Here is a 57,671-nt window from a genome sequence, read left to right as displayed (position 1 = left end):
TGATTTTTTTAAGCTCCTACCAGATTGAAATATGCTTTGATTGCTCTACTAAAAACGGTGTCAACTCCCCAGATTGCCAGAGAAAAGACGATAGTAAAAACTGCCACTACAACTGTAAGGCGCTGAGCTTCTGAAAGCGGAGTCCAGGTTACGTGATTTTTCAATTCGTTGTAAGACTCCTGAATGTAATTAATAAATCCGGCCATAATATTTTTAAGCATTTTAAAAGACCAAAGCCTTTTTAAATAATATCACATTTTGTGATTACACATACACCTTTTTACGCTGTGCGTAGCACGGGTTGAGAGGCTCGAACTCCCGACACCTGGTTTTGGAGACCAGTGCTCTACCAACTGAGCTAAACCCGTATCCTTAAGCTTTAAAAGCTTTGGAAATTGATTATAAAAATCAAGGCATCCGTTATTTTCACGGACGCCTTAATTTTATATACTTCGGTAATCCGTACCTGTTTAGTCTAAAATTTCAGTAACCTGACCAGCACCTACAGTTCTACCACCTTCACGGATTGCGAAACGAAGACCTACGTTCATCGCGATTGAGTTAATCAACTCAACAGTGATTGTAAGGTTATCTCCTGGCATTACCATTTCTACTCCATCAGGAAGAGAAATATTACCAGTTACGTCTGTCGTACGCACGTAGAATTGTGGACGGTAGTTATTGTGGAATGGAGTGTGACGACCACCTTCTTCTTTCTTAAGGATATAAACCTCAGCTTTGAATTTAGTGTGTGGCTTCACAGAACCTGGCTTAACGATTACCATACCACGAGAGATTTGAGTTTTCTCAATACCACGCAATAAGATACCTACGTTATCACCAGCTTCACCTCTATCTAATATCTTACGGAACATTTCAACCCCGGTGATAGTAGAAGTAAGTTTTTCTGCACCCATACCAATGATCTCTACTGGATCTCCGGTGTTAGCAACACCAGTCTCAATACGACCGGTAGCTACAGTACCACGACCTGTAATAGAGAATACATCTTCGATAGGCATAAGGAATGGCTTATCAACATCACGAGCAGGAAGTTCAATCCAGTTATCTACAGCTTCCATAAGCTCCATAACTTTCTCTTCCCATTTCTCCTCACCATTAAGTGCACCTAGAGCAGAACCTTGTACAACAGGACCATTGTCACCATCATACTCATAGAAGCTAAGAAGATCTCTTACTTCCATTTCTACCAACTCTAAAAGCTCCTCATCATCAACCATATCCACTTTATTCATGAATACAACGATACGAGGAATACCTACCTGACGACCAAGAAGGATGTGCTCACGAGTTTGTGGCATAGGACCATCAGTCGCAGCAACAACAAGAATAGCACCGTCCATCTGAGCAGCACCAGTAACCATGTTTTTAACATAATCCGCGTGACCTGGACAGTCAACGTGTGCGTAGTGACGGTTAGCAGTTGAATACTCTACGTGAGATGTATTAATAGTAATACCTCTTTCTTTTTCTTCAGGAGCGTTGTCAATAGAGTCAAAGCTTCTTAATTCAGAAAGACCTGCTCTCGCAAGTACAGTGGTAATAGCAGCAGTCAGGGTAGTTTTACCGTGATCAACGTGCCCAATAGTACCAATATTTAAGTGAGGTTTGGAACGATCAAATGTTGCCTTTGCCATGATTTAAATAATTTTTAATCTTAGTTATTATTAGTGTTTAATTTTAAACGCACCTGATACGCCGGCTATGGTTTTACCCAAACGCAAAAAATTGAGCACCAAAAGCACTCATTATTTTCTTACCAGCAGCGACTGCTATTGAGCCAACGACGGGATTTGAACCCGTGGCCTCTTCCTTACCAAGGAAACGCTCTACCCCTGAGCTACGTCGGCTTAGAAACTTATACCCTTCAATTGCGGCCGAAGCCTGAATTACCCGGGCTGACCTCTTCAGCTAAAGGGCTTAATAGTCCGATTAAGGACCACAACCAAAGCCTATCAGATTTGGTTTAAGAAATTTAAAATCTTATGGTAAAACCACAAGCATTCTAGAGCGGGAGACCGGGTTCGAACCGGCGACATTCAGCTTGGAAGGCTGACGCTCTACCAACTGAGCTACTCCCGCATTGGGCGGCAAAATTATAAAAAAATTATAAACTGCCAAAATAAAAGTGGGGAGAGCAGGATTCGAACCTGCGAAGTCTAATGACAACAGAGTTACAGTCTGTCCTCGTTGGCCGCTTGAGTATCTCCCCAATATTGGTATATTCAATATTTCAAAAAACGCCGATTTCTGCGTTTTGCGAAAGCTTTAAATCATTTTCACGATTCAAAACTTCTAAATTATGAGCCGATGAAGGGACTCGAACCCCCGACCCCGAGATTACAAATCACGTGCTCTAGCCAACTGAGCTACATCGGCTTTTTATCACCTCTTCAAGCATAAAAAAGTCCGCTATTTCTAACGGACTGCAAATGTAGAATAAATTTACAATTGACAAAAATATTTTCAACTTTTTTTAAGCACTTGCCCTAATTTTTTGCTTCCGCTTTACCAAAAGTCTTTCTAAAGATTGTGCGCAACTATCGGCTCCTTCTTCAAATGATTTAGCTTGTTTTTTGACAATCAACTCGTTACCGGGAACACTCAGCAGAATCTCAACAATTTTGTTCTGACGATCACTTGTATTCTCTAATCTCAAAAAAACATCCGCATAAATTATATGATCATAAAACTGTTCTAGCTTATCCATCTTTTTTTGAATGAAATTAATGAGCTTTTGGTCTGCTACAAAGTGTGGGGTTTGCACGCTTACTTTCATAGGTTCACATTTTAAGATTACTACTTGGTTAGATATACTCCATTAAACGGAGACTTTTATTATCAGTTTTTGAATCTGACAATTCGATTAAGCCCACTACATCAAACGCAAACGTTTTAGTCGTCGCTGCGATTACGCGGGTGAGCCTTTTGATATACCTTACTTAGCTCAGCCATACTCGTGTGCGTGTACACCTGAGTAGATGCTAAACTGGCGTGCCCCAGTAATTCTTTGACCCCATTCAAATCTGCTCCGTTATTAAGCAAATGGGTTGCAAAAGTATGCCGCAACATATGCGGACTCGTCTTTGTCTTTTGGGACACCTTACTAAAGTAGCGATTTATTGTTCGGTAAACAAACGTATCGTACAGATTTTCACCCTTGTTAGTAAGCAAAAGCCTATCATTTTCAGCTCCAAAACACTGATTGCGCTGATCGATATAAGTATTTAAAATATCGACCAACCAATTTATTAACGGAATGATTCGCTCTTTGTTGCGCTTTCCAAGCACTTTAATGCTTCGCCGGGCCAAATCAACATCTTTGACCCTCAGGTTGATCAACTCACTCCTGCGCATACCTGTAGCATAAAATAAAGATACCATTGCCAAATCCCGCAACGATTCAAAATCAGAACTGCTACTCAACTCTCCCAACACGGCATCTATCTCATCTCCCGAAAAAGGAACCTGAATCTCTTTCCTAACTTTAAGGGATTTATGCTTTGCAAGCGGGGACTGTTGCAAAACTCCTGTTTTCTGCAAGAATTTAAAATACGCCTTTAACGACGCCACCTTTCGGTTTACAGAACGATTACCCAAACCCTCGTCACCCAACTTCACAACCCAGGAGCGAATAAGCGGATACGAAACCTCAGTCACAGGCATTGCTCCATATTCTGTATCTAAAAAGTCTAGAAATGATTCTATATCCCGGCTATATGCCGTCACCGTATGCCTGCTATACTTACGCTCGAGATTGAGATAGTCTATGAATGAAGAAAGGGCCAATTTTAGTTCTTATTAGATAGATTCAAAAGATAGGTATTCATCGGCAATCTACCACAACCCAAACTGTTGTAAATAAAAAAACCGCCAGAAAAACTGACGGTTTAATTTTATATTAATGGAAAGAGGATAAGTCTTTCTGTTAATAATGCCATGTAAAGTGTAAACTTTACTGACGGAATATTAAATATTCTCCTGATCGCGAAGACCTTGAATATATGAGGCTTTCTGAATTTCTCTTCTACGTTCTACAGAAGGTTTTGTGAATGCCTGACGATCACGCAGCTTACGCATAGTTCCCGTTCTATCAAATTTTCTCTTGAAACGCTTCAGCGCTCTATCGATATTTTCTCCGTCTTTTACTGGTATAATTAACATAGTGGTACCTCCTTTCTTTAAATTCTTATCTGTTTACAGGCGGCAAAGATAATTCAATCTTCACAACCCGCAATACTATTTTTATATTTATTTGGCAGCCGGCTTATACTCCTTCTTGTCGATTACCATTTTTGCGATAATCTCTTTTAGGATTTCAGAAGTACCTCCGCCAATAGGGCCTAGTCTGCTGTCTCTAAACATACGCGCTAACGGATAGTCCTCCATATAGCCGTAACCTCCCAGCATTTGCAAACACTTGTAGATTACTTCGTCTGCGATTTTAGTCGCCATTAATTTTGACATACTGGCCTCTTTAACCACATATTCTCCCTTATCCAAACTTCTAGCAACATTATAGTTGAAGGTTTTTATCACCTCAACTTCGGTAGACATATCTGCCACACCATGCCGTAAAGCCTGAAAACGGTCCAGATTTTTCCCGAAAGCCTTTCGCTCTGCCATGTAACCAAGCGTGTATTCTAATGCAAACTCTGCGCGGGCGTGTGCATTGATTCCCATTATAAGCCGCTCTAATGCAAAATGCTGCATAATGTATTGAAAACCCTTATTCTCCTCACCCATAAGGTTGGAAACCGGAATTTTCACATCGCTAAATGCGATCTCGCCGGTATCTGAAGCACGCCATCCCAGTTTGTTTAATTTTGTAGCAGAAATACCTTCGGTATTACGATCTACCACAAAAATGCTCATGCCTTTATTGCCCATTTCGGGAGCTGTTTTCGCCGCAATGACAAGATAATCGGAATAGACTCCGTTTGTGATGAAGGTTTTCGAACCATTAAGTATATAATGGTCTCCTTCCAATACCGCAGTGCTGCGCATTCCGGCAACATCAGAACCTCCAAAAGGTTCGGTAATGCAAAGACAACCTATTTTCTCTCCGGTAATACTTGGAACCAGATATTTTTCTTTAATCTCAGGAGAACCTTCGGCATTGAGGTGCGTCATCGCCAGATAGGCGTGTGCCCACATCGCGGCAGCAAAACCTCCGCTATTGATGCGCTGTAACTCTTCCAGAAAAATAACGGTATAAAAGGTATCCAGTTCAAGCCCTCCATATTGCTCCGGGTAAGCAAGGCCAAAATAGCCCATCTCTCCCATCTTGGACCAAATGAACCGTTCTATGGTTCCGCTCTCTTCCCATTTATCCAGGTGAGGCACTACCTCTTTTTGTAAAAAATCTCTCAAACTTTCTCTGAAGAGCTGATGCTCTTCTGAAAAAAACGCGTTGTTCATGTAATTGCTTTTTTCACCTACCGGAATTAAAGCCCTATCTAAAAACAGGATTCCGGAATATTAGAACTAAAATAATCGCTCCCATATATAATGGGAATGTTGTTAATTAGGTAATTGGAAAGGAAGTCTGTAAGTATAAACTTCAATATTCGTTAATACACCTACTTAATTTTGGTTGGATGACAAATATAATTTAATTCGATCTAATTTGTAGGTAGTAATTCCGTCTATTTTAAGGAGCTCATCCAGATCTGAAATACCGTCATGCAGCGTCCTGTAATTCACGATTTCGCGCGCGATATCAAAAGTAATAAAAGGCACGGTTGACAGGTCTGAAGCGTTTGCCTTATTTACATCAATTCGTTTGATCTCCGGTTTGGAAAGTACCGTGTAACGACTTTGAAGTTGTTTCACCTGTTCTTTTGAAATACTATACACATCATACAATTGGCGGTCATCGAGAAAACCGCCTAACTTCCTGCGGTAATCCAAAATACGCCTGGCCATAACCTGATCTAATTCTTCAAGCTTCATCAATTCTTCAAACGACACGGTGTTTAAGTCACTTTTTGAACCGGGCGACTCGGCCTCCTTTTGAAAGGGCTGATATTTTGTTTTCGGTTTATTTACCCATTCCGGGAATTTAAAATAGGGAGCGATAGCGGCCAGAAGTGAATCTGAAACTCCTGTCACCTGCTGAAAGTCTTCAGCCGAATTGATCCATTTCCCGCTTTCGCGAAAGCGTAACAACCGGTCTATTTCTTCAACTTCCATACCCAAAGTATAGCCCTTATAATCGGTAATAAAGTTTGGGTTGAAGGAATACATTTTTGGCTGATTAAGACTATCCTGAAGCTTCTGAATACTATCGATTCGCGCTTCAAAAATGTTTAGCTGCTCCTCGTTTAAAGCTCTGGAATTGGAGTCGTTTTGGGGCGGTTCAATAAAAAAATACAACGCCCAGCTAACGAGTACTAATAGCACTAAAAGCAAAATCCCATTTCGCTGCCGGTTATCCAGTTCGAAATGGGATTTTAACTCTTTCATATTTTAAAGCTAGTTAAGCATTCTTGGCCACTTTTTGTTTTTTAAACAATTCACCGGCTTTTAACTTTCTAAAGTATTCCCTTAAATCTGCACGAACTTCACCGCTCATAATATACAGACCTATAATGTTAGGGAAGGACATTGCCAGAATCATCATATCTGAGAAATCTAAAACTGCTCCCAGACTTACCGATGCTCCTACCACTACAAAGAACAAGAATAAGATTTTATAAAGTAACTCTGATTTTTTGCTTTTTCCAAATAAATAAGTCCAGGCACGCATACCGTAGTAAGACCAGGAGATCATCGTTGAAAATGCAAATAAGAATACCGCTGCGGCAAGCACATACGGGAACCAGCTGATGACACTACCAAAAGCGTCAGAAGTAAGATCTGCTCCTGCAACACCCGTTACTTCGTGCATCCCGGTAAAAATGAGAACTAAAGCTGTTAAGGTACATACCACAACCGTATCTATAAAAGGCTCAAGAAGCGCAACAAAACCTTCAGATGGCGGATGGTTTGTCTTGGCAACACTGTGAGCGATAGCCGCAGAACCTACACCGGCTTCGTTAGAGAATGCCGCACGCTGGAAACCTACTATAAGTACACCCAGGATACCCCCTTTTAAAGCGCTTGGGCTAAATGCCCCGTCAATAATTGCAGAAAATGCAGGGCCTATGTTTTCAATATTGATAAATATAACAGTTAAAGCACCCAGTACGTAAACCCCTGCCATAATAGGCACAATCTTACCGGTAACTTTGGCTATACTGTTAATCCCTCCAATAATTACGACTCCTACGAGCACTGCAACGGTAAGACCAAACCAGAAACCGTTACCTTCAAGCCAGCCAAACTGACCACTCAAAATCTCAAAAGACTGGTTTGCCTGGAACATATTTCCACCACCAAAAGAAGCCCCAATTGCAAGAATCGCGAAGAAGGCTGCAAGTACTTTACCCAGGCCTCCCATATTTCGTTTTTGAAGACCGTATCTCAGGTAATTCATAGGACCACCAAACACCCGGCCATCAGGAAGGATATCCCGGTATTTTACACCCAGCGTACACTCTACAAATTTTGAAGACATCCCGAGTAGTCCTGCCACGATCATCCAGAACGTTGCTCCTGCCCCACCCAGGGATACGGCAACCGCAACACCCGCGATATTACCCAAACCTACAGTAGCTGAAACCGCAGTAGCTAATGCCTGAAAATGGGTTATACTTCCTGGTGCATCAGGATCGTCATATTTACCTTTTGCCAGTTCCAGACTGTGCTTAAAGCCTCTTAAATTGATAAAGCCCATACGCACGGTGAAGAATGCCGCACCAAAAATAAGCCACACCACAATGAATGGAATCTGGGTGGTTTGCTTATCGCCGTTAGGATGTAATAAGGGGACGGGATCGTCGTAGACAATTTCCCCAAAAACATCGGCATTGGTTTGAATTACGTGTTCGGTATTATCCGGATTGTAAATAATACTTCCGGTCTCATTGATATGCTTCAACGTACCATTTGCTTCAGCATTTACAGTGATTGAAGTCCCATTACTCAGATCAACCAACGCTATAGGCTCGCCTTTTTTCACCTTTCCACCATCGGCAACCAGCCACTCTTTCAGCGTATATTTAAACGGTGTACCGGTTTCCCATCCCGGTATTGCAATCATTTTTAAATCGGCATAGATCACGGGATCGTACAAACCTACTGCCGCAAATGGATCCCAGAAAAGTACTGATCCCAAGCCGGCTACAGCGGGAGTCATGGTACCGTTAAATACTTCAACAATCGATTCGGTTTCTATCTTGAATTCTTCAGCAACCTCATTACCAGCAGCATCAGTTACAACAACATAATGCTCGATTCCTTCGGTAAGACCGCTTGCAGAGTTTGAAGAAAGTGGTGTGTTTTGATTACTCCATTTGTAGCTGTAGGGCGGAGTTCCTCCGGTAACATTTAATTCTGCAACACCGTCATTAATTTGAGTTGTAGGGTTTGAAACGTCTGCAGTTACTTTTAAGTCCTGCGCAAGTACCGATAAGGGCAAAAGAACAGACACAAGAAAAATAATTTTCTTCATAAGATTTTTTTGGTTTAACACTTTTTTTCCTGGAAAGACGCAATATGCTAAAAAATTAGGCTTTTTCAAAGGTAAACGCTTTTAAAAAACGAGCAGAATGCCCCTTTAGCGATGAAAATTTAAATAATTCTCAAAATATCTTCAAAAACTGATTTTCAATTTCACGTAACTTTTAAAAACAAAAAACCCGAAGCTTTTCAACTTCGGGTTTTATAGTTCTAAATAAAAAGATCTCAGCTTAAGGCTTCCCTTTTCAATTTGATCGCATCGAGATAGCGTCTTAATTGTTTTTTCACGACCGGAAACAGGAAGAATAAGCCAACCATATTCGGGAAGATCATTGCAAAAATCATAGCATCAGAAAATTGCCAGATCGAACCCATATTTGCCGCTGCACCAATCACGATAAAGCTTAGAAAAAGGAGTTTGTAAACCAAATCTGCAACTTTACCTCTTCCGAAGAGAAACTTCCAGGATTGAAGACCGTAGTACGACCACGAAATCATCGTAGAAACTGCAAAAAGCACCACCGCGATAGTCAAAAACACATTTGAAAACGGAATATACTCGTGAAAGGCTTTTGAGGTAATCCCCGCACCTTCGTAGGACATCCCGTCAATGATTACTGCGCCACTGCCGTCTCCTCCATATTCAAAAAAGCCGCCAAAGTTAAATATGATAATGACTAAAGCCGTCATCGTACAGATAACCACCGTATCAATAAAAGGTTCCAGCAGGGCAACCAGCCCTTCACTCGCCGAATATTTGGTACGTACCGCAGAGTGTGCGATAGACGCAGAACCCGCACCCGCCTCATTGGAAAACGCTGCCCGCTTAAAACCTACCAAAAGTACTCCGATCACACCTCCTACTCCTATCGCTGTTGGATTAAAGGCTTCTTCCATAATCAAGGCAAACGCATCGTCAAGCAGTGAAAAGTTGATTGCTATAATATAAAAACAAGCCGCGAGATACATAATCGCCATAAATGGAACTACCTTCTCAGTCACCTGAGCAATACGTTTGATTCCGCCAATGATGATGACCCCTACAAGCACTGCAATTACTACCCCAATCCAAAATCCTGCCCCGGTACTTTCAAGGCTAAACAACTCCTTTAAAACTATTGTTGCCTGGTTGCTTTGGGCCGCGTTACCGCCACCAAAAGAACCGCCAATGCAGAAAATGGCAAAAATGACCGCTGCAATTTTTCCTAAAACAGCAAAACCTCTTTCCTTTAAACCTTTGGTCAGGTAATACATAGGTCCGCCATAAACGGTACCGTCTTCACCTACGTCGCGGTATTGCACTCCTAGCGTACATTCTACAAACTTGGTAGACATCCCGAGCAAGCCGCAAACAATCATCCAAAAGGTTGCTCCGGGACCGCCCAAAGCAATTGCAAGAGCTACCCCGGCGATATTACCATTACCTACCGTACCCGAAACCGCAGTAGCCAGCGCCTGAAAGTGACTTACTTCGCCCGCAGACGACTCATCGCGTATGGTATCTACAATATCATTATTTACAGCAAGATCATTGTCTAAATTTTCAATATGCTGCTCAATATCAACCTTATTTAAATCTACGCCGTTTGCAATTCCGTCTTCTCCATACAAAACTTTAGCTCCGTGATTTTCGATATCTTCATACTTACCGCGTACGGTTTGAATGGCATTACCGAAATAACGGAAGTTTGGAAAACCAAAATAGATGGTAAAAAAGAATGCGCTAAATACGAGAAGTAGCAACACAAAGGGAATCCCGAAAACATTGAAGAAAATAAGATTAAAGAAGAAATCTGAAATGGGGGCAAACGCCTGATCGATTTGCTGATCGATCCCGATTTCAGCATCCTGTGCACTTGCGGTAAAAATGGTTGTAAGCAAGAGCATTGCGGTAAAAATGTGCTTCATGAATTAGCATGTGATTAGGTTAAAAAAAGGAGTTTTGTTCAATTGCGTTGAATATCTTTCAAACTTTACTTCTAAACACCGTAAACATACTACTAAATCGCAAATTCTTTGTGTAAATTTTCAATCTGCTCAGGCCTTCCTATAACAATAAGTTTGGAGTCCCGCTCCAGCAGCAGGGAAGCTTCGGGATTGATCAAATAATCACCCGATGGAGATTTGTACCCAATTATAGAGCAACCGGTTTTGGCGCGCAGGTCTATATCCCTTATAGTGCGGGTTTTATGATCCGGGCAAACGGCCTCATAAGTGATTTCCTGTACATTAACACGACCTCCCGTAGTGACCTGCAGGTTATCTAAAAATTCGACCAAATCAGGTACCACAACTAAAGAAGCCATATGATCACCCCCTATTTTATCGGGCATAATGACGTTATCTGCACCGGCAAATTTCAGTTTTTGATAGGTTGTTTCTTCAGATGCGCGGCTAATAATTTTCATTTTTTTGTTCATCTGCCGGGCCGAAAGCACCACAAATAAATTATCTGAGTCATTAGGCAAAGCCGAAATAAGCGTTGAAGCACGATCAACACCGGCTTTTACAAGAATTTCGTCTTCGTTGGCATTTCCGGTCACAAAAAGCATCTCGTCTGTCTGAAACTTAGCCACGACGTCTTCGCTTTGTTCTATAATTACAAAGGGCTTCCCATACGTGGTAAGTTTCTGTACCGCTTGTTTACCGTTACGACCATACCCCACCACAATCACGTGATTCTCGAGTTCTTCAATTTTCTTCAACACGCGTTTTTCTTTTAAAAGTTCAAAATTACTTCGGCTTAAAATAAATTCGGTAATTACCGAAATCGCATAACCCACCACGGTAACACTCACTAAAATTAAGACAACCGTAAATATTTTGGCAACATCATTGAGCGGCTGTACCTCACCAAAGCCTACCGTACTGATGGTAATCACCGTCATATAAATTGCATCTGTCCAATCGTACTGCGCAAAAAATTTAAACCCCAGCACGCCAAAAACAAGCATAGCGAGTATAAGACTTAATGCAACATAAAAGCGATTCCTAAAAAGTTGTAGCATAGTTATAAATCAAATACCGAGCTTCGTTTTGTATAGACTAAATCTTTGAGCTTTAACCAAAAGGCAAGCACCAGATAAACGGCAAAGCCCAGACCTGCTGTAGCAAACGAGAGGTATATAAAAAACAGGCGCACGTTTTTAGCGCGAATCCCCATACGGTCGGCAAGCCGCGAAGAAACGTAAAACCCGTTACGCTCAAAAAAGTACCGTATTCTGGAAATCAAATTCATCTAGTCCCGTTTGTGTGCAAATTACTAAATTTTATCGGGCAGTGTCATTTGTGCCCTGCACTTAGCAGAAAATTACCCAAACCACAATGCAGGCATTTATTTGGGTCGCAATACTGTTGCTTTAATTGTATCAAAGCCTGACTGTGCAATGCATCTTTATCAAACTTTCGCAAGGTTTCAAAACCGGCAACCAGGCTGTTCTGTTCCAGTGGAATCTGGGTCAATAAGCTGAGCAGGTCTTCTTCAATTTCTAAACCACGGGATCGGGCGTAAGCAAATTTCACCGGGATCAGGGTATTGATGAGTAAAATATCGGTAAAACCGGCAGTCAGTTTTTTTGCCCTGGCGGCGTGTGGTTTCCCAAAAGTGTAGTGCGTCTCCCAATAGGCAGAAGCTTTAACGCCTAGTATTTTTTGAAAAACTTCCCGTTCTGAAGTCTGCACACAAACCTCAAAGAGGTTTGGCGACTGCTCGTAAATAGCCGCAAGTTGTGAAAGACGTAGCGTTGGAAAATTAGGCGGTCTCAGTTTGAAAAACTGCATCTGATGGTTGAGGCCGGGCGAAAGATTAAACTTAGTTCTGGCAAATTCAAAATCCTGCTTCCATTTGCGCACTGCTGCTTCCTGTGTTTCTTCGGGCAATAACCCGGCCAGACCTAAAAGCACGGGCTCGAGCAATCCCGGCGCAGTACTCAGTTTACGAACTACCGTAAACGGAATGCCCCTGGCGAGTTCTTCAAATGCTTCGGCATTGACCAGCGTACCAAAACTACGCGCCAGTCTCACAAACAATACCGCTTCCCAATCGCCCTGAAGTTCGTCAAGCTGAGCTTCAACCCCAAGTACTTTTCGCTCCAGACGTTCAAAATAAACCCGCTCAAGCCAGGGCTCAAAAACAGATGCCGGGATTTCTCCAAAATCGGTTTCACAGTTAATAAAACGCTTCTGATCCCGTTTGAGCAAATTTTTGTAAGAATACAATAGTTTCTGGGGGACGCGCCCACTTAAAGCTAAGGTGGGTATGGGCTGGTTGGCTTTATCAAATACCGCACAATCATCTTCCCAAACCACGTGTAAAATAACATTTGCGTAGGCCTCATCCTGCTCGTGATTGTGCAAATACCAGTCTGAACTTTTGAGATGAATCTCGACATTACCGGCCCAGAGCTGCCCGTCTAGACGCAGCTGAGCATTGAAAAAATCGGGACCCGCAAGCTGGTTGCGCATTCCCGGTTTAAGGATTTGTATGGTCTGCCCGGTAGTTGTAAACAGGCCATACTCTGAAGTGGCGTCTTCAAATTTTAAAAACTTCCAGAGATAATGTAAAAAAGCCTCGTTCATTAGGATAAAGTTAAAGCAATTTTAGCACAACCTTAATAGGCTTCAAGCCTCAGCTCCAATACCTTTAAAAAAAATAATGTATTATGAAAAAATCAATTTTTACACTTCTCCTTGCTGCCGGAATTTTTACCGTATCATGTGGAGATCGAAAAACAAACAGCGATAACGAAATTCAGCTGGAAGAACGCGAAGGGCCTGTCGTGGAAGGCAAGGATATGATTCCTGCAGATGACAGCGATTCAGCTCAAAATAAAGCCGAAATTGTAAGTGCCAAACAAGTAGTAAATAAGTATTTCGCTGCTCTTGACCGCGGCGATTTCACTGAAGCTTATGAGCAAATGTCACGCTCCAGTGACCGGGGAACAGCTTCTGAATTTGCAGAAGAAAACGCTGAAATTGAAACCATAACGGTCAGTTTTACACAGGATGCAACCGTAAATACCAATACTAATGGTACTGAAGTAGCATTGCCTTTACGCTACACAGTCAAAACGAAAAATGAAAATACAGAAACATATTCAGGGTCGGCTATCGTGCTGAAAGCAAGTGGTGAAGATTCAGATTATCAGATTTTAAAAATGAATGTAACCCGCGAGGACAGCTAATTTTAGTCCAGGAAACCCTTTTCGCGCATCCAGGCATCATTATACATTTTGCCCACATAGCGGCTGCCGTGATCGTGAAAAAGCACTACTACGACATCATCCTTAGTAAAATGTTCTTTAAGCTGAAGTAATCCTTTTATAGCTGCACCTGCCGAATTGCCCAGAAAAAAACCTTCTTCTTTGGCAAGCCGGCGGGTGTAAATTGCGGCGTCCTTATCGGTTACCTTGGTAAAGCCGTCTATCAGATCAAAGTTTACATTGAGCGGGAGTATGTCTTCGCCAATACCTTCGGTGATGTAGGGATAAATCTCGTTTTCATCAAAAATACCGGTCTCGTGGTATTTTTTGAAGACTGATCCGTAGGTATCAACACCCCAAACTTTCACGTTTGGGTTTTTCATTTTAAGATAGGCACCTACTCCTGAGATAGTTCCGCCGGTACCAACCCCAACCACAAAATGGGTTACTTTGCCTGCCGTCTGTTCCCAGATCTCCGGGCCGGTTGACTCAAAGTGCGCCTTGCAGTTACTCGGGTTATCGTATTGATTGACGTACCAGGAATTGGACGTTTCTTCAGCCAGGCGGCGTGAGGTACTGTAATAAGACTGCGGATCATCGGGTGCCACATCGGTTGGGCAAACCACTACTTCGCAGCCCACCGCTTTAAGAATATCTATTTTCTCCTTGCTTTGTTTGTCTGAAATAACACAGACCATTTTATAGCCTTTCACAATTGCAGCCAATGCAAGCCCCATTCCGGTATTTCCCGAGGTACCTTCGATGATGGTTCCTCCCGGTTTTAAAATCCCGGCAGCTTCGGCATCTTCAACCATTTTTACTGCCATTCGGTCTTTTACCGAATTCCCCGGATTGAAGGTCTCGTATTTAGCCAGCACCAGACAGGGTAAATCTGCGGTAAGTCTGTTGATTTTCACCATCGGCGTGTTGCCTATGGTTTCCAGAATATTTTCGGCATACTGCATAAAGTGATTTTTTAAGCTATCTCAAATTTAAAGCGGAATATACTTTCTATTTTGAGAAATCTAAGACTTAAGAATAATTTTTATGCCGAATTAACAAGAATTAACGCTCAGGCAATTACTCTGAAAAGCTCGAGGATGCTCTTTGTAGCGGAAGCTTCAGTTTTACACCTTTCACCTTGAGAATCCAATAAATCGTTGCCGTATTGCCCACCACTGCCGGAAGAATCCAAACCGCCAGACCAGACAGATGGGTTCCTTCAACCAGAAAAGCGGTAACCGATGCGATATAAGCCCCTACAATCTTACCGATGTGCTGTACCAGCCAGCCGGTTTTGGTTCTATGCGGATTTCGCAAAAAATTGAAATCCATCAAACACAGCACCAGACCAATTGCGCCAAAAAACAGAAACAACACCGCTATCTCTCCCGATTTTAGCAGTCCCGCGGCAAGCATCAACGCCGAAATTAAGGCCATAAATCCCGAAATGCCCCAATCTACTTTACTGGCAACAGTTTTACGCTTTTTAAAACGCAAAGACCGGTTGCCTACCAACACCATATAAATAGTAAATAAGCCAATCATCACCAAAAAGGGGTTTTCGTGTCCCGGCATACTGGCAATGGGCACCGAAAGACCCGAACTCGCCAACATGCCAATCGTGAACCACTTTCCGGATTTTTTATGGAATTTGCTTCCTTTTTTGACCATAAAACTAAGGCTTCCGGCTATAAGGCCGATGGCTCCAAAAAAAGCGTGAATGTAAATTGCGATCTTAATTGCGGTTTCCATCATAAAGGTTTTGAATTACCCTTCAAAAATGAACATTCATCTGCGCGATCAGAAAAAGGCTTTACTCAACTGTAGAATTTAGCCTCTCAGTTGTAACTAATGCGGTTTTGCTTTCGCCCCTGCGAGAACGTAAATGAGCTCAGGAAGCCCTTGAGGTATACAAAGGAAACATGGCCTTCATTTCGAGGCATGTCGTAGGATACTACACCTTTTGGCGGAGCCAATTAGTCGAATTTAATAGTCTTAACCGGAGAAATACGGGTGATCACATAAGATGGTATAAGCAGCATCAGCGCGCACAGCAGGAAAGTACCCACGTTGAGCAACACGATATAATACCAGTCTATATAGACGGGAGCTTCGCTTACGTAATACGTTTCAGGATTTAGCGTAATCAAACCAAAATACTTTTGAATCAACAATAAACCGATACCGATAACATTACCCCAAAACAATCCCACACCTACCAGATACAGCGCGTTGTACATAAAAATTTTACGGATGCTCCAGTCACTGGCGCCTAAAGCTTTGAGTATCCCCACCATCGGGGTACGCTCCAGAATGAGTACCAGCAGGGCCACAATCATATTGATCCCGGCAACGATGATCATTACCGCTATGATGAGTGCTATGTTAAAATCAAAAAGGGATAACCACTCAAAAATGGAGTAATATTTCTGCTTAATGGTCATCGTATTGAGAAACGAATCGGTATTCTTATAGATTTCGACCCCAATCTCATCGAGCTTATCAAAATCGTCTACAAAAACTTCAAAAGCGCCTACCTGATCCTCTTCCCACCGGTTGAGCCTTTGAATATGCCTGATATCTGCAAACAAAAAAGTCTCATCAAATTCCTGAAAACCGCTATCGTAAATCCCCACGATATCAAAGCGGCGGTTTAAAAAGCCCCCATCCTCTTTCAGGAAAAACACGATCACCTTATCGCCGTTTTTAAAACCAAGACGGTTGGCGAGATAGGTACTGATCAGGATTTCGGTATTGAGTTTATCGCTGTAGTCAGGCAGTCTTCCTGCTACTAAAAACTCCTGCATAAAATCCCAGCGGTAGTCTGCGCCCACGCCTTTTACAATGATGCCTTCAAAATCGGTTGGTGTACGTATCACACCGGCTTTGGTAGCCGTAACCTGTACGTGACTCACCTCGGGTACACTTTTAAAATCGGGGTAAAAATCCTGATTTTTAGGAATAGGATTGAGCGTTATATCGCTGTTGTTGCCATCAAACTGGGAGACAATCACATCGCCATTAAAGGCCGAAACTTTTTCTTTTATTTTTTGCTGAAGTCCTATACCTGTGGCGATGGTAATCATCATCATCACCATACCGAGCACAATTGCGATGATCGCAATTTTAATAATAGGGGTCGAAGCAGTACTTTTATACTGTTTGGCACCAATTATGCGTTTAGCTGTAAAATATTCAAAATTCAATCGTCCTATGGCGTTTCGTTTGCTCAAAAGTACCTTTTTTTTAGTTGTTGTAATTGCGATTTCCTGCGGAAACCATCCCGGAAAACAAAAACAGGAAGCCGCTGCTGAAGCTTCACTGCCTGATGCGCAAAATCAGGAAACCGAATTGGTTTTGGGCGCAAACCGCACCGAAGCCTACCTCCCCATGTTGAAAAACAAGCGTGTGGCTGTGGTGGGCAATCCCAGTTCGCTAATTCTTAAAGCCGAAAAAATAAACGGTGAAGAGCGTTATACCCACCTGGTTGATTCGCTTTTAAGTCTAGACGTAAATCTGATAAAAGTCTTTTCTCCCGAACATGGTTTTAGAGGCACAGCCGATGCCGGCGAAGCCGTAAAAGACGGAAAAGACCCTAAAACCGGTTTGCCGGTGATTTCGCTTTACGGCAACAATAAAAAACCAAAACCCGGGCAGCTGGAAGGTCTGGACGTGATTGTTTTTGATATTCAGGATGTGGGTGTACGCTTTTATACCTATATCGCCACCTTACATTATGTGATGGAAGCAGCCGCAGATGCCGGCATTCCGGTCCTTGTGCTCGATCGCCCCAATCCCAACGGAAGCTATATAGACGGCCCGGTGATGGAAGCCGAACACACCAGCTTTTTGGGTATGCACACCGGTGTTCCGCTGGTTCACGGGATGACCATAGGAGAATACGCGCAAATGATGGCCAAAGAAGGTTGGTTAAAATCTCAAAAAGATGTCAAGCTTACCGTAATCCCAATGACGGGGTACCGGCACGATTTAGCCTACTCACTACCGGTACGGCCTTCGCCCAATTTACCCAACGACCAGTCGGTAATGCTGTATCCCAGCCTGGGACTTTGCGAGGGCACGGCGCTTAACGCCGGTCGGGGTACCGAAATGCAGTTTCAGGTTATAGGCAGCCCGTTACTACCGGCAGCCGATTATCCTCTTACTTACACGCCTCAGCCTAATTTTGGTTCCAAAAACCCCAAATTTAAAGGCGAAGTTTGCCACGGCCTTGATCTGCGCGAGCTTGCTCCTCTCAACCGGGTAGACCTGAGTTTTATCTACAACGCTTATCAAAACTATACCGATAAAGCTTCCTTTTTCAACACGACCAATTTCACTGCACACGCGGGTACGGCGCTTCTGCAAAAACAAATTGAGCAGGATTTGGGGCTTGATGCTATTTATGCTTCCTGGAAACCCGGCATTGACCGGTTTAAGTCCCTGCGCTCCGGATATCTGATCTATCCTTAATTTTAAAACACGTGTAAATTACCCTAAAATTGTCGAAAATTAACAACTAGTATCTGCGTATTTCCTATATTTAAGGCCCTCAATTTCTTAAAAATCAATCTTTCATAGAAAAACGCAAGCCTTTATGAAATTTCTTATCACGTTAACGCTTTTGCTTTTTTGGGGCGCTACACAAGCCCAGCGACTTTTGGGCACAGTCACCGATGCTAAAACTCAGGAGCCAATAATGGGCGTAAACGTATTTATCAAATCGATAAAAAAAGGGGTTACCACAAAAAAAGACGGAGTCTTCTACTTTGAACAGGCAAACGGTCTGCAACCTCAGGACACCCTTTTGTTTAATATGGTAGGTTACCGCACCTTAAAATTAACTTTAGATCAGTTTCAAAAACTCGAGAAAAAAGTAAGCCTTTACGAAGAAAACCTATCCAACCTGCGCACTGGTAAATCGGTCAGGATCATTAGTATCAGTGACGGAAACAGTAAATAGCAAACTCTAATAACTTTATGAAAAACACATTCCTGAAGCCGTTCGTTTTAGGCTTATGCCTCTGCGGTTTTACCGCTTTCGCCCAGCAAAACATCTATGAATTACCCGTTGCAAAACCTGCAGATGCAGGTATGCGCAGCTATCACCTCAGCTATATCGACTCGCTGGCCAACGAGGCAATAACCGAAAAACAGGTGCCGGGCATCTTGGCGCTGGTGGTGCGCGATGGCAAGGTGGTTTATCATAAAGCTTTCGGTCAGGCTGATCCTTCGGGGAAAAAACTGGAAACATCTTCCATCTTTCGCATTGCTTCACAAACCAAAGCCATAACCTCAACCGCAGCCATGATTTTGTGGGAGCGCGGTAAATTTCAGCTAGACGATCCCATTGCAAAGTATATTCCCGAGTTTAAAGACGCGCAGGTACTCGACTCGCTATTTCCTGACGGAAGCTACACCTCGCACCAGGCAGATAAACCCATTACCATTCGTCATTTGCTTACCCACACTTCAGGGATTGGCTATGGTGCGATAGACGGCGATGCACGTTTTAGAAAATTATTTGAAGATGCCGGAATCATCGATGGTTTTACAACCAAAAACATAACCCTGGCCGAAAACGAACCCAAGGTTGCCAAAATGCCGCTCCACCACAACCCAGGAGAGCGTTTTACCTACAGCGAGGGAATCGATGTGGTAGGGTATCTGGTTGAACTGCTTTCCGGCAAAAAGCTGGATGTATTTATGCGCGAAGAGATTTTTGAGCCTCTGGCAATGACCGACACCTATTTCTACATCCCAAAAGAAAAGCACGAGCGTCTGGTTGCCGTACAAGCTCTGGAAAATGGCAAATGGACAGATGCCGGTTCTAATGCTTTTTATGCTGCAAACTATCCTATAAGCGGTGCCCAAACTTTCTTTTCGGGCGGAGCCGGACTCTCCAGTACCGCGCTTGATTACGCGCAGTTTTTACAGATGTACGTCAACGGCGGGGAGCTTAACGGGAAACGCATTTTAAGCCCAACTACTGTCGACTTTATTTTGAGCAATCAAATAGGTAATATCTGGGCAGATCAGGGTGCCGGTCACGGTCTTGCCTTTAAGGTTGTGGGAGAAGGCGCTTCCGCGAAAGGTGGTCAGGGAAGTCCGGATACTTTTGAGTGGGGAGGTTATTTCAACACGCAGTATTTTGCAGATCCTCAGCAAAAACTCATTGGGATCATCCTGAAACAAACCCTGGGAACCAATAACGATCAGACCGCCTGGAAGTTTCGCAACATCGTTTTTTCGTCTGTTGCAGAATAAAGAATTTTTAGGCTGAAAAAATAGGGCCTTATTAATTGTACAGGGAATCGGGCAGTTTTGTCCGATTCCTTTCATTTAAATACCATCTGTAGGCTAACTTTAGGCGGAAAACTAAATACAAATCCATGAAAAAACAGCTTTTTGCTTTTGCGTTCAGTTCGCTGCTCAGCGCCGGGTTATGCGCCCAAAGTCAGGAGGAAACCATCAAAGCGGTGGTTACCGAAGCCACTGAAAACTCCCAGCTTAAATTACTTGCTCACCAACTGCTCGACGTTGTAGGTCCCCGACTCGTAGGAAGTCCTGAAATGAAACAAGCACACGACTGGGCGGTTAAAACCTATACCGGTTGGGGTATCCCTGCTGAAAATCAGCAATGGGGAGTTTGGAAAGCCTGGGATCGCGGGATTACACATATTGATTTGGTGAGTCCACGCAGCGTGAGTCTGGAAGGCATGCAACTGGCGTGGAGCCCTTCGACTTCTGCCAAAGGTGTAGAAGCCGAGGTTGTGGTGTTACCGGAAGCTAAAGATTCACTAGCATTTCAAGATATGCTGAGCCAGGTCAAAGGTAAATTTGTTTTGATTTCTATGCCGCAACCTTCCGGAAGACCTGATGAAAACTGGGAAGAATGGGCAACTCCTGAATCTTTTGAAAAAATGAAAACCGAGCGGGAAGCGCTTAACGATGCCTGGAACGCCCGCATCAAAGCCACCGGATATTCTTCACGCGAATTACCGAAAATTTTGGAAAAAGCCGGAGCTGCTGGGGTGATCACCAGCAACTGGTCTCGCGGATTTGGCGTAAACAAAGTCTTTTCGGCCTACACCGATAAAATCCCGATGGTAGACATCGCTTTAGAAGATTACGGTTTGCTCTACCGCCTTGCGGATTATGGCGATAAACCGGTCATCAAGGTGGTGGCTCAATCTAAAGATCTGGGCGAAGCACCAACCTTCAATACCATAGCTCAGATTAAAGGGACCGAAAAACCGGACGAATATGTGATTCTCTCTGCACATTTTGATTCGTGGGACGGCGCTCAGGGCGCTACCGATAACGGCACCGGAACCCTCGTGATGATGGAAGCTATGCGTATTCTGAAAAAAGTATATCCCAATCCAAAACGCACCATCCTTGTTGGTCACTGGGGAAGCGAAGAACAGGGACTTAACGGTTCGCGTTCTTTTGTAAAAGACCATCCGGAAATTGTAGCCGGTGTACAGGCGGTATTCAATCAGGATAATGGCACCGGTCGCGTGGCAAACATCTCCGGAAACGGATTTTTACACGCTTACGATTACCTGGGCAGCTGGTTAAGCGCAGTGCCCGATGAAGTAGCCGAAATCGAAACCAACTTCCCCGGAGCTCCCGGTCGTGGAGGTTCTGACTACGCCTCGTTTGTTGCCGCAGGTGCTCCTGCTTTCAACCTAAGTTCGCTAAGCTGGAATTACTGGAACTACACCTGGCATACCAACCGCGATACCTATGATAAAATCGTTTGGGATGATGTGCAAAACAACGTAATTCTTACGGCTGTATTAGCCTATATGGCTAGTGAAGATGAAGAGAAAACCTCACGCGAACAAATTGTTTTACCGGTAAATTCCAGAACCGGCGAACAAATGACCTGGCCTGAGCCTCGTGACGGAACCCGTCGTGGTGGACTTGAGGATTAGATTGTAGATTTGAGATCTTAGACCTAAGATTTAAGACAAAAACGCCTGAGCTTATAGCCCAGGCGTTTTTTTTTGTTTCAAGCAAGAGATTACAACTCCTGTATCTCCTTTACTTCTTCTTCACTAAGCGTTAATAATCCCGGTTTTACGAGACGGCCTATCATCTCGCGCCAGTTTTCGTCCTGCTCAAAAATGTTTTTAAAAATAGGCTTGGCTTCTTCTAGCTGCCCGTCATTTGCCATAGCTACAGCTGCCCAAAATTGCATTTCCAGGTTATCGGGAAACATACGTTCAGCAGTACCATAAAGCTTTAAGGCTTCGGGCATATCGCCGGCCTCTACAGCCAGATCGCCCCGATTCATATAGTCGTAAGCACGGGCAACCTTCAGCAAACGATCTAATTCTTCAATGGGATTTTCGTGATCGTCCACCCGCAAATTGATTCTATATTCTTCCCAGGGGTTTTCAGCCAATTCAGGACCTACCACGATCAAGGCTGCACTTTGCTTTCCGCGTATATCACCACCCGCATCCTGAGCCGCTTTGAGCACGGCCACCATACGCTCTGCAAGCGGAAGATCGCTATGAGCCTCAAAAGCTTTTTCCATCGCAGGTACCGTTTGATCGGTAAGCATCATATTGGCCTGTACCGAAAAATTATCACCGGTTATCTGACTGGCGTATACCACACATTTCTCACCGGTGTATGCGGCAGCATTTCCATTTACATCTAAAAAAGCGACCTGGCGAAAGGCCTTGCCTTCATCTTCGGCTACCAGTTGATCTAAGGCTGCTTCTGCTGACAGACCTTCCTGCATAAGTACCAAACCTTTAGGTCCGTATGCCGGATTTACAAAAGATTGAGTTGCCACGACCCCTACTCCGCTTTTTCCCCAGGAAACAAGCGAGCCCACGCTAAACCAGTGACTCTGTACGGCAACTGCCATCTCGCCGGTATTCGCGTCGCGCGCCACGATAGAAAAGGTGTGTGCAAAGGCGCTTTTGTCTGCATTGATGTTTTGAGCAATCCCTGAAGCTGCGAGCATCAGACTAAAAAGGAGTACTGGTATTTTCATAGTTTTAAAAATTTGCAATTCGTAACAAATTTATTTTGTCAATAAATTATATAGGTATCGGTTTATAGTTTAATCGCCCATTATGGGCGTTACTTTAATTTTATACGTTCTTTCATCTTTTCGACGATGTTATAAGCTGCGGGACAAATCGCAACGTTCTTCAGGGTAATATTGGTTATTTGTTGAAATTTCTTTCGGTCTGTATGCGGAAACTCGGCACAGGCCTTGGGGCGCACATCGTAAATCATGCAATAATTGTCAGCTCCCAGAAAGGTACACGGCACCTCTTGCAGCACATAGTCGTTGTCTTCATCAATTCGCAAATAGGTGTCAATAAACTGCGCATCTTTCATCCTGAAATGCTTTGCTATACGGCTGATGTCTCGGTCGGTAAACAAGGGCCCGGTGGTCTTGCAACAATTGGCACACTCCAGACAGTCAGTCTGCGCAAATTCCTCATCGTGCAATTCCTGCATCTGGTAATCCAGATCTTTGGGCGGTTTGCGCTTCAGCTTTTTGAAATAGGCGGCAGTCTCTTTATGCTTATCTTTGGCCAGATTGGGCAGCTGCTCAATAAATTCATCCATAGCGCAAAAATACGCAATTAAACCAGCCTTGATTTTATGGCGAAAAAAGATTCTGATAACCCCGATGTTTTCGGCGCAGCCCTCCTCGATTTTTACAACGAAAAGTACACCGAAGACATTACAGTCATCTCTTCCCTTACCGAAGATGATGAAATCCCCGTACCTTATCTCTTCAGGGATTTTGAAGAAATGCCCGAAATCGAACAGGAAGCCTTAAAGCTTGCTGAAGGAAAAATCCTGGACGTGGGCGCATGCGCCGGAAGCCACAGTTTATACCTGCAAAAACAGGGTAAGGATGTGACCGCTCTGGATGTTTCGGCCGGAGCGATTGAGGTTTGCCAACTGCGCGGAGTTGAAAAAACAGTACATGCAGATGTATTTGACCTCACCGAAGCCTCTTATGATACACTCCTGCTATTGATGAACGGCACCGGTATTTTTCAAACGCTAAAAAACACTCCAAACGCACTTAAACAGTTGGGCTCCATGCTAAGCAAAAACGGACAGATTTTGGTTGATTCTTCAGACATCGCTTTTATGTATGAGGAAGAAGACGGAAGCTACTGGCGCGATGTGAGCCGGGCTTATTATGGCGAGGTTACTTTTAAAATTCAGTATAAAAAGCAAACTTCTCAAGCCTTTGACTGGTTATACCTCGATTTTAAAAGCCTTAAAAAAGAAGCCGAAAAGACCGGATTCACGTGCGAAAAAATCCTTGACGGACCGCATTATGAATACCTCGCCCGTTTGATTAAAACCAATTAGGAAAACCAAATAGCATTTTACCTCGTAAATTTTAAAAACAATTTATAAAAACAACAAGTGCCAGTGGCTCTTCGTTTAAGTATTTTTACCACCCGCTAATAACAAACTGATGAAAATATCAAGAATTACCCCCTATTTTACGTTCTTTTTAAGCCTTTTACTACTTGCTTCCTGTTCTAAAGATGAGTCCACACAGGCAGATCCTACAGTGGCTAACAAACAGGCCCTGGGATCTTCTGCCCGCGATTTTTTAAGTGCCGATGCGTTTACCAGTCTGCGTGTAGAAATCGCTTATGTAGCCGGTTTTAAACCCTCTGCGACCACACTTAATAATTTACGCAGTTTTTTCGCCGAACGCTTAAACAAGCCCGATGGAATCACGTTTATAGAAACTGTAGTGCCTGCGACAACTGTAGGTTCTCTGGAACGTGATGAATATGTAAAAATCGAAGCCGATAACCGTACCGCTTTTAATGCCGGAGACGAACTGGCCGTCTGGATCTTTTTTGCTGATCAGAGCTCTGAAAAAGATGATGCCACCAGCCGCATTCTAGGCACCGCTTACCGCAATACTTCATGTATAATTTTCGAAAAAACCCTAAGAGATTTCAGCAACCGAATTGGCGGGGCGAGCCTCACTCAACTGGAAACCGTGACTACCGAACACGAGTTTGGGCACTTATTCGGTCTCGTAAATCTTGGGACTCCCATGGTACGTGATCACGAAGATGAGCAACCTAATGATGATGGCATAGATGCGCTGAATAAGCATTGTGATCAGGAAAATTGCCTGATGTACTTTCAAACCGTTGCCGATGCTACGAGTTCTGCAATGACCGGCCTGCCAACCTTTGGAGCATTCTGTCTCGAGGATCTTCGGGCAAATGGAGGAAAATAATTACCAAAGGCTCTAAAAACAAAAAGCTTCGGCAATACCAGAAGCTTTTTTTATTTGTTGAAGGGAATTACTTAATCGAGTACCAGACTGGTAGTAGCGATCATTTTTCCACCATCAAAAATATTGATCTTGTATAAACCTTTTGCAAAATCTTCTCCACGTGGAGCGATGTTTTCGCAGATATCAAGCGCAGTGTTTTCGTAGTAGAACTTAGAAATAGCACTGTAAGTAACGGTTGTAATACTGTCTATTTTAACGGTTTTGTTAGCCCCCATAATGTTGTTTTGCGGGTCTAATACCTGAACGTAAAGTTGTTTATCTCCGGCCTCAGCAATACGGTTTTGAGGTACGGTATAACAAGCTCTGATACGGTCAACGCGACGGGCACGGTCGTTTTCTACCAGTTTACCGCTATTGCGCACAATCACACCGGTACCTACCAGTTTATTGGCGGCAAGGCTTGAACCTAAAGCTACTTTTTCGGCAAGTTCATCTTTAATCGTAGCCAGACTGTCGCGCTTCATACGGCTTACTTCCAGTTCATAGGTAGTACTGTCTACACGCATAGCCAGCATCTTGTTCATACCTTTAAGGCTATCGTTCTGAGCAAATAAATACTCTCGCTCTTTCTTGAGTTTGTAAACCTCATCACGGTAACGACGCAATACAGAAATAGAAGCTTCCATTTTTTGAACCGAGTCAATCAATACCTGAATACGGTCCCGAGCCTGATTAAGTTCGGTGTCTTTCAGATTATTTTCTTCGATTACCGCGTCATATTTGGCAACCATTTGTTTCAGATCGTTCAATACCAATTCTTTTTCTTCAGTAAGTTCGGCCTTGGTATTTTTTTCCTGATTGTACAGCTTTATTGCAAAAGCCCCCGCAACTACCAGTAATACGGCAAGTATTCCCGTAATTACTTTCATTCCGGTATTTTTATTTTCATTCTCCATTTTTCTAAAATTTGATTAGTTATAGGTTATTACCTGGTTTTTTCAGTAACGTTAATTATATATCAAAAGTGTACAAATCTTTTATATCTTCCTTAAAAATTTACAGATTTTAACGAAATAAGGTCGCAAACGTTTTTTCGGTACTTAAAGATCATTTTCAACTCCTTTAAAGGCTATCTAAAACTACCGAAACCCGGTATTGTAAACGCGAAAAACCTTCAATTTTTAAACATATTGATCAGGAATTTGAGTCATTCTCAAATTTTTACCGGATATACCTATATTTGCACAATGAACAAGGAACATAAACGCGCTGCAATACTTTTCGGCGTTTTAGCAATCATCGCTATCGTAATCTGGATTTTTCACGCCTCATTTGGCAAGGGCCTCTTACTGGGCGTTGGTATTGCGGTTTTGGTTTATGTATTGCGCAGCTTCCTTCCCAGACGAAGTTGATTTAAAACAACTGCAGCAACTCCTTTACACTGCTCAAAGCTTTAAACTTAGAATGAGCAATTTCTTCATCAACCTGCTCGTGACTCCAGGTGGTATGAAAGGGGATATGTATCGCATAGCCTCCCATTGCCAGTACCGGGATTACGTCTGACTTCAGGGAATTACCCACCATCAAAAATTGTCCCGGTTCAATATCGAGATGCTTTACCAGCTTTTTATACTGCGTTTCCTTTTTGTCTGAAACAATCTCAACATGGTGAAAGTAATCAATAAGACCGCTTTTGACTAATTTACGCTCCTGATCGAGTAGATCACCTTTAGTTGCCACGACCAACTTGTGCGTTTTAGACAGTTTTTGCAAAACCTCTTCAATGTGCGGTAGCACCTCAACCGGCTCGGCTAGCATTTCCTTTCCTTTCTTCAGAATGAAATCGATGGTTTCGGCACTCAGCTTATCGCCCATTAAGCGGTGCGCTGTTTCGAGCATCGAAAGCGTAAAGCCTTTAATCCCATAACCGTAGGTATCCAGATTGCGAATCTCGGTATCCAGAAGCTTTTCTACAATATCTTCCTCATCGCCGTATTCACGCAGGTGTCTGGCAAAGGCGAGTTCGGCTTCTCTAAAAAAGGTTTCGTTGACCCAAAGGGTATCATCGGCGTCAAAAGCAATGACTTTTATGCTGCTTAAATCCAAAAGCAAGTAGTTTTTGATGAGCCGTAAAAATACACAACTCGATTTTAAGTAAGGCCCACCGTTGGAACTCTATTCAAAAGTCTGAAACAATAGTCCTAAACCAGGTTTTGGGAAGGAATTGTTTCTTAACTTAAACGAAAATTGCTAAAAAAAGAAAACGATGTTTGGACTATTTAAAAAGAAGACCGAAAAAGAAAAATTAGAACTCGAATACAAGAAGCTCATGAAGGAAGCTTTTGAACTTTCCAAGAGCAACCGCTCGGCCAGTGATGACAAGTATGCCGAAGCCGATCGTATTCTAAAAAAGATTGAAACACTTTAGGTAATTAAAAAAGCATCGTAGTTTATCGCTGCGATGCTTTTTTACAATGGTATCGTCTTACTTTTTCTTTTTCATTTTATTGATCCAGATGAGCGTTCCGGTAATTGGAAGACTCGTGGCTATCAGACAAGCCAAAAAGTAAATGATTTTTGAAAACATCCCAAAAACCTCCCCGGTGTGTAACGGTTTTATAAGCGATGCAAACTGTACATTGAGCGGTTTATCTGCGAAAACATCTACCGAAAGCACTTCACCGTTTTTGGCAATATAGGCACGATCTGCAGCCACAGGTGACCATCCCGAAGCATGGTTCTTGCGCAGGCTGAAATAATCGGCTCGATCTCCCGGCAAACTGATGTTCAAATCCCCATCGAAAGGAAAAACACGTGCCGCGACTTCCTCGATTGCATCAAGATCAAGTGTAGTGGTCGTCTCGGGCAGTTCAAATTCCGGGGAAGAGCGGTTAAAAACGGGTGTGCCTATCAGGTTACCCAGCCCTTCCCGATAGCCTTCAAAAGACCAGCATAATCCGGTAATGCCCATAATAACAATAAAAATAAGCGCGTAAAACCCGAGCGTATTGTGTAAATCGTGATTGACGCGTTTCCAGTTGGCTTTGGTCTTGATCTTAAAACCGGCTTTAAAGTTTTTGCGCTTGAGTTTTCTGGGAAACCAAAGCACCAAACCGGTGATGGAAAGGATCAAAAAGAAGATAGTTGCCACTCCAACAATAGGTCTGCCTATAGACGAATCAAAAAGCAACCAGCGGTGCATTCTAAAAAATAAAAAGCAGAATCCATCTGCAGGGTTAGGTCCTGCAACCAGTGTTTCTGCGGTATACGGATTCACCTGAAGATTGGTTCCGCGGCGTTCTTCCGGATTTTCCTTGATGGTAAAGGTGTAGGGGTCAGATTGATCTGACGGGATACTTACCGAAGTAAGGGTGCCGGCGTGATCCTGCCGTATTTTGGTTTCGAGTGCGTTGAGACTAAGCTTCTCCCCTTTTGGTTCTACTTTTAAATCTTCTTCAAAAAATGCTTTGATCTCGTGTTCAAATGCCAGAATACTTCCGCTAAGACAAACCAGAAAGAGGATGATCCCGCTGGCAAGACCCAGCCATAAATGCACATCGTTGATTAATTTCCGAAAACTAAAAGACTTCTTTTTTTTCATAATTATGCTCCTGAAGCGTGTGATTTGAAGCTAAGACACCTCAATTCTCAAAACGTTTAACTGTATCGGGCACAAATATAAAATTCCATTACAACTAAAACTATTTAGACTTAATAAAAATAGTATTTAATTCTAAGGAATGCTTCAACCACAACAGAGTTCTGCTGATTGGCAATTGATTAAATAAAAAGAGGCTGTCTAAAAAGACTTATTAACTTAAGTTGTCAGGTTGAGCCTGTCGAAACCGATCTTGATAATCAGTAAGTTGAAAATATTTCGACAAGCTCAACAGGACACGTCCTTGCTTTTTAGACAGCCTCTCTACAGAATTTTAAATAGCTTGGATTATCGTACCAGCTTCTTATACTTGATACGTTTTGGCATTAGATCGCCGCCTAAGCGCTTCTTCTTGTTTTCTTCGTAATCAGAGAAACCGCCTTCAAAGAAATACACCTGGCTATCGCCTTCAAAGGCTAAGATATGTGTACAAATTCGGTCTAAAAACCAACGGTCGTGGGAAATTACCACAGCACAACCGGCGAAATTCTCAAGACCTTCCTCAAGCGCACGAAGCGTGTTTACATCCAGGTCGTTTGTTGGCTCATCCAACAATAATACGTTCCCTTCTTCCTTAAGCGTCATAGCAAGATGCAAACGGTTACGCTCCCCACCCGAAAGCATACTTACTTTTTTGTTTTGCTCGCTTCCGCTAAAGTTAAAGCGGCTTAAATAAGCGCGGCTGTTTACCTGACGCCCCCCCATCATTATCAGTTCCTGCTTGTCGCTAAAGTTTTCCCAAATGGTTTTCTCAGGATCAATATTACTATGACTTTGATCAACATAAGCGATTTGAGCGGTTTCTCCAACGGTAAAACTTCCTTTATCGGGCTCAATTTCGTTCATAATCATTTTGAAGATGGTTGTCTTACCAGCTCCGTTAGGACCTATAACTCCAACAATCCCAGCCTGGGGAAGCGTGAAATTAAGATCTTCATAAAGCAGCTTATCGCCAAATGCCTTACTCACACCCTCGGCATCAATTACATTGGTTCCCAATCGCGGGCCGTTAGGGATGTAGATTTCCAGCTTTTCATCTACTTGTTTTTGATCCTGCGACATAAGTTTGTCGTAGTTTTTCAAACGCGCTTTTTGCTTCGTCTGTCTTCCTTTCGCTCCCTGACGCACCCATTCTAATTCGCGCTCCAAAGTTTTTTGGCGCTTCGATGCAGTCTTGCTTTCCTGAGCCATACGCTTAGACTTCTGGTCTAGCCATGAAGAGTAATTTCCTTTCCAGGGGATTCCTTCTCCGCGATCCAGTTCTAAGATCCATCCTGCGACATTGTCAAGAAAATACCGGTCGTGCGTTACTGCGATAACCGTCCCTTTGTATTGTGCCAAATGATGCTCTAGCCAATGCACGCTTTCTGCATCCAGGTGGTTGGTAGGTTCGTCCAAAAGAAGCACATCAGGTTCTTGCAAAAGCAAACGACATAAAGCCACACGGCGACGTTCCCCACCGGAAAGTACTCCGATTTTTTGATCTGCAGGCGGGGTGCGTAAGGCATCCATCGCCACTTCGAGTTTGTTGTCTAATTCCCAGGCATTGCGGGCGTCAATCTCATCCTGCAAAACCGCCTGACGGTTCATAAGCTTCTCCATCTTATCGGGATCGCTGTACACCTCTTCAAGACCAAACTGATCGTTAATGCTGTTATATTCATCAAGAATCGCCACAGTTTCTGCAGCTCCTTCTTTTACGATTTCTAAAACCGTTTTATCTTCATCAAGATGTGGCTCCTGCTCCAGGTAGCCTACCGAGAACTCTTTATCTGAAGTTACATCCCCCTGAAAGTTTTTTTCAACCCCGGCAATAATCTTAAGCAAGGTAGATTTACCCGAACCGTTAAGACCCAGAATGCCAATTTTTGCCCCGTAGAAAAAACTCAGGTAAATATTTTTCAATACCGGCGTATTCGCCCCGGGATAGGTCTTACTGACTCCCGTCATTGAAAAAATAATCTTTTTATCGTCTGCCATAATATGTAGTTATTGTGTTATGCTTCTGCTTCAAAAAACAGGGTGTAAAGGTATTATAATATTGTGGTATTGAAAATGACTGAAACCAGAATCCTTCCGCTCAAAATTTTAGGAGAATTAACCGTGCACTCCATTGTTTAACTTTAATATAATTATAACAAATAGAGCCTTGAAACGCGCAGGTTTTTAGCCCATCTTTAAAGAAACCGAAGAATTGAAATTAATTTTCTAATTATTCACCACACAAAACGGTGATTATTTGAAAAATCAAAAAAGTTTTAAAGCGTGTCTCTGTAAACTGAACCGCCATATTATAATTAATAATAATAAAAGCTATGAAACCTTCTAACCAACCCTCCTCTCAAGACCGAAAACTCGGGAAAGAAGAAGAACAACTACTTGACGATCTTGGCATTTTTGGCCAGTCGCGGCGTACGTTTCTCAATCAAATGTCTGCTGCGGGAATAAGCCTTATGGCGGTCCCCTATTTTACATCAGACATGTTTGCCCAGGCACCTAAAGCTCCCGATCTGGACCCCGAAAGTTTACTCAATGCCCTTGAGGTGAACCTAAAAATTAATGGCGACACCTATCCGCTGCAAGTTGACTCGCGCATGACCTTGCTGGATGCCCTGCGCGAACGCTTAAACCTTACCGGCTCTAAAAAAGGATGCGATCACGGCCAGTGCGGCGCGTGCACTGTGCTCATTGACGGCAAGCGCAAGCTATCCTGCCTTACCTTATCTGCTACCTGCAAAGACAAAGAGATTACCACAGTAGAAGGTCTTGCTCAGGGAACAGATTTGCATCCCGTGCAGGCAGCTTTTCTCAAACACGATGGTTTTCAATGCGGGTATTGCACTCCGGGACAAATTTGCTCGGCGGTTTCCTTACTGGATGAAGCCAAACGTGGCGAGGTGAGTTATGTTACCGAAAATGTAAAAGACGAAGTAACCCAGCTGTCTGACAAGGAAATCAGAGAGCGTATGAGCGGTAACATCTGCCGCTGCGGGGCTTACAACAATATTGTACAGGCCATTCAGGAAGTACATTCCGGCAAAGCCGAAATGCCCCGCTGGGAATTTGCTACAGAACAAGAACTAGAAGCCAGCAGGACTGCTGAATAACCAAAAAATCAACTTATGAGACCTTTTCAATTCCACTGTCCGTCAAGTGCTGCTGAAGCCCTACAAAAACACTCGCGAGATCAGAAGACCCATTATCTGGGAGGAGGCACCAACCTAATCGACCTGATGAAAGAAGATGTGGAGCGACCTGATCATTTAATTGAGGTTGCAGATCTTCCGTTTAAAGAAATTACCCAAACCGCAAACGGAGGTTTGATGCTGGGCGCTACCCTTAATAATAACAAAACTGCGAATCACAGGCTGGTACGTAAAAACTTCCCGCTTCTTACGATGGCGATGCTTTCCGCAGCCACCGAACAAATACGCAATATGGCTACCAATGGCGGCAATTTGCTACAGCGTACGCGTTGCCCCTACTATTTTGAAACCTCGATGCCCTGTAACAAACGCGAGCCCGGTTCGGGCTGCGGGGCGCTGAACGGAGCGAACAGCAAGAGCGCCATATTTGGCTGGAGTGAGTCTTGTGTAGCTACCCATCCTTCTGATATGTGTGTGGCTTTAGCCGCTCTTAATGCCAAAGTGCACGTGGAGCAGGCAGATGGCAGCTCACGGGTGATTCCGTTTACCGAATTTCACCGTCTGCCGGGCGATCAACCCGAAAAAGATACGAATCTTGAAACCGGCGAACTCATCACCGGCATCGAGTTGCCAAAATCTGAATTTCCCGATCATTACTACTACTACAAAGTACGCGAGCGCAGCAGTTATGCGTTTGCGCTGGTCTCTGCGGCAGTAGGCTTACAAATGCAGGGTAATACGATTATCAAAGCCGGACTGGCTCTGGGCAAGGTAGCCCACAAACCCTGGAAACTCGAGAACGTGGAGCGCTTTTTAGAAGGAAAAGAAGCAAGCCTTTCCACTTTTGAAGCGGCAGCCGAGCTGGCTTTTGAAGATGCGCAGCCCCTTTCAAAAAACGAGTACAAAATAGAATTAGGTAAAAAAACATTGGTGCAGGCACTTGTACGTGCAGCAGCACGTAGTTAAAAGCATATTATGGAAACGAAAACAAAAACCGGCATCGGAAATCCCATCAGCAGGCTTGAAGGCAAGCTTAAAGTGATGGGCAAAGCCAAATATTCATCAGAATTTAGCTTTGAAAACCTGGCGTTTGCTCAGGGAATTCAAAGCACGATTGCTTCGGGAAGGATTACGGCGATTGATACTTCTGAAGCCGAAAAACAGGAAGGGGTGCTAAAAATCATCACCTATCAAAATGCACTAGAACTCAAAGGCTATAACGGCCGGTTTGAGTCGCCCAGCACCAAGGGTATTTCTCCAAGTTTACAAACTCCCGAAATTCATTTCTACGGGGAATACATAGGCGTTGTGGTTGCCGAAACTTTTGAGCAGGCACGCTATGCGGCAAACCTCATCAAAGTAACCTACGCCGAAGACCAGCACAAAACCAACTTTGAAGAGCATTTGGATTCGGTTTACAAACCCGATAAAGCAAACGGAAACCCTGCAGACACCAGCTGGGGCGATCTGGAGGCGGGACTCAACCAAGCTGCCGCGAAAATCGATGTTACCTACAACACCCCTATTGAACACCATCATCCTATGGAGCTGCACAACATTATTGCAGTTTGGGAAGGCGATAAAGTGACGGCCTATGCTTCAACCCAAATGGTTGAAAATGCCGTGACCACCATTGCCGAAACCTTCCAGATGCCTAAAGAAAATGTTCGGGTTATAACACCTTACGTGGGTGGCGGTTTTGGATCTAAACTGCAATTGCGCGAACACGCAACTCTGGGTATTATGGCTGCAAAAATGGTGGACCGCCCCGTACAACTTACGGTTACGCGCCACGAGATGTTTACGGCAATAGGTTTTAGACAGCACAACCGGCAGCGTATGCGCCTGGGAGCAGATCAAGACGGAAACCTTACGGCAGTGGGTCACGATACCACTTCGCACACCTCATTTACCGAAGAATTTCAGGAAACCTGTGGGTTGATGACACGTATGTTGTACAAAACGCCCAATTCGCTGGTGACGCACCGGCTAATGAAGTTAAACCTGCCTTCTCCCCGATGGATGCGTGCGCCGGGAGAAGCACCGGGAAGTTTTGCTCTCGAGTCTGCAATGGATGAACTGGCACACGAACTCAGAATGGACCCCGCTGAATTGCGCATTCAAAACGATACGCAGGTTGATCCCAGCAATGACAAACCCTTTTCCTCAAGACAATTGGTAGAATGCATACGCATTGGGGCCAAAAAATTTGATTGGAAAAACAAATGGAATCCAAAACCCGGACATACCCAAAAAGACAACTGGATGGTGGGTTACGGAATGAGCGCCTCCTCACGTGCCGCGCCCTATTTAAAAAGTTCGGCAGAAGTCACTTTAAAACGCGATGGAGATGCAGTAACAGCTGTATTGAAAACAGATGCGACCGACATTGGCACCGGAACCTATACCATTCTAGGACAAACCGTTGCAGAAACACTCAACCTCGACATCAAAGACGTGCAGGTAGAACTGGGAGATTCTAAATTCCCGGTGAGCCCCGGTTCGGGAGGTTCCTGGGGAGCGGCATCTTTCGCAAACGGTACCCGCGAAGCCTGCCTCAATGCAATTAACAACCTCAAAACGCTGGCCAGTACCGATGAAGATTTAACGGTTGCCGAACTGATGAAACAAGCCAAACTTAATGAGCTTACCGCAACAGGCACTGCCGCCCCTACCGAAGAATTTGACGATTACTCAGTGTATTCATTCGGAGCTAATTTTTGTGAAGTTTGGGTTGATAAAGATACGGGGATGGTGCGTCTGGAGCATTTTGTAAATGTGGCTTCGGCAGGTAAAATTCTCAATCCTAAAACCGCTTACGGGCAAATCATAGGCGGGATCACCTGGGGGGTAGGTCAGGCCCTTACCGAACATAGTGAGGTAGAACCCAATCACGGGAATTTCATCACCCGCTCGTTTGCAGATTACCATGTGCCGGTAAATCTGGATCTGGGCAAGATCGATGTGGTTTTTGTACCCGAAGAAGATTATATCGCAAACCCTATGGGCGTTAAAGGTATTGGCGAACTGGGTATAACCAGTATTGCCGCAGCCATTGGCAATGCGGTTTTTAATGCTACGGGCAGACGCGTGCGGGATTTGCCAATCACCCCGCAAAAAGTAATCACCACTCCGGTGACTGCTTAAACGACAATTTTCAACTAAAAAAAATCCTTTGAATGTGCTTCAAAGGATTTTTTTTTGGATTTTTTTTTAATCAGTGCAGGCCCAGCAGGCGTGCGATGATAACCAGTTGCCCCAGATGATAGGCATTGTGCTCAATAGCCAGCATCAATTCGCGTAAAATTTGTTGTTTTTCGCCGTGTTTGGCAATCCCGAGCAAATCGGTTTCCGGGTTTTCTATAAAGGCAACAAGAGCGTTTCGGTCTTTAAAAAAGTCCTGCTTTAAGGCCTGCCAATCTTCTTTGGTCTCAGCTGTTTTTTCAGAAGACCAGTAATCTTTAGGCCAGGAAGGCGTTTTGTAGCTTTCTGCAGTGCAAAAATCAAGCAGATCGCGCTGTGCATAAAACATATGATAAAACACCTCGTAAAACGAATACGGTAAACCCACGGGACGCTCGCCTATTCGCTTGTACCTCACCTTGTCAAGCAGATCTTCAACCGGCATAAACGCTTCGCCACCTTTGAGATGCCTGAGCAGCTGAGCCTTAATGAGTTCGGCCTGCATTAGACCCTTCCTTTTAAGGCATTAAACACCCATGCAATGGCAAAAAAGCCCAGGCCTACCGAGGCAAATCCCCAGCCGGCAATCTCATTGTATCTAAAGGCTCCCAGAGCTATAAGTCCCAGACCTACCACAATCATTATAAAAGTGGCCCATCCCAGTACGGTATTTTTATTCATCATTTTAAGTTCAATTTTGTGGGCGTATCACCCTGCGCGAAGCTCGGGTGACCGGGCTATACGCTGTATCTTTTTTAAAAGGCTCAATATACCAAACTTTATAGAAACGCAAACTGCCTTTTAAAAAAGGATGCCGCTGCTATCCCTTACGCACAGATCATCGCGGGTTTGACTTCTATTCTAGATATAATTATTTATTATCTAGTCATTTACAAGAGTAATTTAAGTAAAAGCCTCCTATCGTACACATACTGCGTCAATTTTAAAGACTTCTTAACCAAAATAGGACACGGGATAACGGCAACGTTTTCGTATTTTCGTTAACCTTTAATGCCGCGTTAGGGATCAAAGCAAGTTACCCGCCCTTAGGCGCGTAACGCTGCGAGCCCGACCCGCACCTCAAGTGCGGGTAACGCCCAAAACACAAGAATGGATATCAAATTCAACAAAAACGAGGACCACAATAAATTGCTGGTTTCTGACCTGAAAAGACGTTTTGCTCAGGTAAAGCCGGGTGGAGGCGAAAAACGCATCGCTAAACAACACGCAAGTGGCAAACTCACCGCCCGCGAACGCATTGATTTTTTACTGGATGATCCTGAAAAGGCCCTGGAGATTGGCGCTTTTGCCGGCGAAGGTATGTATGAAGAACACGGCGGTTGTCCCAGTGCCGGGGTGGTGGTCAAAATAGGTCATGTGAGTGGAAAGCAATGTATCGTGGTGGCTAATGACGCAACGGTAAAGGCCGGAGCCTGGTTTCCCATCACGGCGAAGAAAAACCTGCGCGCTCAGGAAATCAGTATTGAAAATCGTTTGCCCATTATTTATTTGGTAGACAGTGCGGGAGTCTATCTGCCAATGCAGGATGAGATTTTCCCCGATAAGGAGCATTTTGGGCGCATATTTAGAAACAATGCCGTGATGAGCAGTATGGGCATTACGCAGATTAGTGCAGTGATGGGCAGTTGTGTGGCCGGCGGGGCGTACCTGCCCATTATGAGCGACGAGGCGATGATTGTAGATAAGACCGGAAGCATCTTTCTTGCCGGGAGTTATCTGGTAAAAGCCGCGATAGGTGAAAGCATTGATAACGAGACTTTGGGCGGCGCAACCACACATTGCGAGATCAGCGGCGTGACCGATTATAAAGCTGAGGATGATAAAGACGCGCTTTCTAAAATCAAAAATATCATGTCAAAAATCGGGGATTTTGACAAGGCCGGTTTCAACCGCGTCAAAGCAGCCAAACCTAAAGAAGATCCTCAGGATATTTACGGCTTGCTTCCTGCAAAACGCAGCGACCAGTATGATATGACCGAAATCATCAAACGTCTGGTTGATAATTCGGAATATGAAGAATATAAAGCAGGCTATGGCCAGACCATCATTACCGCTTATGCCCGTATTGACGGCTGGGCAGTAGGTATTGTTGCCAACCAGCGCAAGATTGTGAAGACTAAACAGGGTGAGATGCAGTTTGGCGGAGTGATCTACAGCGACAGCGCCGACAAGGCTACCCGTTTTATTGCCAATTGCAATCAGAAGAAAATTCCGCTGGTGTTTTTACAGGATGTTACCGGCTTTATGGTAGGCAGTAAAAGCGAACACGGCGGTATTATCAAGGACGGAGCAAAAATGGTGAATGCGGTAAGCAATAGTGTTGTACCAAAATTTACCGTGATTATTGGTAATTCCTACGGTGCCGGTAATTATGCGATGTGTGGTAAAGCTTACGATCCGCGGCTTATCGTCGCCTGGCCCAGCGCCGAACTGGCGGTTATGAGCGGTAACAGTGCAGCAAAAGTGTTGCTGCAAATTGAGACGGCTTCGCTTAAAAAGCAGGGCAAAGCAATTACTCCGGAAGTGGAACAGGAGCTTTATGACAAAATCAAAGCCCGCTATGATGAGCAGGTTTCGCCTTACTACGCAGCTTCCCGCCTTTGGACCGATGCTATTATTGATCCGCTGGAAACCCGTAGCTGGATCTCCGGAGGTATTGAAGCCGCCAACCACGCCCCTATTGAAAAGAAGTTTAATTTAGGGGTTATACAGGTTTAGGTTATTGGGTTATTGGGTTATTGGGTTATTGGGTTATTGGGTTATTTAAAAAAAAATTACTTATCCCTCTAACGGCGTTGGCAATTAACCAATAACTTACCAAAAAAAATGAAGCAACCTGCGTTGTGAATTAAAACAACTACTATGGCTAACAAAAAATTGGGGATTACAGTGACAACGGCTGTCATCGTAGGATTAATTACTTTCTTCGGAATACGGTATTTTTTATTTAATGAAAATCTGGAAGAAGAGCTTCAGGAAGCCGCTACGCAAATCAATTTAAAAACCCCGATGCAGCTGGATGAAGAAACCACTCTGGATAGCGCCGCAGTTACGGGTAAGCGCAACTTTGACTACTACTACACGCTAATTTATAAGTCAACCGAAGTCAATAAAGACACAGCTGAAAAATACATAAAACCGATGCTCATTGAGCGGGTAAAGGAAAGTTCAGAGATGAATTCGCTTAAAAGTAAGGAAGTCATCTTCACTTATAACTATTACGGTTACGACGGCGAACCTGCTGTAAGCTTTGCAATAACCCCTGAGCTCTATACGAACTAAAGTTTTAAATGAGTAACCCGCAACCACAATCTACCGGTACCAAACGCTATAACCTGGAGTTCTTCTTTGAACTTTCTCCGGACTTTATGTGCATCGCGGGTTATGACGGTTATTTCAAGAAAATTAACGCTGCAGTTATAGATATTCTGGGCTATACAGAACAGGAACTGTTTGAAAAGCCTATCATCGACTTTATACATCCAGAAGACCGCGAGCTTACCAGAGCCAAACGCAATATGCTTTTTGAGTCCTCGATACTCACGCAGTTTGAAAACCGTTACCTACATAAAAATGGGAGTATCGTCTGGTTACAGTGGTCTTCTATAGCAATAAAGACCGAAGAGCTGGTTTATGCAATAGCCAAAAACATAACTGCTAAAAAAACCATAGAACTGCAACGGGACAGCCTGCTGCAAAATCTGAGTGAGGTAAACAGAGAATTAAAGGTATTCAACTACAATACTTCTCACGATTTACGCTCTCCCCTTAGCAACCTCATTGCTCTTCACCAATTAATTGACAGCAAGAAAATTGAAGATGCCGAACTTGCCGAATACATCGAACTGCTTAAAATGGCTACCGAAAATCTCAATCAAATCATCTGCACCACAATGGATGAATGGATTAGAAGAGATAAGGACAGCATAAAAATCAAAAAGATCTACTTTGATGAAGCTTTAAAGCAGACCTGTGCTTCAATTCAGCAACTGCTAAATCAGGATGATGTGACATTGCAAACGGATTTTGACGAAGCTCCATTTGTATTCTTCTCTCCCGAATATTTACACAGCATATTTCTTAACCTCATCACCAACTCGGTTAAATATGCTAAACCTAACCTGCCTGCGGTAATCACGATACGGTCTAAAATCGAAAAGGACAAAATTGTATTGATTTACGCTGACAACGGTAAGGGAATCGACCTCAAACAGGCTGAAGGACGTATTTTTAAACTGCATCAGCGTTTTCAGGAATCATCTTCAAACAGCAAGGGCATAGGTCTTTATCTTATACACAACCACATCAACAGCCTGGGAGGTACCATAAGTGTACAAAGCGAGCCTGATCAGGGAACTACCTTTATCATTGAGTTTAAGAACCCTAGTTAACTCAGTGCCAGTTTTCTAAAAGGCTCCCGGTAAACGCGGCTGCTTTAGACCCTCAACATCGCACTAAAACCGGTTAAAAAACAACAGCTCTAAAGCCTTTTTCTGTTCTATATTTGCAAATTCATTGAGCTTAATCGCGCTTCAATGTTAAATGCAAACACAATATTATGTTAAAGAAAAGTCTTGTTGCTCTTGCTGTTGGTGGTTTTGGTATAGGAATGACCGAATTTGTGATGATGGGCATTCTGCCCGATGTAGCTAAAGACCTCAACGTCACCATTCCGCAGGCTGGTCACTTTATCTCGGCTTACGCATTAGGCGTAGTCATTGGCGCGCCCATACTTGTGGGCATTGCCGGTAATTATTCGCCAAAAAAAATACTTTTAGCCCTTATGGCGGCCTTTACCGTTTTCAACGGACTCTCCGTTTTTGCGGGCAGCTATGGCTTTATGCTTTTTTCCCGTTTGCTTTCGGGCCTGCCACACGGAGCTTATTTTGGCGTGGGTGCTGTGGTAGCCAGCAGACTGGCCGAAAAAGGGAAAGCTGCGAGTGCCGTAGCCGTTATGTTTAGTGGTCTTACCGTAGCTAATGTTATCGGAATTCCCTTGGGCACCTACGTGGGGCATACCATCTCCTGGCGTTATACCTTTATGATTGTCGTGGCCATCGGCTTACTAACCCTGGTATCTATTTACTTCTGGCTTCCTAAAATTGAAAAAGCCACCCCAATACCCATCAAACACGCGCTTAAAATCTTTAAACGCACCGAATTGTGGCTCATTCTGGCCATTACCGGTATTGGTACCGGCGGTTTCTTCTGCTGGTACAGCTATATCACACCTTTGCTTACTGACGTAAGTGGTTTTGCAGACGGAATGGTGATTTTCATTTTGATGCTGGCCGGGCTTGGGATGACATTTGGAAATATTTTAGGCGGAGAATTGGCCGACCGCGTATCGCCCATTAAAGCCACGGCATTTTTGCTTACCGCAATGGCCATGTGCCTGCTCATCATTTTCTTTATCGCCCCCATTCAGTGGATGATGCTTACTATGGTTTTTGTAACCGGAGCTTTTGCTTTTGCAACTGCGCCCTCAATTCAAATGCTGATGATCAAATCGGCTAAAGAATCTGAAATGCTGGCTTCATCGGTAAACCAGGCGGCCTTTAATATCGCCAATGCCCTGGGTGCCTTTTTAGGTGGTTTGCCCATAGCAGCAGGTTACGGTTACACCTCTCCCGAGCTGGTAGGTGCAGGACTTGCAATTTGTGGTGTGGGCTTTAGCTTGAGTGTTATTCTACTTCGGAAAAAACGCAAAAAAGCAGGATATTATCGTTTACAGGAAGCTTAGTCGATAAGGATCAGATCTTCCTGTCTTTCGTTTACATAGCGGAAGCCTTCGGGTCCCCAAAAACCGGCTTCCTCGAGCATAATGCGGATGTCTTTATTCCACTCCGGGATCGCGACCGTAGTATTTAGCTCGATGGCGTAGGCGGTGTTTTCGTAAAGCAAATAATCGCCGCTTCCGGGAACACCTTCCTGAGCATCCCACATCCCGATGGTAGGCCCGGCTGAATGCCCGTAAAGTCCAAGCGGATGGGTGTAAATAGATGGCCTTAAACCTTCGGCTTTAGCTTCGGTTAGAGACTCCAGCAAAATTTCATTTCCCGATTTTCCGGTTTCAAAATTAGCGGTGAAAATATCCTGCACCCGGTTTCCTTTCGCAAAGGCGTCAACCAAAAATTGTGGAGCTTTGGTCTCCCCTTCCTTTAAAACATAGGCATGCTGCTGGCAATCTGTATTCAGTCTTAAGTAGGAAATACCAAAATCACAGTGCAGCAGATCGCCGGGCTGAATAACTTTACCATCTGGCGTATTGCTAAAGGCCGTGATATGACTCTCCAGCTCCTCATCGGTACGCTGAATATCTACCGTGGGATTAAACCAGGTGTCGTAACCCAGATCGGTCACGCGTTGTCTTAAAAACCAGACCACATCTTCGGTGGTGGTTTCGCCGGGAGTAATTACGCTATTGCTGAAGGCTTCTGCAATTACCTCGTGTGTGGTGGCCACCAGCTCTTCAAAGATTTCCATTTCAAGCTCCGTTCGGGTTTCGATCCAACCTACAGCCAGTGGCTCTGCAGAAACGATACGCTCCTTATATTTCGAAGGAAGGGAATTCATCAAACCTTCATAATCCGTTTTTGTGATTCCATCAGCTATTCCGTAATCTTCAGAGAAATTAATCCCGATACTTTGAGGATCTCGGGCTTCAATGAGTTCGGCCAGCGCCTGCCATTGGTCCGGTTGTTTTTCCTTATCCCAAACGGACTGAATGTTTTCGCCAATATTATAACGGGCGACGGCCATACGTTCTACCTCGTTTGTTTCGGGATTTCGGTTAAAAACTAAAATCGTTCTGCGTCTCGCATTAAGCCAGGTCGCCGGAAGCATGGTACGCACTACCGGGTCTTCGTTATATTCGCGTGTGATCAACACCCACATATCAATCCCGGCACGCTGCATAATCATTGGCATAAGGCTTTCAAAGCGCTGCTTTAAAATCGCATCTACTTTCTGAGCGCGTTGGCGTTCGGGCAATGCCTGTGCGTGTACAGAAGTTGAAAAACAAAGCAGTAAGGTTAGGAAAATTAAAAACGGACGCATAAACTAACTTTTAGGATTTTTAAATTTAAAAGATACCCACAACTAAAAAAAGGTGCCTGAAGCACCTTTTTTGTTAATTGTCACGTTCCTTTTTCCGTTTGCGTACTGCCGACTGTGAAAAATCCATCGTAATGAGTTTTTCGACTTCTTCTTCGGTAAGTATGGATCTCAAATTAGATTTAAAATCATTCTGCATACGCTCAAAATCTTTACGCATAGTTTCAGCATCCTTGCCTTTTTCTTTTTGAAGCGCCATTATTTTATTAAAATGCTCTTCAAGATAGGTGCGCAGTACTTCGGTCTCAAATGGATCGAGTTTAAACTCGGCCACATATTCAGGAATACGCTCATCGGCAATCTCAGCAGCTGTAGGCGGTTCTTCTTTAGGCCCCGAAGGTCCTGCCTGCCCCATCATACTGCTTCCCATTCGGTTACGATTGTAACCACCGCCATAACCGTATTGTGCCGACGCATCGTAGATACCCAGTACAATAAAGGTTATAACAATCACTGCTATTCTCATACTTCAAAATTTTCGGTTAACATATCTAAACTACCGCATTAAAATCCCGGCGATATTCGGGTAAAAATAACATTTTGAGGAAATTCTCAAAACGTTCCGGTCTCGATTATCGGCTAAAATTACTATTAATTAGCGGCTTTTACCAATCGTATAAATTCGGCACGAAAACCCTCTGCATCATTAGATCTTCCCTTTTCAGCCAGACTGAGTGTTACCGCCCGGTCTGCGTCATTTTTAAAGGGAGAATCGCGCAACTGCATCCCGAAGAGTGCCACGCCCGCCATAAAATTGAAATCTGCCGAAGCCTTTTCGATAGCTTTAAACGTATTGGCTACCGGTTGCTCAACCAGCATACTGCGATCTCCATCCGGTTTTTTATAGCGCACTTTTACCAGCATGAGTTCGTTAGCATCAGCTTCACCAGAAGGTATATTGGTACTGTATTTTAAATCATCAACCGGCTTTAAAAACGGGGTTTTTACTCCTACCGGAACCACTTCGTATAGCGCAGTCACGGTATGCCCGCTACCAATCTCGCCGGCATCCTTAGTATCATCCTGAAAATCTTCGGCATTCAGCATTCGGTTTTCATAACCTATGAGGCGATAGCCCTGTACCAAAGCAGGATTGAATTCCACCTGAATTTTGACATCCTTTGCGATGGTGTATAAAGTTCCGCCAAACTCTGTACCTAAAACTTTTCGGGCTTCCTGCATGGTGTCGATATAGGCATAGTTCCCGTTGCCTTTATCGGCCAGGGTTTCGAGCTTTGAATCTTTATAATTGCCCATTCCGAAGCCCAAAGCAGTAAAAAAGATACCCGATTTTCTTTTTTCGGTAATCAGGTCTTCCATCGCACTGTCGCTGCTAAGCCCCACGTTAAAATCCCCGTCTGTAGCGAGAATGATACGATTATTGCCGCCGTCTATGAATTGCTCTTCCGCCAGTTTGTAAGCCAGCTCAAGTCCTGCGCCACCGGCAGTACTGCCTCCTGCTTCCAGCTTATCAAGCGCGTTGAGGATTTCGCTTTTATTAGATCCGTTTGTAGGTTCTAAAACGGTTCCTGCCGCGCCAGCATAAACCACTATGGAGACTTTATCTTCTTCGCGCAATTGATTAACCAAAATCCTGAAAGCCGATTTCAGAAGCGGAAGCTTATTGGTAGCATTCATAGAACCCGAAACATCAAGCAGAAAAACCAGGTTGGAAGCCGGTAAGTTCTCCAGCGGAATCTCTTTCCCCTGAATACCTATTTTCACAAGGCGGGTGTCCTTATTCCACGGATTTTGAACCACTTCGGTATCTATACAAAAAGGTTCATCTCCATCAGGTTTTGGATAATTGTAGTTAAAATAATTGATCATCTCCTCAATACGCACCGCATCTGCCGGGATATCCTGACCGTTGTTGATCATACGGCGAATGTTGCTGTATGCCGCACGGTCTACATCAATAGAAAACGTAGAAAGCGGCTGGGCTTTTACATGATGAAATTCATTTTCTTCAAGCTTCGCATAGCTTTCTGAATTTTGCTGATGATAAGGTGAGTTGGTTATAGATAAACCGGAAGCTATCCCGCGAATCATTACCTCCTGTGTAGTCGGTGGCGGTGGCGTATTTAAAGCCATTTCAGCCACCGTAGTAACATTTTCATATACGACCTCTTCTAAAACAACCTGCGAGGGGTTTAAAACTACTTTTAAGGGTTTCGTATTCTTGATTTTTATTTTTTCGGTCTTATACCCCACAAAACTAAACTCAAGCACATCTCCCACATAGGTTTGTAATTCAAAATTGCCATCGTAATCTGTTACTGTTTTTTTCTTGGTTTTGGCACTTACAACATTGGTGCCAGGCAGTCCCCTGGTTCCATCGGTGACCCTGCCTTTAAGTGTAAAAAGTTCCTGTGCGTTTGTTGGCAATGCAAGTGCTGTGCAAAAGAGAACCCACAGCAAAAGTGTAGTTTTTTTCATCGGACTTGTTTTAAAGATTACCTGATACGGGTATCAAGTATCCTGCCAACAATTTGAAAGCGAAAAGTCTAGAATAAAAATACAAAGGAGAAATCACTATATCCTCGAACCTGCATCAAGGGCGGTAAGGATGTCGCTGCGCTTTATTTTTCCGTTAGGCGTGCGGGCAAATGTGGGTATGCAGTAGATTTCTTTGGGCACCTCATACTTATCTAAAACTTCAAAATTGAGACGCGACGCATCAAAACTGTCGCACTCCATAACCAGTACCAGACGCTCGCCCAATTTCTCATCGGGCTCCCCACCTACAATAAACGGAACATCGATCTGATGGGCCAGTTTCTTCTCGATACTTTCGGGAAATAATTTGATTCCTCCACTGTTTACGACATTATCCAGGCGGCCTAACCAGTGAAATTTTTTGTAGCTAATGAGTTTTACAAGATCGTTAGTTACGATAGGGTCTGAAGTCACTTTTGGTGCTTTCACAACCAGACAACCCCGCTCATCCTGACTCACCGTAACCTTACTCAGGGTTTTAAACGGCTGCTCAGACTCCTGACTCTTTTTTGAATTGACCCGGCGCACTGCAATATGTGTGATGGTCTCGGTCATACCGTAAGTTTCATAAATCTTGGTAGGACTATCCTGCACCAAATCTTTTAAGCTTTGTGAAAAGGCTCCGCCGCCTATAATGAGTTTACCCAGTAGATGCAAACGGGCAATACTGTTATCGAGTTGAAAAGGAGTCATCGCCGAAAAGTCATAGCGTTTAAAAACCTGATCAAGCGGATTGGATTTGGGTGGCACAACATCAAGCTTCCAGCCCAAAATAGCTGCGCGTACAAACATCATTTTTCCGGCAATAAAACGGGTGGGCAGGCAATGCAATGCGGTCGTTCCGGGACCCAGTTTGAAGCGCCTGGCGGTTGCTTTCGCGCTGTTTATCATATGCTTTTTAAGCAATTTGATGCTTTTGGGATCACCGGTAGAACCCGATGTATTGACGTAAACGTAGTCTTTGTCGTTTAGCCAGTCTAGAATAAAGGTGCCTAATTGCTGCTCGTAAAGTTCTCCTGTTTCCTGAAATTCAATAGCCAGTTCTCGCAATGCGGGAGCTTTGAGTGAAATGCCATTGAGTTGAAAGTCTGGGTGTACAGGATACTTTGACATCACATAAAATTTAGGTTAATCTGCCACCAGGTGGTCTTCAAGCGAAGGCTCCTGTGGCGGTTCTAAAGGTCCAAATAATTTTTCCTTCCAGCCCGTCCATTTATACTTATAAGCTAAAATCCCTAAAAAGATAGGATAAATTATAAAAACCGGAAGTATATCTGTAAAATCTGCACGCGGATCTGAGATATCCTTAAAAATTGAATCGGTTTGAAACGCGGTCCAGTCGGCAGTAATAAGCAAAGCAGCAATCAAATTATTACCGGAATGAAAGCCTAAGGCCAGCTCAGTCCCTTCATCCATAAGGGTCATAATACCCAGTAAAAAGCCGGTGCCTATATAAATAACCATAACAATATCGCCCATCGCGTCTATCTCCGGGTTGAAGTAATGCATACCGCCAAAAATCACTGAAGTCATTACCAATGGAAACCAGCGGTTTTTAGCCAAAATTCCAAAACCCTGCATCAAATAACCTCTAAAAACAAATTCTTCAACACTGGTTTGTATGGGAACAAAAAGGACTGCAATTACAACAAGAATAGCGAAAGGAACAGGATCAAAAGTCAGCGCAATATCTTCCGGAGCAAAATAATAAGTAAGCAGGGTAGTCACTACTGTGAATATAGTGACCAAACCAAAAGCAAACCATGCGCGCCCCCAGTCAAACTTTGACCGGGTCGTAACCATATCTTTAAACTTTTGCTGATGCAGGAACTTTACTACAAATAAAATCCCCCCAAGGGCGAAAACAAAAGAAATCAGAATTAAAAAGAACGTCAGGTTTTTGCTGAGCGTGCTAAAAATATCTGATTCATCCATCCCCTGCATTAATTCAGGCCCTTTCTTGATAAAAATTGCAACTAATAAGGGGATCTGCCCAATACCTGATGCTATAAATATTATTAACGAACCTATTAAATAACGCCAGAATCCGTTTTGCGCTCTATACGCCTGTGCTATAAACATAAATTAAAATTGAAAGCTCCAGTTTTGTTGGGCATCGTACCACAACTCCCCGTGCCTGATATCAAGTGGGGAAGATACATTATTTGTGTATAATGCGCCAGTACCCAGACCCTGCGGGATAGTGGTCTTTTTTTCATAGGTATATTGAGCAATGGCATTAAGGCCTATGTTGCTTTCCAGGGCTGAAGTAATCCACCAGTCAATCCCCTGTTCTTCGGCCAGTTGAATCCAGGTATCGCTGCCGCGAAAACCGCCCACCAGACTGGGTTTTAAGATGATGTACTGGGGTTTTATGTTCTGAAGCAATTCCTTCTGCCGGGCATAGCCGAAAACACCGATTAACTCTTCATCAAGTGCGATAGGAAGCGGAGTCTCCTCACATAATTGAGCCATCGCCTGCTCCTGCCCCTGCTTTATGGGTTGCTCAATAGAATGCAGGTCAAGCTCAGCGAGACGTGTTAGTTTTTCAAGGGCTTCTTCAGGCTTGAAAGCCCCGTTAGCATCTACCCGAAGCGTTATTTCTTCAGCGGAGTAGCGTTTGCGGATGCTTTCCAGAAGTTTGATTTCGGTATCAAAATCAATAGCACCTATTTTCATTTTGATGCAATCAAAACCGGCTTCCAGCTTTTCGGCAATCTGCTCCTGCATGAACGAAGCTTCACCCATCCAGATCAGTCCGTTAATCGCGATCCCCTTTTCGCCCTGCGTAAATGCCGAAGGAAATAATTCAAACGGATTTTCAGCCTTTAAAGACCTAAAAGCCATTTCAATCCCAAACTGAATACTGGGAAAACTTTCCAGGCTGTCATACAGCTTTTGCTCACCCAGATGAATGTGTTCACAAGCCCATTTCAACGTTTCCTCATAATCGGGCCGGTCGTCTATGCTGAGTCCGCGAAGGATTCCGCATTCGCCGTAGCCTACACTCCCGGCTTCTTCGATTTTTATAAACCAGGTTTCCTTGGTATTGAGAACGCCCCGCGAAGTACCGCTGGGGCGTTTAAATTCTAATACATGTTTTTTATATGTCGCCTGCACCGATTTGTGGTTTAAAGAGTCATCGAATTGCCAATTTCTAACAGCGTCAAATCTTTCTCAACTGCTTTAAAAGCTTTTTTAGCTTCCTCGTGATCGATCTCAATATAGCCAAAGGTATCGTAATGGCATCCCAGGATTTTATCGCACTCGATAAAGTCGCTGGCTCTTACCGCATCTGCAATTCCCATCGTGAAATTATCGCCTATGGGCAGAATCGCAAGATCGAGATCAAACTCCATCGGGATCAATTTCATATCCATGGTAAGCGCTGTATCTCCCGCCATATAAATGGTTTTACCGGCTATTGAAAAAACAAAACCGCCGGGTTGGCCGCCATAACTTCCGTCAGGAAATGAACTGGTATGAATGGCGTTTACGTATTTTACTTTCCCAAATGGAAATGCCCAGCTACCGCCGTGATTCATTGGGTGTACTTCAATGCCTTTTTCCTCGTAATGATTGGCAATCTCAAAATTACTTACGATGGTAGCACCGCTTTGTTTTGCAATGGCTTCGGCATCGAGGGTATGATCCTGGTGCGCGTGGGTTAAGAAAATATAATCGGGATTTAAAGTCTTGATATCCACTTTATCCTTGGCCAGATCGTTTCCGGTGATAAAGGGGTCTGTTAGAATTTTTACTTCGTCGGTTTCAATGGCAAAGCAGTTTTGCCCGTAAAATGTGATTTTCATCTGTTTTAGTTTATTGTTATTATATCGTCAGATGTAATTCGCCAATTAAGATCCCTTCAAAACATCGGGATTTATAAATAGCTCATTTCATAGTTCTTTTTTTTAATCTTTTAAATTTCGCCAAGCGAAAGCAGATCAAAAAATCCTGTACGATAAGTTTTCGTTAAAATGCTAAACCAAAAACCCCAAAGCGAATAAAATCGAAAAGAAAAAGGTAGAAAGTGCGACTTTCTTGAGTTCGGGATCCAATAGCGCCGGACTCACATTGCGCATCACATAAACTACGTGCTTAACCAGAATAGCAAACACGAGCAGGGCAACTGAAGACCATTTCCAGGTATTGGTAAGGTAAAAGAATACAAAAGCCGAAAGAAAGGCAATGCCAATAAGCGCATAATGGTAAAATTTGACCTTTTTTTCGCCCATAAGGACCGCCAGCGTATTTTTATTGACGCGTGCATCGCTTTGTCGGTCTCTCATATTGTTCAGGTTGAGCACCGCAACACTGAGCAGACCAATGGTAATTGCCGGTAAAAGAACCACAAGATTCCACTCCTGAGTAAACATATAATAGGTGCCTTTTACGGCCACGAGCCCAAAAAACACAAACACAAAAAAATCACCCAAACCGCGATAACCGTATGCCCCGCGACCAACCGTATATTTTACCGCAGCGATAATCGCCGAAAGTCCCAGAATAAAAAACACCAGCGATTTTAAGAATTCGTCGGAACCAAAAGCGGTATAGATAAGCGCCAGGCTCAAAAACGAAGTAACCAAAGCCGTAAAAATAATCCCTTTCTTGAGTTGGGCAGCAGTGAGGAGTCCGCTTTGCATCGCCCGTGCAGGTCCTATACGCTCGTGATTATCAGTCCCCTTCACACCATCGCCATAATCGTTAGCAAAATTAGACAGGATCTGAAAACCCAGAGTAGCCATTAAAGCCAAAACACAAATATCCCAACGAAACGCCCCTGCATTATAGGCCAAAGCGCTACCCACAATAATTCCGGAGATCGACAAAGGCAGCGTACGCAAACGGGCGGCAGAGACCCAGGCTTTAACTCGTGTCATAAATCTAATTTGATTGCAAAAGTAAACTTTCTGTGCGCTATTTAAAATCTGAAAAATAAATGGTCTTGTAGATAAGCCACGAAGCTTGTATAGGAAGCAAAGCCTTCATTTCGAAGAAAACCCCTGGCATTGTTTTCTTTGGCGGAGCCAACCAAACTGCCTTTGCCTAAAAAGCATTTCGAAAGCGTTGTAGCCCGTAAATAAATGCTTATTTTTCGGTTACTCTTTACCAGAACTATGCGAAAACTTTCTATTTATTTTCTTTGCGGCTTTTGGCTCTGCATCAGCTGCAAAAATGAAACCGCTCCGGCAGAGCCCGAAGCGCATTCAGAAACTGCCGATACCTTTGTTTGGGAAGCTGCCAACCTGTACTTTTTGCTAACTGACCGTTTTCATAACGGCAATCCTGCAAATGATTTAAACTTTAGCCGGGACGCTGAAACCGGAGTTTTACGAGGCTTCGAAGGTGGGGACCTCGCCGGTATTACCCAAAAAATCGAAGAAGGCTATTTCACCGATTTAGGAATCAACGCGATCTGGTTTACGCCCGTTGTAGAGCAGATACACGGCGCTGTTGATGAAGGAACCGGCAACACCTATGCCTATCACGGGTATTGGGCTAAAGACTGGACGGCACTCGACCCTAATTTTGGCACCTATGAAGAACTTAAAACCCTGATCAAAACCGCTCACGCTAAGGGCATTCGCATCGTGATGGATGTGGTGTTGAATCATACGGGGCCGGTGACCGAAGATGATCCGTTTTGGGGCGAAAGCTGGGCCATTCAACAACCCCAGTGTACTTATCAGGGTTATGAAACTACAGTTCCCTGCACGCTGGTGGCCAACCTGCCCGACATCAAAACCGCAAGTACCGAAGAAGTAGAATTACCCGATTTTTTAGTCGAAAAATGGAAAAAAGAAGGCCGTTACGATACCGAAATTCAGGAACTGGAAAACTATTTTACCACAAACAACCTTCCCCGCACGCCGCGAAACTACCTCATCAAATGGCTTACCGATTATGTACGCGAACTGGGTATTGACGCCTTTCGGGTGGATACGGTAAAACACGTGGACGAGAGCTCCTGGGCTGACCTGAGAACTCAGGCAGATTTGGCCTTTGCAGACTGGAAACAGAACAACCCCAACGAGATTTTGGATGACAACGCCTTTTTTATGCTTGGCGAGGTTTACGGCTACGGAATTGGCGGCGGTCGCGATTATAACTTTGGCGACAAGACGGTTGACTATTTTGCAAATGGGTTTGATAACCTTATCAATTTTCAATTTAAGTATGATGCTAAAGGTGATTATGAAACCATGTTTAAAGCCTATGATTCCATTCTGCATAACAGCTTAGAAGGTAAAAGCATTTTAAATTATTCCACCTCACACGATGATGGTGATCCTTTTGATAAAGATCGAAGCAAAGCTTACGAAACCGGCACCAAACTTCTGTTAACTCCGGGGCTTGCTCAGGTGTATTACGGGGACGAAATAGCACGGCCTTTGATTATTGAAGGAGCTCAGGGAGATGCCAACCTCCGCGGAAACATGCCCTGGTCGCTTTTAGATTCGACCGAAACGAAGCAGGTCCTGACCCACTGGCAAAAGCTGGGGTGCTTCCGCAGGGATCATCCTGCTGTGGGCGCGGGTCGTCATGAGATGCTTCAGCAGGACCCGTATGTATTTTCCAGAAGTTTTAAAAAAGACGAACTTGAAGATATGGTGATCATTGGTCTTGATTTGCCTAAAGGCGAAAAAAGCATTCCTGTCGCTAAGCTTTTCGCCGAAGGCTCAACCTTAAAAGACACCTATTCCAATACCGAAGTAAACGTTCAAAACGGGATGGTAAAACTCAATACTCCCGAAACGATTGTTTTACTTGAAAAAACAAAATGATGAAGACAATTACACTGCTTTGCCTCCTGCTGCTATCCCTTTACAGTTGTGCAGAGAAAAAAGAAAAAACACCTATGCAAACCAATCAGGAAGACAAACTGGACAAAAAATGGTGGAAAGAAGCCATCGTTTACCAGATTTATCCCCGCAGTTTTCAGGATACCGATGGTGACGGCGTGGGTGACCTCAAAGGAATTATCGAGCGTCTGGACTATGTAAAAAGCCTGGGCGTTACGGCTGTGTGGCTCAATCCCATCTACAGTTCGCCCAACGACGACAACGGGTATGATGTAAGCGATTACCGGGACATCATGAGCGATTTTGGAACGATGGAAGATTTTGACACTATGCTTGCCGAAATGCACGCCCGCGACATCAAACTGGTGATGGATATTGTGGTTAATCACAGCAGTGACGAGCACCCTTGGTTTAAAGAAAGTCGCAGTTCACGAGACAATCCCTATCGCGATTACTACCATTGGTGGCCTGCCGAAAAAGGAGAGCCGCCCTACCGCTACAGTCTTTTTGACGCCGAAGGAAACGCCTGGAAATACGACGAGCAGACTGATGCGTATTACCTGCACTACTTCTCTCAAAAACAGCCCGATCTCAACTGGGAAAACCCAAAAGTGCGTCAGGAAGTCTATGATATTATGAAGTTTTGGGCAGATAAAGGGGTTGATGGTTTTAGATTGGATGCGTTTCAGTTTGCGGCCAAAGACACCACATTTCCTGAGTTTCCAGATGGTTTTGAGAAAAACTTTATTCAGTATTACGCGATGCAGGACGGTTTGCACGATTACTTGAAGGAAATGAATGCGGAAGTCTTCAGCAAATACGATGTTATGAGTGTTGCTGAAGGTGCCGGTCGAACGCTGGAGGAAGCCCACGAACTCGTAGATGCAGACCGAAACGAGATCAATATGGCGTATGCTTTTGACGGGGTAGATATTCCGAAAGTGGATGGATACGAACTGGCAACCTTCAAAGAAACCTTTACCAAATGGGACAATGCCTTCGCGGAAAAGGGTTGGATTTCGATTTTTCTTTCCAATCACGATCAGGCGCGTATGGTAAGTCGCTATGCGAGTGATAGCATCCCGTTTCGTGCAGCTTCGGCTAAAATGCTGAACACCTTTATCCTGAGTATGCGTGGTACGCCCTATTGCTATTTTGGAGACGAATTGGGCATGACCAATAACCCGAAGTTGCAGGAGATTGAAGATTTTAAAGATATCGCGGCGATAAACGGATATAAAAAAGCGCAAAAGCAAGGCGAAGATATGGATGCCTATATGCGTAACCTGCGCTTTGGCTCGAGAGACCATGGTCGCACGCCTATGCAGTGGGACGATTCTCAAAACGCCGGCTTCACCACGGGGACGCCCTGGCTTCCTGTAAATCCGAATTATGCCACTGTAAATGTTCAGGTGGAAGAAGAAGAACCGCAAAGTGTGCTCAATCATTTCAAAAAAATGACCGCATTACGTACAAACAATGAAGTTTTGATTTACGGTGAGTACGAACTCATACAAAAAGAACACAAACAGGTTTATGCCTACACCCGAAGCCTGGACAATCAAAATATGATGGTGCTGCTTAATTTTAGCAACACCGAGGCAGCCGTGGGCATTAATGATTTGCATACCTATGGCGATCCTCTGATCAACAATTACGACTCCTTTGAAAAGACCGGAACCAGCGCCGTATTAAAACCTTTTCAGGCAGTGATTTTGGCAAAGAATTAAGGCTGAATTAACTACTATTTATGACCCGCTAAAGAAGAATCTGTACGTGCCCGTTGTACCTTGTTAAACTAACCGGAAACAACGACTTATGGATTCTTCTTATTTTTTAAGAAATGACGATCTCATTCTGGAATCGGTGCTGGGTACCGTGCTCATTTTTATACTTATTGTAGTGCTTACCCGTATTTTTGGACTGAAGAGTTTCAGCAAAATGACGGGCTTTGACTTTGTCGTTACCGTTGCCATAGGTAGTATTCTGGGGATGAGTATCAACTCAAGCAAACCTTCCATTTTACTGGGAGCGGTTATTCTTATTGCGCTCTTTAGCCTGAATTATCTGGTAACCCTGTTGCGTTTCAAATCTGAAAAAGTAGAAGATCTTATTGACAACGATCCCCTGCTCATTATGGAAAATGGCGAAGTTCTCTGGGATAATATAAAAGCCAGTAAAGTCACCGAAGCAGAACTTCAGTCTAAATTGCGGGAAGCAAATGTCATCAGACTTTCTGAAGTAAAAGCTGTAATTCTCGAAACCACCGGCGAAATCAGCGTGATGCACACCACAGACGAGACGCTGCAACTGGAAGATTACATTATGGGAGATGTAAAACGAAAACACGCCTAAAATCACGATTATGAAATTTCTTGTTATCCTTATACTATGTGCTACTATGAACACGGTTATTTTCAACTTTTCAAACGAAAGCGATATTTCAAACTGGCGTGTCGTAAATGATACGGTTATGGGCGGAGTGTCGAATGCTGACTTTAAGCTCAACGATGCCGGAAACGGTGAATTTACGGGTCATGTTTCTCTTGAAAATAACGGCGGATTCTCTTCGGTACAATATGCCTTCAGCGCACTAAGCGTTTCACCTGAAGATGAAATTGTGTTACGCATTAAAGGTGACGGCAAGACCTATCAGTTTCGGGTTAAAGACCGCACTGCAACCCGTCATTCCTATATTTCAGAATTTACCACTACAGGAGCATGGCAAACCCTGCGTATCCCTTTAAAGAATATGTATCCGCAATTTCGTGGGCAACGCCTGCGAAGACCCAATTTTGATAAAGATCAGATTGAGCAGATCACCTTTTTAATCGGCAACGGCAAGGAGCAGGATTTTAAGCTACTTATTGAAAGCATTGCTATTGCAGACTAACTTCTAAAGAAAACTTTAACGCGGTCTCTTACCATAGGTCAACTTCGTTTTCAAGAGCACAGGGTACCTTTGTTTTAAATTAATAACGCAACAGGCAAATATCATTTGCTTTTAAAATACACTATTATGAAAAAAGTACTTTTCGTTTTAACAAGTCACGATCAACTAGGAGACACCGGTAAAAAAACCGGTTTTTGGATTGAAGAGTTTGCCGCTCCCTATTATTTTCTACACGACAAGGATGTAGAGATCACCCTGGCCTCTCCAAAAGGTGGTCAACCACCAATTGACCCATCAAGTGAAACAGAAGATGCACAAACCGAAGCAACCAAACGTTTTCATAAAGACGAGGCGCTTCAACAAAAACTGGCTTCCACATTAAAACTAGCCAGCGTAGATCAGGAAGGTTTTGATGCCATTTTTTATCCGGGAGGTCATGGTCCGCTTTGGGATCTTGCAGAAGATAAAGATTCTATCGCCTTAATCGAATCTTTTTACAACCACAACAAGCCCGTGAGCGCAGTATGTCACGCTCCTGCTGTGTTTAAGCACGTAAAAGACAAGGACGGAAACTATCTGGTAAAAGGGAAAAATGTTACCGGTTTTACCAATAGTGAAGAGGAAGCAGTACAATTAACTGATATTGTGCCTTTCCTGGTTGAAGATATGCTGAAAGAACGCGGCGGACTGTACGCCAAAGGTGACGATTGGTCTGTTTTCACTCAGGAAGATGGCCTTTTGATAACCGGACAGAACCCGGCTTCTTCAGAAAAAGTAGCTGAGATTTTATTAGCTAAAATTTCCTAGTAACGGAAAGGTTCAACGTATACAGAGGCTGTCTAAAAAGCAAGGACGAGTCATATTGAGCTTGTCGAAATATTTTCAACCTACTGATTATCAAGATTGGTTTCGACAGGCTCAACCTGACAACTCAAGCTAATAAGACTTTTTAGACAGCCTCTTTTTTTATTTTGAATTTAGAGCAGCATCACTTGCTTTTTCGCCTGCTCAAAATCGATGATTAATTTTTCAATTACCTCAGCCATCGGTTTAATTTCGTGAATGCATGCGCTTACCTGGCCTATTTCGAGAGCTCCTTAAAACTTACGCTTTTTTACCCCTATTTTATAAAGCAGATTTGCTCCGGACCTACTTCAATCTTAAGAAGGCTCCTAATAAACATACTAGCTTTCAGTCCTTTCCAATTTTAAATCTTTCCATAAAGGCAGGATAGAACAGGTTACTCCTTTTAGACCCCTTGCTTATTTTTAAATGTTTTTAACATTAGCGATATCGATTTCGCTATCAAAGGATTAATAGATGAAAAAATTTACGCTGATCTCATTCAAAATTTGCACGATACTTTTTGGTTTTCTGTTTTTAGCGGCTTGCGATTCAGACGATACTTTAACAGTGATGCCACAGGACGACAGTGTGGCTCAATTGAAAACGTTCTCGATTAAGCCCGGTGAAAACAGGGTTAAAATCGAGGGTACGGTTCCTGCCGAAGCAGATATCGAAGAAGTTGTGGTTTACTGGAATGACAGAGCTAATTCGCTGCGAATTCCAATTTCTCCGAGCAATGAGGAACAACAATTTTCGGAATACATTCCTAATCTTGAGGAACGGGTTTATACTTTCGAAATGCAAACATCAGATGGCTCCGGTTCTGGCTCTGCCATTGTAACCGGCGCTTCAGAAGTGTATGGTGCCTCGTATCGTAACACACTTTTAAACAGACCAGTTAGCAACTCCACTTTAGCTCAGAGTAAACTGGACATTCAGTTTGACGGAATGGATTTTAGCACCGGACCCATAGGTATTGAGCTTAGTTATGAGAATACTTCAGGAGAACTTCAAAACGTATTCTTTCCCATAAGCCAGGACCGTGTTATTCTTAACGACTATAAACGCAATACCAATTACAAATACCGAACGGTTTTTGTACCATCGCCTTTGGCAGTAGATACTTTTTACATTGATTACAATAGTGTTACCCCTCAGGTCGAATTCCCCGAACTAAAAAACAATGCTGTTCCTTTTAGCGCAACTTCCGTAAGTGGACGCTGGGGTGTTCTTGCTGACTGGACCACCACTGCACCTGTTTTAATACACCCAGGAGGACATGGAGGCTGGGACCAATGGAATGGTAATATCTTTAATATGGAGTCCGGCTGGGGAGCTTCAGCAATCAACAATGGTAAAATTTATCAAAGCGTAGAAGCCCCGGCAGGAAATTATGCTCTTGAAATATCGGTGCGTGACAGTAACCATAGCGAGACCGATGAAGGAGGATCTTATTTTGTAGTTTCCAAAGGTTTTGAACTACCGGACGTTAGCGATGTAACAACTGATTCTGAAGTTCTCGTTTTTGAACGCATTCATACCACAACATACGTAGCAAATATGCCTGAAATATACCGTCTGGAGTTTTCTTTAGACGAAATCACTGATATCACCATTGGACAAATCACTTCACAGTGGGGACAAACACCCGGGCGCTTTTGCAATATATTATCCTTTGAACTGATTCCCGCAGACTAGCATTTGCATTAGTTGTTTTATTGCTTCCGGACATTTCAGAATCTCGATTAGAGACGCGAAGTGTCCGGATTTTTTAGTTCAATACCTGTAAGAGCTCCATTATGGGAAATATTTAACTCGTGCTGTTAAAGAACTATTTATTCATACACAGAAAATTGATAATCAAAAAATTACAATTGAAAACCCCCGAAAACAGCCGCTGCTTGCTTAACAGAACTTAACAGCTTCCGGTTTTTTTTAGTAATTCTTAAAAATTCCTCTTGACCAAATAGCGCTACTTTAGTCTCAACTTTTAAAATTCAAAAAGATGAGAAAACTAATTTTATATACCGGAATAAGCCTTTCACTTGCATTTTTTATTGCCTGTGACCAAAACGAATCTAAAAACGATTTGGCAGAAAATAAATCTGAAATCCCGGTTGAAAAACCCGAGCCTCCTGCAGAAGAAGTTATTCCGGAAGGTTACGAGGTTTATAAAAGTCCAAAAATGAATGAGCAGTGGAATCTGAGTTTCCTGCACCCCGAGCGAGCTTCAGTTGAAGCAGCGGGCAACGGACTAACCATTAAATATTCGGGTGAAGACAATTCCTTCTATGGCGGACTTACCGACGGTTTTATGGATCAATCCTAATTGTTGTGTTTAAGCAAAAATTGTAGTTAATCTGTATAGAAAGAATTCTATGTTTTTTACTCCTCTAAATTGGCTTCTAAATGCTTTGATCTTTGCATTGAAGGACTCAGCT

54 protein-coding genes and 5 tRNA genes are annotated in these 57,671 nt (G+C 43.6%); 23 read left to right on the top strand and 36 right to left on the bottom strand.

Going from position 1 to position 57,671, the window contains the following annotated elements; genetic code table 11:
• Positions 1–8: 8 nt before the first annotated feature.
• The 17 genes from secE to LLW17_RS14875 all read right to left on the bottom strand — a co-directional run bounded on the left by secE (position 9) and on the right by LLW17_RS14875 (position 13,164).
• The gene (gene secE, locus LLW17_RS14955) at positions 9–206 is read right to left on the bottom strand and encodes a preprotein translocase subunit SecE (protein WP_228231094.1); all 198 of its coding nucleotides are present in this window, start codon (positions 204–206) and stop codon (positions 9–11) included.
• 89 nt (positions 207–295) lie between these two features.
• Positions 296–368: transfer RNA gene (locus LLW17_RS14950), tRNA-Trp, on the bottom strand.
• A 102-nt stretch (positions 369–470) separates the two neighbouring features.
• Positions 471–1,658, bottom strand: coding sequence for an elongation factor Tu (gene tuf, locus LLW17_RS14945; RefSeq protein ID WP_228231093.1), 1,188 nt, complete (start codon positions 1,656–1,658; stop codon positions 471–473).
• A gap of 141 nt (positions 1,659–1,799) precedes the next feature.
• Positions 1,800–1,871, bottom strand: a tRNA-Thr gene (locus tag LLW17_RS14940).
• A gap of 159 nt (positions 1,872–2,030) precedes the next feature.
• Positions 2,031–2,103: transfer RNA gene (locus tag LLW17_RS14935), tRNA-Gly, on the bottom strand.
• A 47-nt stretch (positions 2,104–2,150) separates the two neighbouring features.
• A tRNA-Tyr gene (locus LLW17_RS14930) sits at positions 2,151–2,233 on the bottom strand.
• A gap of 93 nt (positions 2,234–2,326) precedes the next feature.
• A tRNA-Thr gene (locus LLW17_RS14925) sits at positions 2,327–2,400 on the bottom strand.
• Between the two features lie 97 nt (positions 2,401–2,497).
• Positions 2,498–2,800: a ribosome hibernation-promoting factor, HPF/YfiA family gene (gene hpf / locus LLW17_RS14920; RefSeq protein WP_228231092.1), complete on the bottom strand. Its 303-nt coding sequence runs from the start codon at positions 2,798–2,800 to the stop codon at positions 2,498–2,500.
• A gap of 116 nt (positions 2,801–2,916) precedes the next feature.
• Entirely contained in the window at positions 2,917–3,810 is an 894-nt protein-coding gene (locus LLW17_RS14915; RefSeq protein WP_228231091.1) for a tyrosine-type recombinase/integrase, read from the bottom strand.
• 180 nt (positions 3,811–3,990) lie between these two features.
• Positions 3,991–4,185 (bottom strand): 30S ribosomal protein S21, encoded by a 195-nt coding sequence (gene rpsU / locus LLW17_RS14910; RefSeq protein ID WP_009781174.1) that lies wholly within the window; start codon positions 4,183–4,185, stop codon positions 3,991–3,993.
• An 87-nt stretch (positions 4,186–4,272) separates the two neighbouring features.
• Positions 4,273–5,442: an acyl-CoA dehydrogenase family protein gene (locus tag LLW17_RS14905; RefSeq protein WP_228231090.1), complete on the bottom strand. Its 1,170-nt coding sequence runs from the start codon at positions 5,440–5,442 to the stop codon at positions 4,273–4,275.
• Positions 5,443–5,607: 165 nt separating this feature from the next.
• Positions 5,608–6,489 (bottom strand): ComEA family DNA-binding protein, encoded by an 882-nt coding sequence (locus tag LLW17_RS14900; RefSeq protein WP_228231089.1) that lies wholly within the window; start codon positions 6,487–6,489, stop codon positions 5,608–5,610.
• Positions 6,490–6,502: 13 nt separating this feature from the next.
• Positions 6,503–8,578 carry an amino acid carrier protein gene (locus LLW17_RS14895; RefSeq protein WP_228231088.1) on the bottom strand — a complete coding sequence of 692 codons (2,076 nt, stop codon included), beginning with the start codon at positions 8,576–8,578 and terminating at the stop codon, positions 6,503–6,505.
• A gap of 233 nt (positions 8,579–8,811) precedes the next feature.
• Positions 8,812–10,494 carry an alanine/glycine:cation symporter family protein gene (locus LLW17_RS14890; RefSeq protein WP_228231087.1) on the bottom strand — a complete coding sequence of 561 codons (1,683 nt, stop codon included), beginning with the start codon at positions 10,492–10,494 and terminating at the stop codon, positions 8,812–8,814.
• A gap of 92 nt (positions 10,495–10,586) precedes the next feature.
• Entirely contained in the window at positions 10,587–11,594 is a 1,008-nt protein-coding gene (locus LLW17_RS14885; protein WP_228231086.1) for a potassium channel family protein, read from the bottom strand.
• A 2-nt stretch (positions 11,595–11,596) separates the two neighbouring features.
• On the bottom strand, positions 11,597–11,824 hold the full coding sequence (locus LLW17_RS14880; RefSeq protein ID WP_228231085.1) for a PspC domain-containing protein: 228 nt from the start codon (positions 11,822–11,824) through the stop codon (positions 11,597–11,599).
• A 44-nt stretch (positions 11,825–11,868) separates the two neighbouring features.
• Complete coding sequence (locus LLW17_RS14875) at positions 11,869–13,164, bottom strand: DUF2851 family protein (RefSeq protein WP_228231084.1); 1,296 nt, start codon at positions 13,162–13,164, stop codon at positions 11,869–11,871.
• Positions 13,165–13,247: 83 nt separating this feature from the next.
• Here LLW17_RS14875 and LLW17_RS14870 point away from each other — a divergent pair, with 83 nt between their 5' ends.
• Positions 13,248–13,769, top strand: a complete 522-nt coding sequence (locus LLW17_RS14870; RefSeq protein ID WP_228231083.1) for a DUF4829 domain-containing protein — start codon at positions 13,248–13,250, stop codon at positions 13,767–13,769.
• A 2-nt stretch (positions 13,770–13,771) separates the two neighbouring features.
• Here LLW17_RS14870 and LLW17_RS14865 read toward each other — a convergent pair whose 3' ends face one another.
• The 3 genes from LLW17_RS14865 to LLW17_RS14855 all read right to left on the bottom strand — a co-directional run bounded on the left by LLW17_RS14865 (position 13,772) and on the right by LLW17_RS14855 (position 16,996).
• Entirely contained in the window at positions 13,772–14,752 is a 981-nt protein-coding gene (locus LLW17_RS14865) for a PLP-dependent cysteine synthase family protein (protein ID WP_228231082.1), read from the bottom strand.
• A gap of 115 nt (positions 14,753–14,867) precedes the next feature.
• A complete protein-coding gene (locus tag LLW17_RS14860) occupies positions 14,868–15,545 on the bottom strand; it encodes a hypothetical protein (protein ID WP_228231081.1) in 678 nt (225 codons plus the stop codon).
• A gap of 221 nt (positions 15,546–15,766) precedes the next feature.
• Positions 15,767–16,996, bottom strand: a complete 1,230-nt coding sequence (locus LLW17_RS14855; protein WP_228231105.1) for an ABC transporter permease — start codon at positions 16,994–16,996, stop codon at positions 15,767–15,769.
• A 7-nt stretch (positions 16,997–17,003) separates the two neighbouring features.
• Here LLW17_RS14855 and LLW17_RS14850 point away from each other — a divergent pair, with 7 nt between their 5' ends.
• From LLW17_RS14850 to LLW17_RS14835, 4 genes are all read left to right on the top strand, one after another.
• Positions 17,004–18,263 carry an exo-beta-N-acetylmuramidase NamZ family protein gene (locus LLW17_RS14850; RefSeq protein ID WP_228231080.1) on the top strand — a complete coding sequence of 420 codons (1,260 nt, stop codon included), beginning with the start codon at positions 17,004–17,006 and terminating at the stop codon, positions 18,261–18,263.
• A 124-nt stretch (positions 18,264–18,387) separates the two neighbouring features.
• Positions 18,388–18,753 carry a carboxypeptidase-like regulatory domain-containing protein gene (locus LLW17_RS14845; protein ID WP_228231079.1) on the top strand — a complete coding sequence of 122 codons (366 nt, stop codon included), beginning with the start codon at positions 18,388–18,390 and terminating at the stop codon, positions 18,751–18,753.
• Between the two features lie 17 nt (positions 18,754–18,770).
• A complete protein-coding gene (locus LLW17_RS14840) occupies positions 18,771–20,057 on the top strand; it encodes a serine hydrolase domain-containing protein (protein ID WP_228231078.1) in 1,287 nt (428 codons plus the stop codon).
• A 125-nt stretch (positions 20,058–20,182) separates the two neighbouring features.
• The gene (locus tag LLW17_RS14835; protein WP_228231077.1) at positions 20,183–21,733 is read left to right on the top strand and encodes a M20/M25/M40 family metallo-hydrolase; all 1,551 of its coding nucleotides are present in this window, start codon (positions 20,183–20,185) and stop codon (positions 21,731–21,733) included.
• A gap of 89 nt (positions 21,734–21,822) precedes the next feature.
• Here the strand turns inward: LLW17_RS14835 and LLW17_RS14830 are convergent, their stop codons facing one another.
• The gene (locus tag LLW17_RS14830) at positions 21,823–22,809 is read right to left on the bottom strand and encodes a DUF1028 domain-containing protein (RefSeq protein ID WP_228231076.1); all 987 of its coding nucleotides are present in this window, start codon (positions 22,807–22,809) and stop codon (positions 21,823–21,825) included.
• Between the two features lie 89 nt (positions 22,810–22,898).
• Positions 22,899–23,396 (bottom strand): YkgJ family cysteine cluster protein, encoded by a 498-nt coding sequence (locus LLW17_RS14825; protein ID WP_228231075.1) that lies wholly within the window; start codon positions 23,394–23,396, stop codon positions 22,899–22,901.
• Positions 23,397–23,432: 36 nt separating this feature from the next.
• Between LLW17_RS14825 and LLW17_RS14820 the strand changes: the two genes are divergently transcribed.
• Together LLW17_RS14820 and LLW17_RS14815 are read left to right on the top strand one after the other, a co-directional pair.
• The gene (locus tag LLW17_RS14820; RefSeq protein WP_228231074.1) at positions 23,433–24,161 is read left to right on the top strand and encodes a class I SAM-dependent methyltransferase; all 729 of its coding nucleotides are present in this window, start codon (positions 23,433–23,435) and stop codon (positions 24,159–24,161) included.
• Between the two features lie 109 nt (positions 24,162–24,270).
• Complete coding sequence (locus LLW17_RS14815) at positions 24,271–25,059, top strand: hypothetical protein (RefSeq protein ID WP_228231073.1); 789 nt, start codon at positions 24,271–24,273, stop codon at positions 25,057–25,059.
• Positions 25,060–25,130: 71 nt separating this feature from the next.
• On the opposite strand, the gene LLW17_RS14810 is transcribed toward LLW17_RS14815, so the two are convergent.
• Positions 25,131–26,015 (bottom strand): DUF8428 domain-containing protein, encoded by an 885-nt coding sequence (locus LLW17_RS14810; protein WP_228231072.1) that lies wholly within the window; start codon positions 26,013–26,015, stop codon positions 25,131–25,133.
• A gap of 291 nt (positions 26,016–26,306) precedes the next feature.
• Between LLW17_RS14810 and LLW17_RS14805 the strand changes: the two genes are divergently transcribed.
• The gene (locus LLW17_RS14805; protein WP_228231071.1) at positions 26,307–26,471 is read left to right on the top strand and encodes a hypothetical protein; all 165 of its coding nucleotides are present in this window, start codon (positions 26,307–26,309) and stop codon (positions 26,469–26,471) included.
• A 1-nt stretch (position 26,472) separates the two neighbouring features.
• Here LLW17_RS14805 and LLW17_RS14800 read toward each other — a convergent pair whose 3' ends face one another.
• Entirely contained in the window at positions 26,473–27,171 is a 699-nt protein-coding gene (locus tag LLW17_RS14800; RefSeq protein WP_434084789.1) for an HAD family hydrolase, read from the bottom strand.
• Between the two features lie 154 nt (positions 27,172–27,325).
• On the opposite strand from LLW17_RS14800, the gene LLW17_RS14795 reads away from it, so the two are divergent.
• The gene (locus tag LLW17_RS14795; RefSeq protein WP_228231069.1) at positions 27,326–27,487 is read left to right on the top strand and encodes a Lacal_2735 family protein; all 162 of its coding nucleotides are present in this window, start codon (positions 27,326–27,328) and stop codon (positions 27,485–27,487) included.
• 57 nt (positions 27,488–27,544) lie between these two features.
• Here LLW17_RS14795 and LLW17_RS14790 read toward each other — a convergent pair whose 3' ends face one another.
• Both LLW17_RS14790 and ettA read right to left on the bottom strand, forming a co-directional pair.
• A complete protein-coding gene (locus LLW17_RS14790; RefSeq protein WP_228231068.1) occupies positions 27,545–28,660 on the bottom strand; it encodes a PepSY-associated TM helix domain-containing protein in 1,116 nt (371 codons plus the stop codon).
• A 345-nt stretch (positions 28,661–29,005) separates the two neighbouring features.
• The gene (gene ettA, locus LLW17_RS14785) at positions 29,006–30,697 is read right to left on the bottom strand and encodes an energy-dependent translational throttle protein EttA (RefSeq protein ID WP_228231067.1); all 1,692 of its coding nucleotides are present in this window, start codon (positions 30,695–30,697) and stop codon (positions 29,006–29,008) included.
• A gap of 335 nt (positions 30,698–31,032) precedes the next feature.
• Between ettA and LLW17_RS14780 the strand changes: the two genes are divergently transcribed.
• The 3 genes from LLW17_RS14780 to LLW17_RS14770 are packed head-to-tail and all read left to right on the top strand — an operon-like array spanning position 31,033 to position 35,010.
• A complete protein-coding gene (locus LLW17_RS14780) occupies positions 31,033–31,824 on the top strand; it encodes a 2Fe-2S iron-sulfur cluster-binding protein (RefSeq protein ID WP_228231066.1) in 792 nt (263 codons plus the stop codon).
• A gap of 15 nt (positions 31,825–31,839) precedes the next feature.
• Entirely contained in the window at positions 31,840–32,829 is a 990-nt protein-coding gene (locus LLW17_RS14775) for an FAD binding domain-containing protein (RefSeq protein WP_228231065.1), read from the top strand.
• Positions 32,830–32,838: 9 nt separating this feature from the next.
• Entirely contained in the window at positions 32,839–35,010 is a 2,172-nt protein-coding gene (locus tag LLW17_RS14770) for a xanthine dehydrogenase family protein molybdopterin-binding subunit (RefSeq protein WP_228231064.1), read from the top strand.
• Between the two features lie 70 nt (positions 35,011–35,080).
• On the opposite strand, the gene LLW17_RS14765 is transcribed toward LLW17_RS14770, so the two are convergent.
• Both LLW17_RS14765 and LLW17_RS14760 read right to left on the bottom strand, forming a co-directional pair.
• Positions 35,081–35,551, bottom strand: a complete 471-nt coding sequence (locus LLW17_RS14765; RefSeq protein WP_228231063.1) for a DinB family protein — start codon at positions 35,549–35,551, stop codon at positions 35,081–35,083.
• Positions 35,551–35,727 (bottom strand): CAL67264 family membrane protein, encoded by a 177-nt coding sequence (locus tag LLW17_RS14760; RefSeq protein WP_228231104.1) that lies wholly within the window; start codon positions 35,725–35,727, stop codon positions 35,551–35,553. The genes LLW17_RS14765 and LLW17_RS14760 overlap by 1 nt, the downstream gene beginning before the upstream one ends.
• A gap of 429 nt (positions 35,728–36,156) precedes the next feature.
• On the opposite strand from LLW17_RS14760, the gene LLW17_RS14755 reads away from it, so the two are divergent.
• The 4 genes from LLW17_RS14755 to LLW17_RS14740 all read left to right on the top strand — a co-directional run bounded on the left by LLW17_RS14755 (position 36,157) and on the right by LLW17_RS14740 (position 40,810).
• The gene (locus LLW17_RS14755) at positions 36,157–37,785 is read left to right on the top strand and encodes an acyl-CoA carboxylase subunit beta (protein ID WP_228231062.1); all 1,629 of its coding nucleotides are present in this window, start codon (positions 36,157–36,159) and stop codon (positions 37,783–37,785) included.
• Positions 37,786–37,929: 144 nt separating this feature from the next.
• On the top strand, positions 37,930–38,349 hold the full coding sequence (locus tag LLW17_RS14750) for a DUF8479 domain-containing protein (RefSeq protein WP_228231061.1): 420 nt from the start codon (positions 37,930–37,932) through the stop codon (positions 38,347–38,349).
• An 8-nt stretch (positions 38,350–38,357) separates the two neighbouring features.
• Entirely contained in the window at positions 38,358–39,458 is a 1,101-nt protein-coding gene (locus tag LLW17_RS14745; protein ID WP_228231060.1) for a sensor histidine kinase, read from the top strand.
• Positions 39,459–39,625: 167 nt separating this feature from the next.
• Positions 39,626–40,810: an MFS transporter gene (locus tag LLW17_RS14740; protein ID WP_228231059.1), complete on the top strand. Its 1,185-nt coding sequence runs from the start codon at positions 39,626–39,628 to the stop codon at positions 40,808–40,810.
• Here the strand turns inward: LLW17_RS14740 and LLW17_RS14735 are convergent.
• The 8 genes from LLW17_RS14735 to menA all read right to left on the bottom strand — a co-directional run bounded on the left by LLW17_RS14735 (position 40,807) and on the right by menA (position 49,568).
• Entirely contained in the window at positions 40,807–42,126 is a 1,320-nt protein-coding gene (locus tag LLW17_RS14735) for a M24 family metallopeptidase (protein WP_228231058.1), read from the bottom strand. The genes LLW17_RS14740 and LLW17_RS14735 overlap by 4 nt on opposite strands.
• 73 nt (positions 42,127–42,199) lie before the next feature.
• Positions 42,200–42,649, bottom strand: a complete 450-nt coding sequence (locus LLW17_RS14730; RefSeq protein WP_228231057.1) for a hypothetical protein — start codon at positions 42,647–42,649, stop codon at positions 42,200–42,202.
• Positions 42,650–42,774: 125 nt separating this feature from the next.
• On the bottom strand, positions 42,775–44,622 hold the full coding sequence (locus LLW17_RS14725) for a vWA domain-containing protein (RefSeq protein ID WP_228231056.1): 1,848 nt from the start codon (positions 44,620–44,622) through the stop codon (positions 42,775–42,777).
• A 96-nt stretch (positions 44,623–44,718) separates the two neighbouring features.
• Complete coding sequence (locus LLW17_RS14720) at positions 44,719–45,795, bottom strand: AMP-binding protein (protein ID WP_228231055.1); 1,077 nt, start codon at positions 45,793–45,795, stop codon at positions 44,719–44,721.
• 15 nt (positions 45,796–45,810) lie between these two features.
• Positions 45,811–46,764 (bottom strand): CPBP family intramembrane glutamic endopeptidase, encoded by a 954-nt coding sequence (locus LLW17_RS14715; RefSeq protein ID WP_228231054.1) that lies wholly within the window; start codon positions 46,762–46,764, stop codon positions 45,811–45,813.
• 3 nt (positions 46,765–46,767) lie between these two features.
• On the bottom strand, positions 46,768–47,802 hold the full coding sequence (locus LLW17_RS14710) for an o-succinylbenzoate synthase (protein WP_228231053.1): 1,035 nt from the start codon (positions 47,800–47,802) through the stop codon (positions 46,768–46,770).
• An 11-nt stretch (positions 47,803–47,813) separates the two neighbouring features.
• The gene (locus tag LLW17_RS14705) at positions 47,814–48,494 is read right to left on the bottom strand and encodes a metal-dependent hydrolase (RefSeq protein WP_228231052.1); all 681 of its coding nucleotides are present in this window, start codon (positions 48,492–48,494) and stop codon (positions 47,814–47,816) included.
• Between the two features lie 171 nt (positions 48,495–48,665).
• Complete coding sequence (menA, locus tag LLW17_RS14700; protein WP_228231051.1) at positions 48,666–49,568, bottom strand: 1,4-dihydroxy-2-naphthoate octaprenyltransferase; 903 nt, start codon at positions 49,566–49,568, stop codon at positions 48,666–48,668.
• A gap of 237 nt (positions 49,569–49,805) precedes the next feature.
• On the opposite strand from menA, the gene LLW17_RS14695 reads away from it, so the two are divergent.
• The 7 genes from LLW17_RS14695 to LLW17_RS14665 all read left to right on the top strand — a co-directional run bounded on the left by LLW17_RS14695 (position 49,806) and on the right by LLW17_RS14665 (position 57,559).
• Positions 49,806–51,473 carry an alpha-amylase family glycosyl hydrolase gene (locus LLW17_RS14695; protein WP_228231050.1) on the top strand — a complete coding sequence of 556 codons (1,668 nt, stop codon included), beginning with the start codon at positions 49,806–49,808 and terminating at the stop codon, positions 51,471–51,473.
• Complete coding sequence (locus LLW17_RS14690; protein ID WP_434084790.1) at positions 51,473–53,221, top strand: glycoside hydrolase family 13 protein; 1,749 nt, start codon at positions 51,473–51,475, stop codon at positions 53,219–53,221. The genes LLW17_RS14695 and LLW17_RS14690 overlap by 1 nt, the downstream gene beginning before the upstream one ends.
• A gap of 88 nt (positions 53,222–53,309) precedes the next feature.
• On the top strand, positions 53,310–53,846 hold the full coding sequence (locus tag LLW17_RS14685; RefSeq protein ID WP_228231048.1) for a DUF421 domain-containing protein: 537 nt from the start codon (positions 53,310–53,312) through the stop codon (positions 53,844–53,846).
• A 10-nt stretch (positions 53,847–53,856) separates the two neighbouring features.
• Positions 53,857–54,384: a CIA30 family protein gene (locus LLW17_RS14680; RefSeq protein ID WP_228231047.1), complete on the top strand. Its 528-nt coding sequence runs from the start codon at positions 53,857–53,859 to the stop codon at positions 54,382–54,384.
• Between the two features lie 126 nt (positions 54,385–54,510).
• On the top strand, positions 54,511–55,191 hold the full coding sequence (locus tag LLW17_RS14675; RefSeq protein WP_228231046.1) for a type 1 glutamine amidotransferase domain-containing protein: 681 nt from the start codon (positions 54,511–54,513) through the stop codon (positions 55,189–55,191).
• A 513-nt stretch (positions 55,192–55,704) separates the two neighbouring features.
• Positions 55,705–56,928 carry a DUF4998 domain-containing protein gene (locus tag LLW17_RS14670; protein ID WP_228231045.1) on the top strand — a complete coding sequence of 408 codons (1,224 nt, stop codon included), beginning with the start codon at positions 55,705–55,707 and terminating at the stop codon, positions 56,926–56,928.
• A 307-nt stretch (positions 56,929–57,235) separates the two neighbouring features.
• The gene (locus tag LLW17_RS14665; protein WP_228231044.1) at positions 57,236–57,559 is read left to right on the top strand and encodes a hypothetical protein; all 324 of its coding nucleotides are present in this window, start codon (positions 57,236–57,238) and stop codon (positions 57,557–57,559) included.
• Positions 57,560–57,671 lie beyond the last annotated feature (112 nt).

Source organism: Leeuwenhoekiella parthenopeia (assembly GCF_020782115.1).
Lineage (GTDB): Bacteria > Bacteroidota > Bacteroidia > Flavobacteriales > Flavobacteriaceae > Leeuwenhoekiella > Leeuwenhoekiella parthenopeia.
This window is presented reverse-complemented; position numbering and strand designations above follow the sequence as displayed.

Coding starts and splice junctions, on each gene's coding strand:
- hpf (WP_228231092.1), bottom strand. CDS start 2,800: ATGAAAGTAAGCGTGCAAACCCCACACTTTGTAGCAGACCAAAAGCTC.
- LLW17_RS14690 (WP_434084790.1), top strand. CDS start 51,473: ATGAAGACAATTACACTGCTTTGCCTCCTGCTGCTATCCCTTTACAGT.
- LLW17_RS14730 (WP_228231057.1), bottom strand. CDS start 42,649: ATGAGAATAGCAGTGATTGTTATAACCTTTATTGTACTGGGTATCTAC.
- LLW17_RS14725 (WP_228231056.1), bottom strand. CDS start 44,622: ATGAAAAAAACTACACTTTTGCTGTGGGTTCTCTTTTGCACAGCACTT.
- LLW17_RS14900 (WP_228231089.1), bottom strand. CDS start 6,489: ATGAAAGAGTTAAAATCCCATTTCGAACTGGATAACCGGCAGCGAAAT.
- LLW17_RS14825 (WP_228231075.1), bottom strand. CDS start 23,396: ATGGATGAATTTATTGAGCAGCTGCCCAATCTGGCCAAAGATAAGCAT.
- ettA (WP_228231067.1), bottom strand. CDS start 30,697: ATGGCAGACGATAAAAAGATTATTTTTTCAATGACGGGAGTCAGTAAG.
- LLW17_RS14775 (WP_228231065.1), top strand. CDS start 31,840: ATGAGACCTTTTCAATTCCACTGTCCGTCAAGTGCTGCTGAAGCCCTA.
- LLW17_RS14840 (WP_228231078.1), top strand. CDS start 18,771: ATGAAAAACACATTCCTGAAGCCGTTCGTTTTAGGCTTATGCCTCTGC.
- LLW17_RS14895 (WP_228231088.1), bottom strand. CDS start 8,578: ATGAAGAAAATTATTTTTCTTGTGTCTGTTCTTTTGCCCTTATCGGTA.
- LLW17_RS14795 (WP_228231069.1), top strand. CDS start 27,326: ATGTTTGGACTATTTAAAAAGAAGACCGAAAAAGAAAAATTAGAACTC.
- LLW17_RS14665 (WP_228231044.1), top strand. CDS start 57,236: ATGAGAAAACTAATTTTATATACCGGAATAAGCCTTTCACTTGCATTT.
- LLW17_RS14835 (WP_228231077.1), top strand. CDS start 20,183: ATGAAAAAACAGCTTTTTGCTTTTGCGTTCAGTTCGCTGCTCAGCGCC.
- LLW17_RS14875 (WP_228231084.1), bottom strand. CDS start 13,164: ATGAACGAGGCTTTTTTACATTATCTCTGGAAGTTTTTAAAATTTGAA.
- LLW17_RS14805 (WP_228231071.1), top strand. CDS start 26,307: ATGAACAAGGAACATAAACGCGCTGCAATACTTTTCGGCGTTTTAGCA.
- LLW17_RS14735 (WP_228231058.1), bottom strand. CDS start 42,126: ATGCGTCCGTTTTTAATTTTCCTAACCTTACTGCTTTGTTTTTCAACT.
- LLW17_RS14880 (WP_228231085.1), bottom strand. CDS start 11,824: ATGAATTTGATTTCCAGAATACGGTACTTTTTTGAGCGTAACGGGTTT.
- LLW17_RS14905 (WP_228231090.1), bottom strand. CDS start 5,442: ATGAACAACGCGTTTTTTTCAGAAGAGCATCAGCTCTTCAGAGAAAGT.
- LLW17_RS14850 (WP_228231080.1), top strand. CDS start 17,004: ATGGCGTTTCGTTTGCTCAAAAGTACCTTTTTTTTAGTTGTTGTAATT.
- LLW17_RS14680 (WP_228231047.1), top strand. CDS start 53,857: ATGAAATTTCTTGTTATCCTTATACTATGTGCTACTATGAACACGGTT.
- LLW17_RS14755 (WP_228231062.1), top strand. CDS start 36,157: ATGGATATCAAATTCAACAAAAACGAGGACCACAATAAATTGCTGGTT.
- LLW17_RS14720 (WP_228231055.1), bottom strand. CDS start 45,795: ATGTCAAAGTATCCTGTACACCCAGACTTTCAACTCAATGGCATTTCA.
- LLW17_RS14670 (WP_228231045.1), top strand. CDS start 55,705: ATGAAAAAATTTACGCTGATCTCATTCAAAATTTGCACGATACTTTTT.
- LLW17_RS14810 (WP_228231072.1), bottom strand. CDS start 26,015: ATGGAGAATGAAAATAAAAATACCGGAATGAAAGTAATTACGGGAATA.
- LLW17_RS14705 (WP_228231052.1), bottom strand. CDS start 48,494: ATGAAAATCACATTTTACGGGCAAAACTGCTTTGCCATTGAAACCGAC.
- secE (WP_228231094.1), bottom strand. CDS start 206: ATGGCCGGATTTATTAATTACATTCAGGAGTCTTACAACGAATTGAAA.
- LLW17_RS14885 (WP_228231086.1), bottom strand. CDS start 11,594: ATGCTACAACTTTTTAGGAATCGCTTTTATGTTGCATTAAGTCTTATA.
- LLW17_RS14750 (WP_228231061.1), top strand. CDS start 37,930: ATGGCTAACAAAAAATTGGGGATTACAGTGACAACGGCTGTCATCGTA.
- LLW17_RS14715 (WP_228231054.1), bottom strand. CDS start 46,764: ATGTTTATAGCACAGGCGTATAGAGCGCAAAACGGATTCTGGCGTTAT.
- LLW17_RS14760 (WP_228231104.1), bottom strand. CDS start 35,727: ATGAATAAAAATACCGTACTGGGATGGGCCACTTTTATAATGATTGTG.
- tuf (WP_228231093.1), bottom strand. CDS start 1,658: ATGGCAAAGGCAACATTTGATCGTTCCAAACCTCACTTAAATATTGGT.
- LLW17_RS14765 (WP_228231063.1), bottom strand. CDS start 35,551: ATGCAGGCCGAACTCATTAAGGCTCAGCTGCTCAGGCATCTCAAAGGT.
- LLW17_RS14830 (WP_228231076.1), bottom strand. CDS start 22,809: ATGAAAATACCAGTACTCCTTTTTAGTCTGATGCTCGCAGCTTCAGGG.
- LLW17_RS14745 (WP_228231060.1), top strand. CDS start 38,358: ATGAGTAACCCGCAACCACAATCTACCGGTACCAAACGCTATAACCTG.
- LLW17_RS14790 (WP_228231068.1), bottom strand. CDS start 28,660: ATGAAAAAAAAGAAGTCTTTTAGTTTTCGGAAATTAATCAACGATGTG.
- rpsU (WP_009781174.1), bottom strand. CDS start 4,185: ATGTTAATTATACCAGTAAAAGACGGAGAAAATATCGATAGAGCGCTG.
- LLW17_RS14890 (WP_228231087.1), bottom strand. CDS start 10,494: ATGAAGCACATTTTTACCGCAATGCTCTTGCTTACAACCATTTTTACC.
- LLW17_RS14870 (WP_228231083.1), top strand. CDS start 13,248: ATGAAAAAATCAATTTTTACACTTCTCCTTGCTGCCGGAATTTTTACC.
- LLW17_RS14820 (WP_228231074.1), top strand. CDS start 23,433: ATGGCGAAAAAAGATTCTGATAACCCCGATGTTTTCGGCGCAGCCCTC.
- LLW17_RS14815 (WP_228231073.1), top strand. CDS start 24,271: ATGAAAATATCAAGAATTACCCCCTATTTTACGTTCTTTTTAAGCCTT.
- LLW17_RS14675 (WP_228231046.1), top strand. CDS start 54,511: ATGAAAAAAGTACTTTTCGTTTTAACAAGTCACGATCAACTAGGAGAC.
- LLW17_RS14740 (WP_228231059.1), top strand. CDS start 39,626: ATGTTAAAGAAAAGTCTTGTTGCTCTTGCTGTTGGTGGTTTTGGTATA.
- LLW17_RS14695 (WP_228231050.1), top strand. CDS start 49,806: ATGCGAAAACTTTCTATTTATTTTCTTTGCGGCTTTTGGCTCTGCATC.
- LLW17_RS14865 (WP_228231082.1), bottom strand. CDS start 14,752: ATGCAGTATGCCGAAAATATTCTGGAAACCATAGGCAACACGCCGATG.
- menA (WP_228231051.1), bottom strand. CDS start 49,568: ATGACACGAGTTAAAGCCTGGGTCTCTGCCGCCCGTTTGCGTACGCTG.
- LLW17_RS14780 (WP_228231066.1), top strand. CDS start 31,033: ATGAAACCTTCTAACCAACCCTCCTCTCAAGACCGAAAACTCGGGAAA.
- LLW17_RS14845 (WP_228231079.1), top strand. CDS start 18,388: ATGAAATTTCTTATCACGTTAACGCTTTTGCTTTTTTGGGGCGCTACA.
- LLW17_RS14860 (WP_228231081.1), bottom strand. CDS start 15,545: ATGATGGAAACCGCAATTAAGATCGCAATTTACATTCACGCTTTTTTT.
- LLW17_RS14770 (WP_228231064.1), top strand. CDS start 32,839: ATGGAAACGAAAACAAAAACCGGCATCGGAAATCCCATCAGCAGGCTT.
- LLW17_RS14685 (WP_228231048.1), top strand. CDS start 53,310: ATGGATTCTTCTTATTTTTTAAGAAATGACGATCTCATTCTGGAATCG.